This window comes from Echinicola shivajiensis, from assembly GCF_018642165.1.
In the GTDB taxonomy this organism is placed as follows: Bacteria; Bacteroidota; Bacteroidia; order Cytophagales; family Cyclobacteriaceae; genus Echinicola; species Echinicola shivajiensis.
In genome coordinates this window covers 57,672-115,342 of sequence record NZ_JAHHZM010000013.1, presented here as the reverse complement: position 1 = coordinate 115,342, position 57,671 = coordinate 57,672, and the positions used below count along the sequence as shown (strand labels likewise).

General features: G+C 38.5%; 35 protein-coding genes and 1 tRNA gene (1 of these 36 only partly in view). 14 read left to right on the top strand and 22 right to left on the bottom strand.

What is annotated here, in order from left to right:
* From KMW37_RS17515 to KMW37_RS17485, 7 genes are all read right to left on the bottom strand, one after another.
* Positions 1 to 217 carry the 5' portion of a four helix bundle protein gene (locus KMW37_RS17515; protein WP_246581550.1) on the bottom strand. 47 nt of this gene lie to the left of the window's left edge, so the window shows 217 of its 264 coding nt (coding positions 1-217); its start codon is at positions 215 to 217; its stop codon lies off the left edge, out of view.
* A gap of 168 nt (positions 218 to 385) precedes the next feature.
* A complete protein-coding gene (gene odhB / locus KMW37_RS17510; protein ID WP_215225952.1) occupies positions 386 to 1,939 on the bottom strand; it encodes a 2-oxoglutarate dehydrogenase complex dihydrolipoyllysine-residue succinyltransferase in 1,554 nt (517 codons plus the stop codon).
* A 107-nt stretch (positions 1,940 to 2,046) separates the two neighbouring features.
* Positions 2,047 to 4,845 carry a 2-oxoglutarate dehydrogenase E1 component gene (locus KMW37_RS17505; RefSeq protein WP_215225951.1) on the bottom strand — a complete coding sequence of 933 codons (2,799 nt, stop codon included), beginning with the start codon at positions 4,843 to 4,845 and terminating at the stop codon, positions 2,047 to 2,049.
* 248 nt (positions 4,846 to 5,093) lie between these two features.
* Positions 5,094 to 5,912, bottom strand: a complete 819-nt coding sequence (locus tag KMW37_RS17500; protein ID WP_215225950.1) for an NAD(P)-binding domain-containing protein — start codon at positions 5,910 to 5,912, stop codon at positions 5,094 to 5,096.
* Positions 5,913 to 6,015: 103 nt separating this feature from the next.
* On the bottom strand, positions 6,016 to 6,642 hold the full coding sequence (locus KMW37_RS17495) for a sterol desaturase family protein (RefSeq protein WP_215225949.1): 627 nt from the start codon (positions 6,640 to 6,642) through the stop codon (positions 6,016 to 6,018).
* 157 nt (positions 6,643 to 6,799) lie between these two features.
* Positions 6,800 to 7,939 carry an N-acetyl-alpha-D-glucosaminyl L-malate synthase BshA gene (bshA, locus tag KMW37_RS17490; RefSeq protein WP_215225948.1) on the bottom strand — a complete coding sequence of 380 codons (1,140 nt, stop codon included), beginning with the start codon at positions 7,937 to 7,939 and terminating at the stop codon, positions 6,800 to 6,802.
* A gap of 57 nt (positions 7,940 to 7,996) precedes the next feature.
* Positions 7,997 to 10,981, bottom strand: coding sequence for a glycoside hydrolase family 3 N-terminal domain-containing protein (locus tag KMW37_RS17485; RefSeq protein ID WP_215225947.1), 2,985 nt, complete (start codon positions 10,979 to 10,981; stop codon positions 7,997 to 7,999).
* A gap of 181 nt (positions 10,982 to 11,162) precedes the next feature.
* Here KMW37_RS17485 and KMW37_RS17480 point away from each other — a divergent pair, with 181 nt between their 5' ends.
* From KMW37_RS17480 to recQ, 6 genes are all read left to right on the top strand, one after another.
* A complete protein-coding gene (locus tag KMW37_RS17480) occupies positions 11,163 to 11,570 on the top strand; it encodes a hypothetical protein (RefSeq protein ID WP_215225946.1) in 408 nt (135 codons plus the stop codon).
* On the top strand, positions 11,567 to 13,441 hold the full coding sequence (mutL, locus tag KMW37_RS17475; RefSeq protein ID WP_215225945.1) for a DNA mismatch repair endonuclease MutL: 1,875 nt from the start codon (positions 11,567 to 11,569) through the stop codon (positions 13,439 to 13,441). The genes KMW37_RS17480 and mutL overlap by 4 nt, the downstream gene beginning before the upstream one ends.
* Before the next feature lie 3 nt (positions 13,442 to 13,444).
* The gene (locus KMW37_RS17470; RefSeq protein ID WP_215225944.1) at positions 13,445 to 14,236 is read left to right on the top strand and encodes a rhomboid family intramembrane serine protease; all 792 of its coding nucleotides are present in this window, start codon (positions 13,445 to 13,447) and stop codon (positions 14,234 to 14,236) included.
* A gap of 2 nt (positions 14,237 to 14,238) precedes the next feature.
* Positions 14,239 to 15,153: a rhomboid family protein gene (locus tag KMW37_RS17465; RefSeq protein ID WP_215225943.1), complete on the top strand. Its 915-nt coding sequence runs from the start codon at positions 14,239 to 14,241 to the stop codon at positions 15,151 to 15,153.
* Positions 15,154 to 15,356: 203 nt separating this feature from the next.
* Positions 15,357 to 17,048 (top strand): hypothetical protein, encoded by a 1,692-nt coding sequence (locus tag KMW37_RS17460; RefSeq protein WP_215225942.1) that lies wholly within the window; start codon positions 15,357 to 15,359, stop codon positions 17,046 to 17,048.
* Between the two features lie 60 nt (positions 17,049 to 17,108).
* The gene (gene recQ, locus KMW37_RS17455) at positions 17,109 to 19,232 is read left to right on the top strand and encodes a DNA helicase RecQ (protein WP_215225941.1); all 2,124 of its coding nucleotides are present in this window, start codon (positions 17,109 to 17,111) and stop codon (positions 19,230 to 19,232) included.
* A 498-nt stretch (positions 19,233 to 19,730) separates the two neighbouring features.
* Here recQ and KMW37_RS17450 read toward each other — a convergent pair whose 3' ends face one another.
* The 6 genes from KMW37_RS17450 to KMW37_RS17425 all read right to left on the bottom strand — a co-directional run bounded on the left by KMW37_RS17450 (position 19,731) and on the right by KMW37_RS17425 (position 32,866).
* Entirely contained in the window at positions 19,731 to 20,732 is a 1,002-nt protein-coding gene (locus KMW37_RS17450) for an acyl-ACP desaturase (RefSeq protein ID WP_215225940.1), read from the bottom strand.
* A 431-nt stretch (positions 20,733 to 21,163) separates the two neighbouring features.
* Entirely contained in the window at positions 21,164 to 22,609 is a 1,446-nt protein-coding gene (locus KMW37_RS17445; protein WP_215225939.1) for a SusD/RagB family nutrient-binding outer membrane lipoprotein, read from the bottom strand.
* A gap of 11 nt (positions 22,610 to 22,620) precedes the next feature.
* Complete coding sequence (locus KMW37_RS17440; RefSeq protein WP_215225938.1) at positions 22,621 to 25,743, bottom strand: TonB-dependent receptor domain-containing protein; 3,123 nt, start codon at positions 25,741 to 25,743, stop codon at positions 22,621 to 22,623.
* A gap of 769 nt (positions 25,744 to 26,512) precedes the next feature.
* Positions 26,513 to 28,078 carry a SusD/RagB family nutrient-binding outer membrane lipoprotein gene (locus KMW37_RS17435; RefSeq protein ID WP_215225937.1) on the bottom strand — a complete coding sequence of 522 codons (1,566 nt, stop codon included), beginning with the start codon at positions 28,076 to 28,078 and terminating at the stop codon, positions 26,513 to 26,515.
* A gap of 13 nt (positions 28,079 to 28,091) precedes the next feature.
* Positions 28,092 to 31,361 carry a SusC/RagA family TonB-linked outer membrane protein gene (locus tag KMW37_RS17430; RefSeq protein ID WP_215225936.1) on the bottom strand — a complete coding sequence of 1,090 codons (3,270 nt, stop codon included), beginning with the start codon at positions 31,359 to 31,361 and terminating at the stop codon, positions 28,092 to 28,094.
* Between the two features lie 614 nt (positions 31,362 to 31,975).
* Positions 31,976 to 32,866: an SMP-30/gluconolactonase/LRE family protein gene (locus tag KMW37_RS17425; RefSeq protein WP_215225935.1), complete on the bottom strand. Its 891-nt coding sequence runs from the start codon at positions 32,864 to 32,866 to the stop codon at positions 31,976 to 31,978.
* A gap of 390 nt (positions 32,867 to 33,256) precedes the next feature.
* Between KMW37_RS17425 and KMW37_RS17420 the strand changes: the two genes are divergently transcribed.
* A complete protein-coding gene (locus KMW37_RS17420; protein ID WP_215225934.1) occupies positions 33,257 to 34,501 on the top strand; it encodes a dipeptidase in 1,245 nt (414 codons plus the stop codon).
* Between the two features lie 43 nt (positions 34,502 to 34,544).
* On the opposite strand, the gene KMW37_RS17415 is transcribed toward KMW37_RS17420, so the two are convergent.
* The gene (locus KMW37_RS17415) at positions 34,545 to 36,128 is read right to left on the bottom strand and encodes a M1 family metallopeptidase (RefSeq protein WP_215225933.1); all 1,584 of its coding nucleotides are present in this window, start codon (positions 36,126 to 36,128) and stop codon (positions 34,545 to 34,547) included.
* A 343-nt stretch (positions 36,129 to 36,471) separates the two neighbouring features.
* On the opposite strand from KMW37_RS17415, the gene KMW37_RS17410 reads away from it, so the two are divergent.
* From KMW37_RS17410 to KMW37_RS17400, 3 genes are read left to right on the top strand one after another with little or no spacing between them, the layout of a single operon-like run.
* A complete protein-coding gene (locus KMW37_RS17410; RefSeq protein ID WP_246581549.1) occupies positions 36,472 to 37,842 on the top strand; it encodes a porin family protein in 1,371 nt (456 codons plus the stop codon).
* A 12-nt stretch (positions 37,843 to 37,854) separates the two neighbouring features.
* On the top strand, positions 37,855 to 39,444 hold the full coding sequence (locus KMW37_RS17405) for a BCCT family transporter (RefSeq protein ID WP_215225932.1): 1,590 nt from the start codon (positions 37,855 to 37,857) through the stop codon (positions 39,442 to 39,444).
* Positions 39,441 to 40,307, top strand: coding sequence for a universal stress protein (locus tag KMW37_RS17400; protein ID WP_215225931.1), 867 nt, complete (start codon positions 39,441 to 39,443; stop codon positions 40,305 to 40,307). The genes KMW37_RS17405 and KMW37_RS17400 overlap by 4 nt, the downstream gene beginning before the upstream one ends.
* Before the next feature lie 18 nt (positions 40,308 to 40,325).
* On the opposite strand, the gene KMW37_RS17395 is transcribed toward KMW37_RS17400, so the two are convergent.
* The 3 genes from KMW37_RS17395 to KMW37_RS17385 form a co-directional block, all read right to left on the bottom strand.
* On the bottom strand, positions 40,326 to 40,763 hold the full coding sequence (locus tag KMW37_RS17395; RefSeq protein ID WP_215225930.1) for a UPF0158 family protein: 438 nt from the start codon (positions 40,761 to 40,763) through the stop codon (positions 40,326 to 40,328).
* A 186-nt stretch (positions 40,764 to 40,949) separates the two neighbouring features.
* Positions 40,950 to 42,629 (bottom strand): PAS domain-containing protein, encoded by a 1,680-nt coding sequence (locus KMW37_RS17390; RefSeq protein ID WP_215225929.1) that lies wholly within the window; start codon positions 42,627 to 42,629, stop codon positions 40,950 to 40,952.
* A gap of 598 nt (positions 42,630 to 43,227) precedes the next feature.
* A tRNA-Met gene (locus tag KMW37_RS17385) sits at positions 43,228 to 43,300 on the bottom strand.
* Between the two features lie 137 nt (positions 43,301 to 43,437).
* On the opposite strand from KMW37_RS17385, the gene era reads away from it, so the two are divergent.
* The 4 genes from era (at position 43,438) to KMW37_RS17365 (ending at position 46,679) form a co-directional block, all read left to right on the top strand.
* Positions 43,438 to 44,328, top strand: a complete 891-nt coding sequence (gene era / locus KMW37_RS17380; protein WP_215225928.1) for a GTPase Era — start codon at positions 43,438 to 43,440, stop codon at positions 44,326 to 44,328.
* 18 nt (positions 44,329 to 44,346) lie between these two features.
* Positions 44,347 to 45,660 carry a ribosome biogenesis GTPase Der gene (gene der, locus KMW37_RS17375; protein WP_215225927.1) on the top strand — a complete coding sequence of 438 codons (1,314 nt, stop codon included), beginning with the start codon at positions 44,347 to 44,349 and terminating at the stop codon, positions 45,658 to 45,660.
* A gap of 78 nt (positions 45,661 to 45,738) precedes the next feature.
* Complete coding sequence (locus KMW37_RS17370) at positions 45,739 to 45,960, top strand: hypothetical protein (RefSeq protein ID WP_215225926.1); 222 nt, start codon at positions 45,739 to 45,741, stop codon at positions 45,958 to 45,960.
* Positions 45,961 to 46,031: 71 nt separating this feature from the next.
* Positions 46,032 to 46,679 (top strand): SprT-like domain-containing protein, encoded by a 648-nt coding sequence (locus KMW37_RS17365; RefSeq protein WP_215225925.1) that lies wholly within the window; start codon positions 46,032 to 46,034, stop codon positions 46,677 to 46,679.
* A gap of 56 nt (positions 46,680 to 46,735) precedes the next feature.
* On the opposite strand, the gene KMW37_RS17360 is transcribed toward KMW37_RS17365, so the two are convergent.
* From KMW37_RS17360 to rho, 5 genes are all read right to left on the bottom strand, one after another.
* Positions 46,736 to 48,640: a glycine-rich domain-containing protein gene (locus KMW37_RS17360; RefSeq protein ID WP_215225924.1), complete on the bottom strand. Its 1,905-nt coding sequence runs from the start codon at positions 48,638 to 48,640 to the stop codon at positions 46,736 to 46,738.
* A gap of 215 nt (positions 48,641 to 48,855) precedes the next feature.
* Positions 48,856 to 50,427 (bottom strand): hypothetical protein, encoded by a 1,572-nt coding sequence (locus KMW37_RS17355; protein ID WP_215225923.1) that lies wholly within the window; start codon positions 50,425 to 50,427, stop codon positions 48,856 to 48,858.
* 343 nt (positions 50,428 to 50,770) lie between these two features.
* On the bottom strand, positions 50,771 to 52,225 hold the full coding sequence (locus KMW37_RS17350; protein ID WP_215225922.1) for a hypothetical protein: 1,455 nt from the start codon (positions 52,223 to 52,225) through the stop codon (positions 50,771 to 50,773).
* A gap of 574 nt (positions 52,226 to 52,799) precedes the next feature.
* Positions 52,800 to 55,310 carry a fibronectin type III domain-containing protein gene (locus tag KMW37_RS17345; RefSeq protein ID WP_215225921.1) on the bottom strand — a complete coding sequence of 837 codons (2,511 nt, stop codon included), beginning with the start codon at positions 55,308 to 55,310 and terminating at the stop codon, positions 52,800 to 52,802.
* A gap of 352 nt (positions 55,311 to 55,662) precedes the next feature.
* Positions 55,663 to 57,432 carry a transcription termination factor Rho gene (gene rho, locus KMW37_RS17340; RefSeq protein ID WP_215225920.1) on the bottom strand — a complete coding sequence of 590 codons (1,770 nt, stop codon included), beginning with the start codon at positions 57,430 to 57,432 and terminating at the stop codon, positions 55,663 to 55,665.
* Positions 57,433 to 57,671: the final 239 nt, after the last annotated feature.

Here is a 57,671-nt window from a genome sequence, read left to right as displayed (position 1 = left end):
CAGATCCCAAAGAATACCCTAAGAATTGATCAAACTCTCCCTTTGTATTTCTTCCAGCCCCTTCAGCTATATTAGAAGCTATGGAAACGGCAGCCCTATTAATCTGACTTATCAAACCATATTTTTCCTGAGTTGGGAGGTTTTCGGTAACACTATAAATGTCAACAGCTAAATCAATGGATTTTTTCCAAACTTGAAGTTTCTTATACCTGTGCATAATAAAAGTAAGTTAAATTAAAAATAGGTTAATGAGGTAAGCATAAAAACAATCTACCTACCTCATCAATTTAACGAATCTTTTACCTACAATCTAGAAATAAAACATTGATTGATAAAGCACTTCGTCTTTGTACTAAATACTTCGTACTTTATACTTTTTCATCCACTATACTCCAAGCAATAGTCTAGCTGGATCTTCAAGGAGTTGTTTTACTCTTACCAGAAAGCTAACTGATTCACGACCATCAATGATTCTATGGTCATAAGAAAGAGCTATATACATCATTGGAAGGATTTTTACCTCGCCGTTTACCGCCATTGGTCTTTCTACAATATTGTGCATTCCCAAAATAGCAGATTGAGGCTGGTTAATAATCGGTGTCGACATCATAGAACCAAAGATACCACCATTGGTAATGGTGAAGGTTCCTCCAGTCATTTCTTCAATAGTCAACTTACCATCTCTAGCTTTGGTGGCCAATCTTACGACCTCTTTTTCTATCTGGTCAAAAGAAAGCTGCTCAGCATTTCTGATCACTGGAACAACCAAACCTTTTGGTGCAGAAACTGCAATGGACACATCACAGAAATCATTGTAAAGAATTTCATTTCCATCGATTTGTGCATTCACTGCTGGCCATTCCTGCAATGCCACACAAACCGCCTTGGTAAAGAAAGACATAAACCCAAGGTTCACATTATGCTTCTCCTTGAACATTTCCTTATACTGCTTTCTCAAATCCATGATAGGCTTCATGTTCACCTCATTAAAAGTGGTCAACATTGCCGTTTCATTTTTGGCTGCAACCAATCTCTTAGAAATGGTCTTTCTTAGTGAAGTCATTTTCTCCCTTCTCACATTTCTTTCACCAGCTACTTTTGGTGTCTCAGGGGCAGCTTCTTTTGCTTCAGCTTTTGGCTTCTGAGGAGTGGCTGGTTTTGGTGCAGACTTTTGTGCTTTCTCTGCATCTTCCTTGGTCACCCTTCCATCTTTGCCTGTGCCTTTCACATCTTTAGGATCAATACCTTTTTCAGCCAAAATCTTCGCGGCAGCAGGGGATGCATGCCCAGTCGCATAAGTAGCATCACCAGATGAAGCTGTGGCTGCAGTCTCGCTTGAAGAAGTAGATTCTTCTGATGGAGCTTCTCCTTCTACTACTTCGATCTTACAGATCAATCCACCGATTTCCAAAGTATCGCCTTCTGCAGCAACATGCCTTAGGATTCCTTGCGCTTCCGCTGGCAATTCAAAAGTAGCCTTATCAGAATCTACCTCAGCAATAATTTCATCCAACTCCACAAAATCACCGTCTTCTTTCAACCAAGAAGCCAAGGTAACCTCAGTGATGGATTCACCAACAGTAGGAACAATCATTTCTTTTATTTCGCCCGTCTTTCCTGAAGCACTGCCGCTTGCATTAGCAGCTGCAGGAGTTTCTTTTGCCGGACTTTCCGCAGCAGCTGGGGCTGCGTCTCCTTCAGAGGCATTTGTATCGATTTCGCAAATCACTTCGCCAATCTCCAATGTATCGCCTTCTTCTGCCTTAGTGGTCAACACACCAGATTGTTCAGCAGTTAATTCAAAAGTGGCCTTATCAGATTCCAATTCGCAGATCACCTCATCCATCTCCACATACTCTCCGCTATTTTTGAACCACTGACCGATGGTTACTTCGGTAATTGACTCCCCAACTGCAGGGACTTTGATTTCTAAACTCATGGCTTTTTTATTTACCCCCCAAACCACTTTCGGTTCAAGGTTAATTTTTGATAATTAAATTAAGCCCTAAGCATTCCAAAAGCTTTCACTTTTGCAGCCAGGGGGATTTATTTTATTCTTAATGCTTTATTCACAATATTAGTCTGCTCCTCCACATGAACTTTATGATATCCTGTTGCTGGGGAAGCACTGGCTTTTCTAGCGATGACATCCATAGGGAACTCTCTGAACAGGGCACGCATCATATAAGTCCAATAACCCATGTTTTCTGGCTCTTCCTGTACCCATACCACTTCTTTCTGCTTACTAAATGATTTAACAGCATCAAGAATCTGGTTTTTAGGTAGTGGATGCAATTGTTCCACCCTTACGATGGCCACATCTTTTACTTTTTCTTTCTCTCTGGCATCAACAAGATCATAGTAGATCTTACCTGAGCACAATACAACTCGGGTAACATCTTTCGCATTAACAGTGGTATCACTTAATACCTCTCGGAAACCTCCACTAGTGAATTCTTCGATAGGTGAAACTACCTTAGGGTTTCTCAACAGCGACTTAGGAGACATCACCACACATGGTTTTCTGAATTCCCAAGCCAACTGTCTCCTTAACAAATGGAAGAAGTTTGATGGCTCAGTAATATTGGCCACTACCATATTGTACTCAGCAGAAAGCTGTAAGAATCTTTCAGGACGTGCATTGGAGTGCTCAGGCCCTTGGCCCTCATAACCATGAGGCAACAACATCACAATCCCGTTCATCTTTTGCCACTTGGATTCACCAGAACTGATGAACTGGTCAATCATGGTTTGGGCACCATTGGCAAAATCACCGAACTGAGCTTCCCAGATAGTTAGGGAATCAGGATTGGCCATGGCATAACCATATTCAAATCCAAGCACTGCATATTCAGACAATAGCGAATTATAGATATGGAACTGTCCTTTGTTCTCTTTCATTTCTCTCAAAGAATTGAAAGATTTATTGGTGGTAGCATCATGCAACACTGCATGCCTATGAGAGAATGTCCCTCTTCTACAATCCTGGCCTGTCAACCTTACAGTTTTACCCTCCAATAACAAGGAACCATAAGCCAACAACTCCGCAGCTGCCCAGTTAAGGCTTTTAGAGTTAAAGAACATATCCTTTCTCTGCTTCATCTGAGCTTCAATCTGCTTGATTGGCTTAAAGCCTTTCGGTAAAGTGGTCAAAGCCTCAGCAACAGTATTAATTTCCTCTGTTGTAACACCAGTCTCAGGAGACTTTTCGAAATCTTCAGGAGTAGATTTTCTTAGCTCTTTCCAAGCCTGCTCAAAAGGAGAGAAATTATATGGAAGTGGTTTTTCCTTCACCATATTCAGCCTATCCTGAAGCAATTGACGAAACTCCTTATCCATCTGCTTAGCCAGTTTGGCATCGACATCTCCCCTTTCCAATAATTCCTTATTGTATATTTCCCTAGGATTAGGGTGCTTGGAAATCAAGTTATACAATTCAGGCTGAGTAAACTTAGGCTCATCAGATTCATTGTGGCCATGTCTTCTATAACACACCATATCAATGAAGATATCCTGATTATATTTTTGTCTAAATTCAGCAGCCAATTTAGCAGCAAAAACAACAGCCTCTGGGTCATCCCCATTGACGTGGATCACTGGGGCATCAATAATTTTGGCAACGTCCGTACAATAAATAGAACTTCTGGCATCATCAAAATCTGTGGTAAAACCTACTTGGTTATTGATCACAAAGTGAATAGTACCTCCAGTATTATAGCCTTTAAGATTGGCCATCTGAGTTACTTCATAAACAATACCCTGTCCAGCTACCGCAGCATCACCGTGGATCAAAATAGGAATTACTTTATCCTTATTTCCTTCGTACTGATGATCAATTTTGGCCCTTACAAAACCTTCGACTACTGGGTTTACAGCTTCCAGGTGAGAAGGGTTTGGGGCCAATTTCAGGTTCATTTTCTTATTAGAGGAGGTCATTACCTCACTGGAAAATCCCATATGGTATTTCACATCTCCATCCCCCATCGTAAGGTCTGGCTTGGCAGTACCTTCGAATTCGGAAAAAATCTGCTCGTAGGTCTTGCCCATAATATTGGCCAACACATTTAGCCTACCTCTGTGAGCCATACCGATCATTACTTCCTCAGCCCCCAAATCAGCGGCCTTATTTATCACGGCATCCAAAAAAGGAATAGTACTTTCTCCCCCTTCAAGGGAAAATCTTTTTTGTCCTAAATATTTGGTATGTAAGAAATTTTCAAAAACGACAGCTTCATTTAGCTTCGATAGGATTCTCTTCTTCTCCTCAGAAGGAGGATTAAAAGAAAGGGCTTCCTTTTCAATCTTCTGCTTCAACCAATCCAGCATCTCTGGATTCCTGATATACAGATATTCGAAACCCATAGATCCCTCATAAATGGTCTTTAAGGATTCAATTATCTTTCCAAGTTTTGCATTGCCAATGCCGATTTCATTTCCCGCCTGAAATTCAGTATTGAGGTCAGCTTGACCTAAACCAAAATCCTCAAGGTCAATCAAGGCTTTCCTATCTCTTCTTTCTCTTACTGGATTGGTCTTTGACCTGAGGTGAGCCCTTGAGCGGTAAGCATGGATAAGTGCTCTAACTTTAATTTCTTTAGGCAATTGCTCCATATCCATAATAGTACCTCTGGTAGCCAAGCTGCCACTGACAGCTTTTCCTGAGGTTGAAGCAGTAGCTAATGCGCCTCCATTTTCGTCTTCTCCAAACTTGGTAATGGCAAAATCAAAGCCATCAAAAAATGTTTTCCAACTTGGGTCGATTGATTCTGGGTCTTTTTTATAATCTTCATATAGCTCATCTATATAAGCTACATGGGCATTGGAGATGTATGAAAATTTGTCCATTTTTAATTTATTTCGATGCACAAATATAGATACTTATGTTTTTTTAATAAAACCGTTTATACGGTTATACAAATATATCTGATAATCAGCATTATTAAATATTTGCAACAAAATATATTTTGGCAAATAAAGAAGATCACTTAATTATCGAATGGAATTGGATTGAAATTAAAAGGAGTTATTGCAAAAAATGAAGCACTCTTCGCCATAAGACTTTAGAATAATTTGAAAAAATGTTAAATTATTCTTTAAAAAGGTGAATAATCAAACAGCAATGGGTTATTATACACAAATTTAAAACCTCTCGATTGGATTTTTAAAGAGGTAACTTGCTTCCATGACTTGCTAGGCCCTTCTTTGTAACTTTTTGGTGGGGCAATCCTAAAGTCCTGAAAATTTTTCTCGTAAACGGCCTTTTTACTCGGATGCAGGGGACTGACGCCATTATATGTTTCATTCCACATGCCTTTCTCAATAATGAAATCGATCAACCTGACCGCATCCGTCTGATGAATATAATTTACCGGGGGATCACCTGCAACATTCTCTTTATTGGAAAAATAGCGGCCAGGAACCCTGTCCATTCCTAACAAACCTCCAAACCTAATAACTGTGAGATCATAACTCTTATCCTGCCATAATATTTGTTCAGCATAAAATAAGGCAGGATTAGAAGTGCTTTCCCTGGTCAAGACTTCTTCCTCACTCACTTCCCTATTTAAGTCAGGGTATACTGAGGTCGCACTAACGTAGATCACATGCTTGACATTCCCTTGCTTTATCAAAGCTTTCAAATATTTGATCTGCTCAGGGTGAAAAGTATCAGGATGGATTCTGCGCCTAGGTGGTATATTGATAATTAGTACATCCGTATCAAATAGTTTATTGAAATTCTTTCCTTCTGGATGTGGAACCATTTTTAACAAAGTGCAATCCAAACCATCGTGTTGCAATTTGGCACACTTTTCCTCGGAAGTAGCACTCCCCATAACATCAAAACCTTTGGCCTGCAGATACATTGCCAAAGGCTTGCCTAACCAACCAAGACCTATTATACTAATTCTCATCTTAAAAAAACCCTTATTACCTTATACTCATTTCAAATACAAAAAGTTGTATTTTAAGCATAAAAAAACCTTCTTTAAATAAAAAGAAGGTTTCTTGCGCCTGTTAATCTTTTTTTGGCATTGTCCCTAATAGGATATCCCACAAAGGTGAGCTTACCCCAAAGGCAACATCTGGGTCTTTATAATGATGAATAGCATGATTTACCCATAATATCTTTAGAAAATTCTTTGGCGGCTGATAAGCATGTACTATATAATGAACACCCAAATACAATGCATAACCCATTAAAAAACCTGGAAGAAAATAAAGGGCATAATCTCCCATAAAAAAGGTAAAGACAAAATAGAATATACAAGCATACAAGCCACTGATAAACGGAGGCATGGCCAACCTATCTTTATCCTTTGGATAATCATGATGGACACCATGAACAGAATATTGTAGCTTATCTTTTAGTTTAGTATTTGGAATCATATGAAAAAAGTACTTATGCATCAAATACTCTACCAAGGTAAATGCGAGTAGACCAATAAGCACCATACCTAATCCAACAATCAAAGGTATAGTTGTGGTTGTCACTCCGTAATAAAATGACACAGAACCAATCACCATAAACATGACAATTGGAATACTTATATGTGTCCTGGACAATTTCTCCAGAACAGGATTTTGGAACATTTGAGCTGACCCATTGTTGTCAGGTTTATCCAGTCTTCCAATCTTTTTCATCCTTTTATCAAATTATTTTTTTTTAAACACCCTGTAATCAATTAAAAAACAACCAATTACCCTTCAACCTCTGATTATACAAGGCCAATTATCCGCAAATTTAATGGATTGATTTCAAAAGGAGCGATTGTTAAGGAGAAATAATGACATAAATCAATTATTTCGAAACAGTGAGGGTTTTCTCAATTGTCTTTTTATAAAAATTCTCATACCGAGGAAGGATCTTAGAAACATCAAACTCTTTGGCCCTGGCCAGAGCCCTCTTTTTAAAAGCATTTAAATTATCGTCAGATAGAATATGTAGCGCTTTAGCAGTCATATCTTCTATATCTCCCACTTCACAAGCAAAGCCAGTTTCACCATCGATATTTAGTTCCGGGATACCTCCAGCATTTGAGGAAAGCACTGGCACTTCGCATGCCATTGCCTCCAAGGCAGCAAGACCAAAACTTTCTTTTTCAGATGGGATCAAGAAAAGATCTGCCACCGAAAGGACTTCTTCCACTGCATCAAGCTTACCTAAGAACCTGGTATCTTCACAGGTTCCAAGCTCCCTACATATCCTCTCCATCCTGTCCCGCTCTGGACCATCCCCCACCAATAACAGCTTGGAAGGTACTACTTTTCTTACTTCATAAAACACCTTGATTACATCTTCAACTCTTTTTACTTTCCTAAAGTTGGAAGTATGCACCAAGAGCTTCTCATCATTAGGACATATAGCCTTTTTAAAATGCTCTTTTTTCTGTCTTTTAAACCTATTTAAATCTATAAAGTTAGGGATTACCTCTATCTCATTTTTAATATCAAAATGTTCATAGGTAGACCTCCTAAGATCCTCAGAAACGGCTGTGACACCATCAGATTGATTAATACTAAAGGTGACCACTGGCGCATAACTAGGATCCTTGCCCACCAAGGTAATATCAGTACCATGAAGCGTGGTCACTACTGGAATCTCAATTCCTTGGCTTTTCAGAATCTGCTTAGCCATATATGCAGCAGAAGCATGGGGTATAGCATAATGTACATGAAGTAAATCCAAACCTTCAAACTCCACAACATTCACCATCTTACTGGCTAAGGCCAATTCATACGGAGCATGCTCGAATAAAGGGTAGCTCTTTATATCAACTTCATGATAAAATAGGTTTTCACTAAAAAAATCTAGCCTGGTAGGTTGTCTGTAGGTAATAAAATGCACCTGATGTCCCTCTTTGGCAAGGGCGATTCCTAGCTCTGTGGCCACTACGCCACTCCCACCAAAGGTAGGATAACAGACAATTCCGATTTTCATTATTTCTGGATTAAAAAAGCAATTTTTTTAATTTCAAATGCTATAACCTATAGCTCATTAATTTTGTTCATTTAGGGCATAACTTTTTACTGAAAACATCATTGACTGATAAATAATATCATGTATATCTGTCCTGACATTATACTTGAGCAAAGAATTATTGGAAGCATTTGGATTAACCCTATTGGAAAGAAAAACATAAATCAAGTCTTCTTCTGGGTCTGCCCAAACCGCTGTCCCCGTGAAACCAGTATGTCCAAAACTAGCCTTGGAGGCCAGCTTACCGGCTGAAACTCCTTTGCCAGGCTCTGGATCTGGCCTGTCCCAACCCAAAGCTCTTCTGCTCTGATCGGACTGACTCTGGGTAAAGACCTTAACGGTATTTGCATCCAATAGGTTCACCTTACCATACTCACCACCCTGCAACATCATCTGCATCATCACAGCCAAATCATGTGCCGTTCCGAACAGACCGGCATGCCCGGCTACCCCTCCAAACATCGCTGCTCCGGGGTCATGGACATAGCCTCTGACCAACTGCTTTCTAAACAATCTATCGTTTTCAGTAGGTGCTATTCGATCAATACTAAATTTTTCCAATGGCAAATAAGTAAGCGTATTGAGCCCCAAAGGCTGATAAAAATTCTGTGTTAAAAACTCGTTCATTGGTTGATGGATCATCCCTTCCACCATCCTTTGCAAAAAATACATTCCTAAATCAGAATACTTGTAATCATATTTTTTCTTACCATAAGGCATTCTCCTGAGATCTGATTCTACCGCCCATTTCACTACACTGTCAGGCATAGCATCTATGGCATACATACCTTCTGCTACTTTAACACTAAAGCCTGGCTCATTCTCAGTGCGATAAAAATTGGGATCCCATTTCCCTCCACTCACCGTTTTGGTATAAAAGGGAATCCATGGTTGCAGCCCTGCTTCATGCATCAGGACATCCTTAATTTTCATATCCGCCTTGTTGGTGCCCTTCAACTCGGGAAGGTAAAACCCAAGGGATTGTTCCAAATCCACCAATCCACGACTGTTCAAAAACATGATGGCCTGGGTGGTGGCCATTACCTTTGTAATTGATGCCAAGTCGTAAATCGTTTCAGCAGTCGCTACTGCAGAATGATTATAATCCAAGTGCCCATAAGCCTTTTCAAAGACTACCTTTCCATTTTTGGCAACCAATACACAGCCTCCAGGAGTAGATTTCCTGGCAATTGCCCGATCCATGACATTATCAATTCTATTCAGCACCTTACTGTCCATTCCGACAGATTCAGGACTGCTATAGCCCAATCTATCGATGGCCTCATAAGAAAATGAAGTACCTGCCTTTAATTGATCGCTCACCGTAGCTGGCAACACTCCATTCACTGGCCTGGCACCAAAGAGTACTTGAGGAGCTAATTTTTCTGTATAATCATTTTCCTCATAAGCTATCAGCACATTGGGCAATTCATCCATATACTTAGCTGCATAAGCGTTACCAAATAATACTGTAATCACATTATACTTTTCGCTTAGTTTTTTGATGAAGAACATATCACTCTCCTTTATCCCAAAATTCCTTCTGGGACTATTGCTCACATCCATCACCCCCACCACTACTGTATTGAAGTCCTTAAGATTTTCCTCGAGAGCATTGTAAGAGGCAGAACTACTATTTCTAGGTAATCTAAAATGCTTAAAGTCCCCGTACTTATCCAAATACTTCTGAAAAGTATGACCACCATTCCCTAAAGTAATGCTGGCCATCTTCAGTAAATCCTGATTTTTTATAGGGAGAAAATCTCCTTCATTAGCTGCAAGGGTCATCGAAGCGGCATACAAATCTTCAATCAATGCATTGCTTTTATAATTACTGATTCTTTCCACCAACTGAGTCGTCTCAATCTTTTGGGATTTGCTTAGGCCTGCCCAATATTTCGCCCTTAAGATTTTTCTGATCCTATCGTCTATCTCTTCTTGGCTAATCCGACCTTCTTCCACTGCCTGTAAAATCAAACGCTTGGATTTGGGCACATCTTCTGCGTAAAGCAAAATATCATTACCAGCCAATAACGCCAATAAATCAACCTCTCCAGGTTTGTGCATATTACTTACCCCCTTCATATTCAAAGCGTCTGTAAAAACTAGCCCCTTGAAGCCCATCTCCTGTTTCAATAACCCTGAAACTACATTCTTACTCAAAGTAGTAGGCAATCCGGATTTGGTACCTAAACTTGGAATATGTAAGTGGGCCACCATCACACTCATCAAGTCTTCATCTATCAGTCTCCTGTAAGGATAGAGATCAATATCATTGATGTATTCACTAGAATTATTGATCACAGGGGTAGTATAATGGGAATCAGAATTCGTGTCTCCATGCCCAGGGAAATGCTTGGCATTGGCGATTACACCATTTTCTTGAAGCCCTTTCATATAGGCCACAGATTTATTGGCAACATTTTCTTTTTGTTCTCCAAAAGCCCTGTAACCAATTACCGGATTATCTGGATTGGCATTGACATCCACAACCGGGGCAAAATTAATATGCATGCCCAGTTCTTTAAATTGATGGGCAATTTCTTCACCCATCTGGTAAACCATCCTATCATCCTGAATTGCTCCCAAAGTCATTTGTTTGGGAAACTGCAAAACACTGTCTAAACGCATGCTTACGCCCCATTCAGCATCCATGGCAACAAACAGGGGCGTCTTTGATATAGACTGATAGTAATTCGTCAGATTGGCCTGTCTTACCGGACCACCTTGAAAAAAAATAAGCCCACCGATCTGTTGCTCTTTGATTAATTTTGCAATGGCCTGCTTATGTGCCTCATCCTTGTTAGAGTAGGCCGCCACCATAAAAAGCTGCCCCAGTCTCTCTTCGAAAGTATGACTATTAAAAACACTGTCCACCCATTGATTTTGGGATTGAATATCAAAAGTTGCAAATGGATCGTCGGCCCCTTTTTCAGAAAATGCCCCGATTGAAGAAACTTGTGCAAAGACCAGTATAATGAGGACCCAAACTTTTCGATTCATGCGGATGTTTAATTTTTATTGCTTAAAATTTAAAATAACTTTGTAAGTGCTACTTTGATTCATTTCAGAGTAAACATCAAACATACATAAAATTCATGCTTCTGTCTATCAAAATAGTGATAAGCAGAACTTACCTTATATCTATTAACGTAATAAAGGTATAATCGAATCATTAGACGCCATGAAATTTCCATCCATATTCCGAACAGCCCAACCAATGCGCTTTGATATCAAGGCCAGACATTATGATCCTGTGAAAGAAGAAATAGAGCAGCGGACATCCCGAATCAAAAGGCAATTGGAAGCTGATGGTGTTTTGCCAACAGATAAGGAAATTGAAGATGCGTATAAAAGAGACAGAGAAAGCTCCATTAGAGGAGCCTTTACTCATGGAGGGCCTATAAGAAACAAACCTGCCAGCATTTTTTCCAGCACAGGAATGCTACGTATGATCATATTATTGGTGTTAGTTGGAACAATTACTGGATACCTATATTTTGGCGCTGAAATGCTTTATATTTTGTTATATAGTGGGTTGGGAATTGCAGCCTTGGTATTCTTTTTTAGATTAAAAAGTAAAAGCAAATGAGTGATATTATTCAACTACTCCCAGACGCTATTGCCAACCAAATAGCTGCCGGGGAAGTGGTACAAAGGCCCTCATCTGCCCTGAAAGAGATGCTGGAAAATTCCATAGATGCAGGTGCCACTGATATTAAGGTAATCATCAAAGAAGCTGGAAAAAACCTGATGCAGGTCATTGACAATGGCAAGGGCATGAGCCTTACAGATGCAAGGATGAGCTTTGAAAGGCATGCCACTTCTAAGATCAGGAATTCCGAAGACCTATTTGCCATACGAACATTTGGTTTCCGAGGAGAAGCCATGGCCTCTATCGCAGCGGTTGCTCAGGTGGAATTAAAAACAAAAACCGAAGAAGATGAATTAGGATCCCTTATCTGCATAGAGGGCTCTGAAGTAAAGAAACAGGAGCCTGTGGTTACGCCGAAGGGAACTTCCATAGCTGTGAAGAACCTCTTTTTCAACGTTCCTGCAAGACGAAACTTCCTGAAGTCCAACCCTGTAGAGTTAAAACATATTGTTGAAGAATTCCAGCGTGTAGCCTTGTCTTATCCCGAAATCAGTTTCAGTCTTATCAATAATGATATAGAGCTCTTCAAGTTGAGTCCTGGAAAACTCAGCCAGAGAATTGTCGGGATTTTCGGCAAAAACTATCAAGGCCAGCTGGTTGCCTGTGAGGAGGACACTCCCCATGTAAAAATCAAAGGCTATGTAGGCAAACCTGAAAATGCCAAAAAATCCAGAGGCGAGCAATATTTCTTTGTCAATAATCGCTATATCAAAAGCCATTATCTCAACCATGCCGTAGGCAATGCCTATGAGGGCTTGATGGCCTCTGACCAGCATCCATTTTATGTCCTGTTCTTGGAGATCGACCCATCACATATAGATATCAATGTTCATCCCACGAAGACTGAAATCAAGTTTGATGATGAGAGAACCATTTACTCTGTAGTTAAGGCTGGAGTTAAACAGGCTTTGGGCGCTCATAATGTGGTGCCTACTTTGGATTTCAGTATGGATGTAAACTTCACTGAGAACTGGAATCATGACGAAGTCAGGAAAGAAGAACTCAGCAGAGAAAATAGCTATAAAACATACAGCTCACCTTCCTTTAAGAAGCAAGACACTTCTGGCTGGGAGAAGTTATTTGAAGGGGAAAAAGACCATACAGATAATATCAGAAAGGAAGCTTTTGAACAAAGCAGCATTGCTCCATCAACAGAATTGATGACCTTTTCCAGTAAGGCCAATGATGAAGTTGTGGAAAAGAAAGAAGACAAGCTCCCTGTAACGCCCGCTGTAGAAACCAGTGCAGGAACTACCTTTCAGGTGGAATTGAGTTATATTGTTGCTCAATTGGGCGCTGGGCTTTTACTTTTGGACCAGCAAGCAAGCCATGAAAGGATTTTATACGAACGGTATTTGAAACAATTGCAAAGTAATGGAGGAGCTTCCCAACAATGCCTTTTTCCACAAAGCATTTCCCTTAGCCCGACAGATTTTGCTTTGGTAATGGACCTTCAAGAAGAAATGAATAGCCTAGGCTTTATAGTTGAGGAATTTGGAAAGCAAACCTTATTGATCAAAGGCGTACCAGCAGATATCCAAATCAATAATGAAAAGGCGCTCTTTGAGGGATTATTGGAGCAGTTCAAACATTTCAAATCTGAACTTTCCTTGGACAACAGAGAGAATTTGGCCCGATCATTGGCCAAAAGATCATCTATAAAGAAAGGAACCAAATTAAATCATCAGGAAATGGAAACCATCGTTGGACAATTATTTGCCTGTCAAAACCCAAATTATGGTCTTTCCGGGAACAAAACCTTTGTCAAACTTGATTTAAGTAAGATACGTAGTTTTTTCGAAAAATAATTTATGTTTAGATCTCTCACACCAATTGTCAAAAACCTGTTATTGATAAATGTAGGCATATTTGTAATTGCTGCTTATTTTTTACCACAACTGCAATCATTATTTGCACTCTATTATATCAATAGCGATCATTTTATGCCATTTCAGTTTTTGACCTATATGTTTATGCATGCTGATTTTTGGCACTTGTTCAGCAATATGTTTGGCCTATTTATATTCGGTCCACTACTGGAACAGTTTCTTGGGCCTAAGAAGATCATCATTCTGTGGATGGTCTGTGGAATTGGTTCCGGAGTACTTTACTCAGGCTATACGGCCTATCAGATCAACCAAGTAGACAATAAAATAGAGGCTTTCTATAATGATCCTAATCCGGAAACTTTCAATAAGTTCATTTCAGAAAACAGGCAAATGTTCAAACCCGCAGTCTATGACTTTATAGATGCCTTCAGTAGGAATCCCGAAAATAAAGAATATATAGGCACAGCTGAAAAGTATATGGATTATGTAAGGGAAAGTAAAGCCAATGTCCCCATGGTAGGTGCTTCAGGCGCCCTTTTTGGGATATTAATAGCCTTTGGCATGCTGTTCCCCAATACGCAACTTTTCCTATTATTTCCACCCATGCCGATAAAAGCAAAATATTTAGTACTCTTTTACGGACTATATACCGTATATAATATTATTGTCAACAACCCCATGGACAATGTGGCACATTTTGCCCATTTAAGTGGTTTAATAATAGGAGCGATTTTGGTAACTTTCTGGAAAAAAAACAGAACTAGCTTTTACTGATCATGTACGGAGGATTCTGGTATTATTTGAAAAACGCATTTAACCAAAAGGATAACAGCCTGTATAAAATACTGGCCATTAATATCCTTGTCTTTTTAGTTCTTCTGGTACTCAGGGTATTTTTGACCATTGGAGGTGGAGAGGAACTTTACAGAAGTATATTGTCCTATCTGATGATGCCGGCAGATGTGGGCAGATTCATCACCCAGCCTTGGTCCATCATTACCTATATGTTCTTGCATGAAGGGATATTCCATATCCTTTTCAATATGCTATTCCTTTATTGGTTTGGACTTTTAATCCATGAATATTTGGGTAGCAGAAAATTGGCCAATCTATACATTCTTGGGGGAATTGCAGGAGCTTTACTATATGTAATAATCTATAATTTCGCACCTTATTTTAGTAGTCAAACAGATCATGCCCTGATGCTGGGCGCAAGTGCTGGAGTATATGCTATTGTTGTTGGCGCAGCTACATTAAGTCCTGACACTACCTTTCACCTCATCCTTTTGGGACCTGTAAGGATAAAGTATATTGCCATATTCTATGTTGTGGTGGCTTTTGCAAATAGTACTGGCGCCAATGCCGGCGGAGAGTTGGCCCATTTGGGAGGAGCTGCCCTTGGATATTTTTATATCGTCCTTTTAAGGAAAGGTACAGATTTGGGCAAACCAGTACAGAGTGTAGGTCGGTTCTTTGGAAATTTATTTTCCAACCGCCCAAATGTCAAAGTAAGCTATAGGAAAAAACATCCACCATATAAAAGCGAACCTTTAAAGAAGGATAATTCGAAATCCAAAAATACCACCTCCCAGGAGGAAATAGATAAAATCCTTGACAAAATTGCAGACAAAGGTTACGACAGTTTATCCAAAGAAGAAAAGCGAAAACTATTTGAATACAGCAACAAGTAAAGCAAGCTAATCAGCTTGCTTTTTTTATTACATATAACTGGTTATTAACGGATTAATACCTTTCATTTTTCACCAAATACATTTTTTACAGGTTAAATTTCATTTAATTTAGTTTAAAAACAGAATTTTTGACTTCATTATTCATTATTTGCAAAATAATATTTTTACAACTATCTTTATTTTGTTATTCACCACATAAAATTATGTATAAAGCCACACTTCTTTATACCTCTATAATCACCACCGCCTTGACTTTTTTCAATGCCGTGAATATCTATGCCCAGACTTATACCTATACAAGTACAAATGTAGGCTGTGATGGAGACTGGGAGACCGCGGCATGTTGGGTGGTAACAGCCACAAACTGCACTCCCTCCAACACTTACCCTCCCAGTACTATTAGTCCTATGTCATGCCAAACTGAAATTATTATAGATGGAGACGTAACATGTAGTTATTCCACCACAAAGTGGAGTGGTACAATTTCATCGCTAACAGTATATGAGGGAAGTACAGTTACCTTTTCAGGTAACGTTGAAATTTCTGATGAAATGGACATTAATTTAGAGGGGAATAACACTACCATAAATATTGGAGGAAATTTAACCTACAAAACTAATTCTACTGTTAATGTCAATGTCGACGGCAATAATTCAAGTATTAATACCACCGGAGTCCAAACCGTTGGAAAAAATGCAAATATAAACCTACAGTTTGATGGCTTATATTCATCCTATAATGTTAATGGGAATTTTGACATGGATGATGACGCATATTTTAGCACTTCTTCTACTTACCGAAACGTTTACGATGAAATCACCAATTATGTAAATGTACAAGGCAATCTCCTTCTTGATGGTCGATCCACATTGCATATTAATGAAAATTCGGGATTTGATATAGAAGGTACAACCTCTGTTCAAACGCCCGCTAATTCTGAAGCAAATTCTGCCATTATTGATATAGACAGCGGTATATTCAACACAAAATCCATTTATATCAACGGAAACACTTGGTTAACCTTTTTTGTTGAAGAAGATTCTGAGGTCAGGGCATCTGAACCAGGCGGAACATTGGATATGAATGGCACCAATTCCCATTTGATATTCAATGGGGATTATGCTGACACTGGCGACCCAGCTGATGCAGATCGTGAATCCGTTATAGACGTAGGAGGGGCTATCACAACTAATGGAAATGGTGCATATATTGAAGCCGATGATGCCCTCATTTTAACTTGTGGATTTTTTGATCCAAAATTTAACAGAGTCCAAGAAAACGAAGGCCTATTTGATGAAGATAACTGCCGCCTTCTGCCAGTTATCTGGAATGATATTACGGGGCAGTGGAATGAATTGATCAACAAAAGCCTAATACAGTGGTCCACGGTAAAAGAATGGGAAAACAGCCATTTTGAGATAGAACGGTCGATCAATGATGTTGAAGGCTTCAAAGTGGTAGGAAAGGTAAATGCTGTAGGTTGGTCTGACAAAATCTGCAATTATGAATTCAGCGAAACCTTGGTATTATTCAATAATCCTATCCTTTATTACCGCGTCAAACAGGTCAACCTCAATGGCTCTTTTGCCTATAGCCCTGTCATTGCTATAAAAACCCAATCCAACATCAAGCACACTGGCTGGAGGGCATATCCTAATCCAAGTAACGGAACTCAACTTTCTCTGGCATCGCTCAACCAGGAAATCCCAGAAGACACACTTATAGAAGTTAAAATCTATTCTTCTAACCATATCAGTCAAGTCCTAACCAAAAAGTTTAATTATAGTCCAAACATCAACTTGGACGAAATGATAAATATGTTAGGTAAAGGAGTACATATTCTCGAAATCAATTGGAAGGACAACTCCCAAAAAATAAAACTGCTCAACAGATAAATTTTTTAGGGGCAAAATCTTAATTAATTTAGCCAATTGTTTCCCCAAAGCTAGATTAATATGAGTCCAAATGAAGTATTAAAGAATTTTTATGGCTATGACACTTTTAGAGGACAGCAAGAAGCCATTATAAAGAGTATTTTAGGTGGCCAGGACACTATTGTTCTCATGCCTACTGGAGGCGGAAAATCCATCTGCTACCAAGTACCCGCCATGGTCAATGAGGGATTAACATTGGTTATCTCACCATTGATTGCCTTAATGAAAGATCAAGTGGACGCATTGAATGCCAACGGTATCCCCTCTGCCTATCTAAATTCCACTCAAAGCACAAGTGAGCAAAGGTATATTACACAGGAAATTCAATCTGGCAAATTGAAGTTACTCTATGTTGCACCGGAAAGACTGTTTGGAGGCGCTGTGCCGCTTTCCGAATTACTGAAAGACATCCAGCTATCCCTGGTAGCAGTAGATGAGGCCCATTGTGTTTCCCAATGGGGGCATGATTTCCGACCAGACTATTTACAAATCGGTCAGTTCCGTCAGTCCTTTCCATCAGTGCCTTTTATTGCGCTCACCGCAACAGCAGATAAACAAACCCGAAAAGATATTGCTGACAAACTAGGATTGCAACATCCAAAATGGTTTATTTCCAGCTTTGACCGTCCAAATATCACCTACAGGGTAGCTCCCAAAAGAAACTCCTTTGACAAGCTACTGGAATTCCTAGAATACCATCAGAAAAATTCTGGAATTATCTATTGCCTTTCAAGGAAAAATGTAGAAGACACTGCTGAAAAACTACAAGCTGCTGGTCTCTCCGTCCTCCCCTATCACGCAGGATTAAACAGGGAAGTAAGGGCAGCGAATCAAGAAAAGTTCATTCGTGATGAAGTAAAGATTGTCGTAGCTACCATTGCATTTGGCATGGGTATAGACAAGTCCAATGTTCGTTTCGTAGTCCATATGAATATGCCCCAAAACATTGAGGGCTATTACCAAGAAACAGGTAGAGCGGGACGAGATGGCCTGCCCAGTGAAGCGCTGATGTTCTACAGCTATGGAGATTACCTTACCCTCCAAAGAATGATTGAGACGCCCGAAAACCCTGATTATTCAGAAATCGTACTAGGCAAACTTACAAGGATGAAAACCTTCTGCCAGTTAAATTCTTGCAGAAGGAAGTACCTGATGGCCTATTTTGGTGAAGAAGAGCAGGAGGACTGTGGGAATTGTGACATCTGTTTCAATAAGGGTAACCAACAAGATATGACTATCCCTTCTCAAATGTTACTCTCCACACTAGTAAGGTTAAAGGAATCTTTTGGAATGGGTTATGCCATATTAATCCTAAAAGGCTCCAAATCTGCAAAAATTCAGGAGGTCCATAAAAACCTTAGTGTGTACGGTATTGGGAAGGAACAGTCGGAGGAATTCTGGAAAAAACTAGGAGCCAAATTAATCCAAGAAGGATATATCGCAGAGGCGGGGCAGCAGTTCCCCACCTTAAAACTCACTACCAAAGCATGGGAAAAGCTTAAATCAAAAGAAAAGATATTACTCACCATGGATGATGGTCTAAAAAGAACCACTACCAAAGTATCTCATGAAACTGATCTTTACGAGGAACTAAAATCTCTACGGTTTAAGCTAGCCCAAAAAGAAAATGTTCCTCCCTATGTTATCTTTTCTGATGCAACATTGGTGGAAATGGCCACTTATTTCCCTATTGAGGAGGAGAGTTTCCTAAACATTTCCGGGGTTGGTCAGAAAAAGGCAGACAATTATGCCGATGATTTCTTAGAACTAATTTCAAATTACGTCCAAAAAAATCAGTTAAAACCTCGTAAAAAATTAAATGCCTCCAAAAAGACCAAATCTAGCTCAAATCTAGGAATCTCTGCTACCGAGAAAGTAACTTTAAAACACCATCAGGAGGGCCTGAATCTTTTCCAAATAGCTCAGAAGAGAGAAATGACATACAATACAATTGAAAGTCATTTGGCGAACCTTGTTAAACATGGAAAAATCGATGCTGAAAAATTTATCTCTAAAGACGATATTTTAAACATTAAACTGGCATTTAGACGGCAGGAAAACTCCTACCTAAAACCCCTAAAAGAACACTTTGGAGAAAGATATTCCTATTTTCAACTAAAAATTGCGCTCATAGGAGAAAAATAATCAATCATTTTTTAATTAATTACCCAAAAAACCAACCTACAACAAAGTAAAAATCACCTATTTATAAATTATTTATCAAAAAATACCCCAAATGGGGTATTTTTTGGAAACTGGATATGTACTACATTTGGATAGGGTGATTAAGCAACTTTTTCCACTATATTTTATGTGTTTAACGAAATCTAAAGAGGCCATTTTAATCTTAACTTTTTAAGGCCTCTTGTTTTTCCCTTAATTATCAATTCCTTAAGCTGAATAAGTGAATTGATTATATAAGCTATCAAAAGGGTAAATATGATTGCTTCTGTATTATTTCTTACTCATACCAACTATGGTTTTAAACAATATTTTATAAATCAATAGAACAGATCCTTGACTATCTATTTCTTAACTTTTGAACTTAGACAGACAATTGGCTTCAAAAAATTAGAAAAACATATATCGATGCAAATAAAAAAGGGGACAAAATGTCCCCTTTAACTATTTTTATATCGGGCTCTACTTCAACCAAGCTAAACTAATTTCATCTGGAGCTTTCATCCTATCCGCTAATCTCATATACCTATCTCCAAGTCCAGCAAGGTATTCTTGGGCCTTTGCAGCCGCACCCTCCAGACCAGTAACAGACTCAATTTTCCATTGTTTCACCAAATGATCTACGATACGGGCATAATCCCAACCGGTATACACTCCTATTTTTTGGGTTATAGCAGAAAACTGATCGAATAATGTTGGATTATTACCTCCCTTACCCATCAAAACAGCCGGCATAACTATTTGCTTTCTCATCATTTTCTCAAAAGCAAGCATGGCCCCATTCGGATCGATCTCAAAAATCCTAGCCATAAAGGTCTTGTAAGCCTTTTCATGCCTTGCCTCATCACCAGCAATAGTTTTGCAAATTCTGGACAATACAGTATCTCCGGCCTTTTCAGCAAGTTTACCGGTGTTCACATGGCTCACTTTTGTAGCTCTTTCCTGAAAAGAAGTATAAATCATAGCCTGATAAGGATCCTTTTCAGACTTTGGATCAAAACCATTATAAATTAATCGATGAATGGTCTGCTCTACCTTTTTCATATCAGCCCTGCCAGACAAATAAAGGTATTTGTTCAACAAATCGCCATGCCTATTTTCTTCGGCAGTCCAAGCTTTTGACCACCTGACCCAGCCTCTTTCACTTAATAGGCTTCCCTCAGGATTGATCCCTTCCAACAAATTGAAATAGGTTTGATAACTAGGAAGGGCCTCTTCCGTAATCATATTACCAATCAGAGAAGTGATGATAGTATCTGGAATACCTGCAGCTCTTTCTTGGAGTAACTTTACTTGATCCAAAGCATCTGGCAAAGTCATATCAGGGAGAAAATCTGTCGGCTGCCAGCATTCATCTGGATTCACCAATACAGTATCGACCGTTTCACCAACCATAGCATCGAGCTGGCTGATAACTTCCATATTCTTCTCCAATTCGTAGTCTATCGCTTCTCTATCCTTCATAAAATAATGCTTAAGGGTAATAATTATTAAATATGACCAATCATTGCAACGAGTCTCACATTCCTACCTACCAAAACAGATCATACATTTAGGTGTATATTAATGAAAACGTACTTAAATCTAAGATGTTCTCAATGACCTCACAAGTTAGCCATTAATTCAAACTGCTCATAAATTAATAAGCATATAATATCCATAACACAAATTTATCATGAATAATCTAATTTCAATGATAATTTCTATTATGAATGTAAAAAGAAAGTTGAATAAATAGCCTCAAGAGGAGAAAAAGGGGAATTGGGACTATAAATCCAAATTAATTTGTTTGCTACGGAAATCAATACCCTCCATAAGCTAATTGAATAAAAAAAATGCTGTATGAAACCATACAGCATTTTTATCATATAGGTATTGCTATCAAAAGCAAATTATTAATTCATATCCCAGAAGATAGCTGATGAAGTCTTATCTCCTCCTAGAGCTTGACTAGCCGCATTATAGTTGGTAGTATTGATCAAAGGCTCGTTTGTAGGGAAGATCAACCTCTTAGGGTTTTCAACACCATTGGAGATGGCAGTCAACAACTGAGGAGCATCCAATCTTCTAGCTTCAGTCCAAGCCTCATGTCCTTGATCGAACAAGGCAATGTATTTTTGCTTTCCGATTTTCTCTTTGTAATCACCAGCAGCAGTCAAATAGTTAACTGAAGGCTGTGCGATATACAATGTAGCCTGTACATCAGTTAAACCCCAAGCTTCAAAAGAAGCACGGATTCCGTTTTCATAGTGTTCAGCAGCGCTTCCAGAAATAAAATTTCTTTCTACCGCTTCAGCCATCAAGAATGACACTAAAGAATAATCCAAAATAGTACCAGGAAGATCTGCTTTCCAGAACAACTCATTAAGATGAGTGAGTTCAGCATATGCATTACCAGAAGCACCATACTCGCCTCCTACATAACCGCCTGCGATATTATCGTCAAAGTAAACATCCATTCTTGGATCATTTACACCTTCAAGCATATCAATGAAAAACTGAGTAACAACAAAGTCAGATGCTCTACTGTCTACTTCAAAATAATCATAAATAGGGTTCGTGTAAGGCTGAGAAGTGCTAAAAGCATAAACAGCATTATCTTCATTAGATTCAAATACTCCTGCTTGAACAGCTTCAGACACTAAAGTAGAAGCCAAAGAAGGATTAGAATCTGCTAGACGCATACCAATTTTCAATTTGATAGAATTGGCAAACTTCTGCCACGCTGCAATGTCCCCACTGTAAAGGATATCTGTTGAAGAACTGAATCCTGGAGCATTCGCATCAAGGTTTGCAATAGCCATATCCAAGCTATCTATAATGGCATTGTACACATATTCTCCCTCATCATAAACTGGAGTCACATTGTTGATATCCAATGCTTCAGTATAAGGAATAGCACCGAAGTTATCCACAAGATACTGGTATGCATACACCTCCATAATAGAAATCATGGCCAATTTGTTGTCTCTCTCAGGGGTTAAAGCTGCAGAAACTTCTCTTGACTTAAGAATTTCCTTTGCCTCTTTTAGCTCATAAAGAGATTCTGTATATATATTATCCCAAAGACTACCACCAATATCTCTGTTGGCTGCATCATATGCTGACTCCTGGATATAAGTAGTTTGGGTAAGGTAGTTAGCCCACAAACGACCCACATTGGCATTATAGTCAATGTCCACCATTTGTTTTACTATTCCATACTGTCCATAAGTAAACAATACTTCTGGCTCTACCTCTGTAGGATTCTTAGGATCCGTATTCAGATCTGCGAGATTTTCATCACAAGAAGAAAATAGTCCCGCTGCTGCTATACCTAATATTAATAATGACTTTTTCATTGTGATTCAGTTTAGAATTTAACATTTACGTTGAAACCGAATTCTCTAGTAGCTGGCAAAGCACCATTCTGGATACCTTGATAGTTACCGGAACTTGCACTAAACTCAGGATCTGAGTGAGGCAGGTTTTTATGGATGATCCATAGGTTACGACCAAATCCACCAACTGATACTTTCTCGATGAACAGATTACTAAATAAGCTAGCAGGAAGATCATACATCAAGCTAAGCTCTCTTAGTTTTACGAAAGATGCATCATAAACCAAAGCGGCATCAGGAGCATAAGTTCCTGTTTCGCTTGAACCACCATAGTATCCAAGTGGATTCAAGTAATCTCCAGCATTTGCACGGATATCATTTGGAGTACCATCAGCTTTAACACCTGGAAGGATAATTCCACCAGAAGTTTCGTCATTGGTAATAGGATCTCTCATTGGATTACCCAAATCATTCAACCCTGCAGTTTCTGCGTAAAGTCCAGTAGCTCTACCGAAGCCTAAGTCGTAGCTTATGATATCACCACCTTTTTGCATATCAATTAGGAAGCTCAAAGACAAACCTTTGTAAGTGAAGGTATTATTGATACCACCGATCCAGTCAGGCTGAATATTGCCTATGATTTGGTTAGTGTCATCAGTTCTTAGGTATTTACCATCTGCACCTACGATTCTTTCACCAGTCTCATCATGATAAACATAGTTTGTACCAGTAATAGTACCATAAGGCTGTCCTTTTCTAGCGTTAATTGCAGTAGACCAAGCAGAGAAGATCAATAGATTTTCTCCATCTTCATATAGAGAAACTACCTTGTTTCTATTTCTTGCCCAGTTTACATTAACTCTCCAAGAGAAGTCTGGAGTTTTGATTGGATCACCAAATAAACTTACCTCAACTCCTCTGTTCTCCATCTCACCAGCATTAACATACTTATAGTTAAATCCAGTTGAAGAAGAAACTTCTACAGGAAGGATCTGATCAATGGTATTCTTTTTATAAAGAGAGATATCAGCACCTACTCGACCATTCAAGAAATTTGCCTCTAAACCAACTTCCATTTCATTGGTCTTTTCCGGCTTAAGATCTGGGTTGTTTGAAGTATCCGGAGTGTAGAACATTGGAACACCATCAAATGGAGTAGCTGAGCTGAATGTGTTAGTAACACTATAATAAGGAGCATCTCCGTATACACTAGCGTAACCCATTCTCAATTTACCAAAGCTCAATACTGAACTTTCGATCAATTCACTGAACACAAAACTACCAGCTACAGATGGGTAGAAGTAGCTATTGTTTGCCTCTGGCAAAGTTGAAGACTGGTCAATTCTTGCAGTTGCATCCAAGTACAAGTAATCCATGTACCCAAGGGTCAACTGACCATAGTAACCATACTTTCTGTGGTGAATATCTTTTTCTACTGGTGGCTCAAGCGCATTTTTAGAATTACTCAAGGCATAGATTCCCGGAACTACCAATCCACCGTTTGTACTTCCTCTTGAGCTGATGATTTTAGTGTTTCTAACATTAAAACCTACCAAACCTGTCAATGATAGAGACTCATTAAGGTTTTTATCAAAAGTCAAGATGAAGTCACTGTTATATTGTTCAAAAGTTCTTTGGAACTTACCAAAGAACCTGTTACGCTTATCATTCTGATAGTTTTCAAACAATGTCCAATAAGGGTTGTCAAAATAGTGAGGAGAATTGTCACCAGAACCAATTGGATTCCATGTGATATTCTTGCCAGTGCTTTTGTAAGCCATTTCTTGATCTCTAAGATCAACGTTGGTCCCGAACCACTGACGTAAACCTTGGATTACGTTTTTGCCATCATAACCAGTACCATAACGACCTTTACCTTCTACTCTAGTATAAGTCGCTTTACCGTCGATAGATAGACGATCACTTAAGTTATAGGAAGCGTGCATATCCACCACGTTTCTTTTAACATTACTGTTAGGAAGTATACCAGAACGGTCATCATTAGTGTATCCGAAACGAACAGATCCGTTTTCGTTGCTACCTGACAATCCAACGTTCGTGATGTTACCTACACCAGTCTGGAAAATATAATCAGGACCATTTTGTGCAGCAACCCAAGGCTTTGGAGTCAAATATGTATCTAGTTCAGGATAGAAAGAATCCCATCCATAAACCATCAAGTTAGGATCATAGGCTGCACCAAAAGAGGCATCTTCACCAGCCGGAACTTCAAGATCCAAAGTACCATCTCCGTTTACATCATTATCGTAAAACCCGCCAGTCTCACCATAATAAGGACCATATCCCTGACCATATTGCTTTTGGTATTTAGGGAAAGTGCTTTTATCAACCATGCTGAAGTTAGTAGAGTGGCTCAAAGACACTCCCAAACCGCTCTTCTTGCCAGCACCTTTTTTGGTAGTAATCATAATTACACCATTTACAGCATCAGAACCGTAAAGGGCAGCAGCAGTAGCACCTTTCAATACAGAGATAGATTCAATTGTCTCTGGATCGATATCAGATGCAGCATTACCATAATCATAACCACCTCTGTTGGTAGCTTGATCAGTAGTGTTGATGTTAGAGTTACTGATAGGCACACCATCAACAACAAACAAAGCTTGGTTATTTCCAGTGAATGAGTTAGATCCTCTAATAACCGCATTAACAGAACCACCTAGAGAGTTACTTTTCTTAACACTAAGACCAGCAACTTTACCTGATAGAGAACTGATAAAACTTGATTCTTTAGACTTACTGATTTCATCACCTTTAACTTCCTGAACTGAATAACCAAGAGATCTTTCCTCTCTTTGGATACCCAAGGCAGTTACCACTACCTCAGAAAGCTCTTCAGCGTCAGATGCCAAAGCCACATCAATGATAGATCTACCATCGATGGATACATTCTGAGTAGTCATCCCAATAAATGAGAAGATTAAAACATCTCCATTTTCTGGCAAATCCAATAGGTATTTACCATCCAAATCCGTGATTGTCCCTTTTGAGGTACCTTTCACGAGAATACTTACACCTGGGATCGGCTCTCCATTATCTGCTGAAGTAACCGTCCCTTTTACTGATGATGTCTGTGCAAAAGAATATTGCAAAAACATACATAGCAAGAGGGCTAATTGTACACTTTTCTTCATATGCGGTTGATTTGATTTTGATGCAAAGTATACAGCCTCATCAAAAAAAAAAACTTTAAGAAATTTTAACATTAAGATAACATTAGGAAACCAGTATATAACTTTCTGGTTTTCAATGTTTTACAAAGGAAAAAATATTTTTAAAAAAAATTGACCTATTTTAATAGACCATATAATTATTAGAACAAATAATATTTGTACAGAAAACCATTTCCTACAATATATTAAGAATGTTTTTTTCACTGGAACCCAATTTAATTACATACCGGTGATGAAAACTTAATTTAAATTCTAAAGTTTCCATTCGATAATATTGGATTGACTAATCAATTAATAATTTTATTTTACACCTTGATCAACTAACAACTTATTCAGAATATTATTTTGTTTTTAAAGATTTTATAAAATCTACGTATTTAATTATCTCCCTTACTAATTCGAAAAAAATAATGCCATTTGATTGTAAATTTTCACTCTAAAAGCTTCAGTTTTCACCGTTTTCACACGATTATCAATTGATTTATTCTAATTCATAAATTTTCATTATTTCAGAATAATTCAAATTGACGGTATTAAAATCCAATATTTTGAACAAGACCGTAATTGACCTTTGAACTTAAGACTTTAGGTGATTTTGAACGGTTCCTTTTACCCAAGATTTAATAAACCTCTTATTCATAAGCCTATACCATTCACTGAAAGAGCATAAATGAAAAAAGCCATCCGCCGAGGCGGATGGCTTCAAATAAATTAGCTGCTTCAAAATTAATCAATCTACATCCCACCACAATTTTGAATTCAAAGCATCACCATTGGTCAACCTACTTACAGCTTGTCCTCTGTTATTACCGTTCAAGGTTCTTTCAAAATCAGGATACTGTAATCTAAATGGCAAATCAGTAAGGCCTTCAACCAATGAAGAAAATGTATAATCGAATTTAGTTCCAGGCTCAGGAATTACGCTGAATTCAGTACCTGGCATGATGAGGGTCCTGGGATAACCTGTACGCCTATATTCCTCCCATGCCGTATGAGCATCCATATATAGACCAATATATTTTTGGGTCAATACAGTCTCCTCATTCGCTGGAGGCAATGCTGCAATATAAGCTTCTATTTGAGCAGGTGCCACTCCCCATTTCTCCATTGAGGCCCGTACACCGTTTTCATAGTGAGTCTGATCCCAACCATTTAATTCACTGAGAATAAACGAAACCTCAGCAAACTCCATCAGAGATTGAGTAAAGTCGGGAGTATTGATGATCTTATCGCCTGGAAAACTTTCCCAAACAAACAATTGAGACTCTGTAGAACTTTCATTTACGGGCATTCCTATATAGTTACCGTCTTTGTTCACCCCTGCATACTGCTCAATTCGTGGATCACGAATTCCAAGAAATGGATTTGTTGTAATATCATTTAGGTCGTGATCAAACAAATTATTACCTAATAACAACTGACAGAAAGGATGTGAAATAGCGAAATCTGTTCTATTACTTACATTAAAAGCCCTATAAAAAGGTCCGGCATTTACATCAGCAGCCTCGTAAATAAAATTGGCATTATCATCAACAGATGTAAAAACCCCTCTAGCAATCGCATCAGCAATATGTGTGTTCGCTAATGATGGATTGGCATCTCTTATCTTTAAAGCCACTCTTAATCTAAGAGAATTGGCAAATCTCTGCCATTTTGCCATATCACCTCCATAGATAACGTCTGCCACTACTCCAGCTTCATTTACTTCAATCATAGCCTCAGCCTCATCCAATTCATTTAAAATATCAGCGTATATCTTTTCCTGTGTGGCATACACTGGAGCTAATATTTCTTCTTCTGCATCAGCTACTTCCAACGCCTGAAAGTCAGGATCTTCAGACCCAAATGAATAATAAGGAATATCACCCCAGGTATCGGCCATGACATTAAAAGTCCATGACATTAAAATCCTGGCCACTGCTATCTGATTGGCATTTGATCCATACTGGCTATTTTCTACCCTAGTAGCCTCATCTGTATTCAATTGTATCACCTTTCTGAGATCCTCCAAATTGGCATAGAAGTCCTCCCATGTTTCTCTTTGAGATTCCCTGTAAACATACCTGTCCTCATCTGCATAGGCTGTCTGAGTCCAATATTGTACTGTCACCAAAGTAAACCTACCCTGAAACCATTCATCGTAAAAATCATCCATCATCTTTTTGGTCGCATCGTTCAGCAAACCTGAAGTAGGTGGATCGTTTACTTCATTAGGATTGTTTTCATAATCCAAGCTACATGCTGCGAATAACAATGTTATTCCAAGTATATATATTATCGATTTTATGCTTTTCATAATACTTAAGTGTTTATAGTCCAATATCCAACTTAAATCCATAAGTCCTTGAAGTTGGCATAAACGCCCCCTCAATACCTTGAATGTTACCAGAACCATTTACAGCGATTTCTGGATCCAATCCTTTATAATCCAATCCAAATGTCCACAGATTTCTACCATAAGCAGAAACTCTTAATGTCCTTATTAATGGAATAGAACTAATATTGAAATTATAACCCAAGGCCAATTCTCTCACTTTTATATAATCAGCATCAAATACACTTTGTGCACTTGGCATTCCAAAACCGTGATAATGCCTTGCTGCCCACGCTTGACCTTCCACATAGGTTTCATTAGGTGCAGTATTACTAACAGTGTAGGTTCCATCTTCATTGAACTCAACATCACCAGTTACACCATCCAACTTAATACCACCACCTTCAGCGACAGGAGAACGGATCTCATTTCCCATGTCATTCACCCCTGCAGTAGGCCCCCATGTTCCTGCATAGTGCCCCCACATATGGGATACGGAATAGAATTTACCTCCCTGCTGAATGTCCAATAACACACTTAAATCAAAACCGCCATAAGTAAAGTAATTCCTAATACCCATATTATAATCCGGTAATACTGATCCAAGAGGAACTAGATTGGGGGTCCTAGCCCAGTAGCCATTGTCTTGGACCACTCTATTTCCAGCATCATCATACAAGAAATCATAGCCCCAAAGCTGTCCATACCTCTCACCAACGGAAGCTCTCAAAGTCACCCCACTAAATGGTGCCACACCAATATCCATAGCCTCGATACCATCAATAATGCTCTTGACTTCATTATCAATCTTAGTATAGTTCACGGTGATGTCCCAGCTGAAATTACTGGTCCGTACTGGCGTACCTCTCAACATCACCTCTATACCTTTATTAACAATCTCACCGGCATTAATAAATTTAGCTTTATAGCCTGTGGACCTCGATACTTCTAGCGGAATAATTTGGTCTGTGGTCACATTTTTAAAATAGGTCACATCAAATCCAACCCTATCATTCAGCATACTGGCTTCCAAACCGATCTCCCAGGTATCAGTATTTTCCGGTTTCAAATTGCTATTCAACAATTCTTCAGGAGTAAAAACCCTAGGCAAACCTTGGAAAGTACCATCATCATTAAATTGATAGGTATTTATTACTCTATATGGATCCGTATCTTTTGACACCCTAGCTGCCCCTACACGCAACTTACCATAGCTCAACCAGGACAAGCCTAATTTTTCAGAGAATAAAAAGCTAAGTGAGCCAGAAGGATAAAAATAAGAATTGTTGCCTTCTGGAAGTGTTGTGGACCAGTCATTCCTAGCTGTCAAATCCAAATACAACATATCCATAAAACCTAGACTCGCGGTGGCAAATATGCTGTTGATCCCTTTTTTGGTGGTCTGATCATTAACTAATACTGCACCAGCAGAATTCAACAGGTTATACAATTTTGCTACGACAAGTCCACCTGAGGATTCTCCCCTATTGAGATGGAGCCTTTGTCTCATTTGGTTACCTCCAATCAATGCGTTAATATGAAAACTTTCATTGATGCGCTTATCATAGCCCAAAGTCAGCTCATAATTATATTCGTAATTATTTCTTACTGCCTCATAATAGTAGGATTGTGCCTGAGAACCAACAGCGACTCTTTCCCTATTATAAAAGGAATACAAATCGCCACTTACTCGACCACTCAAGTTCAACCCCTCCATTATTTCATAGTTCAGACCTATATTACCATAGAACCTGTCTCTTTCATCATCAGAAAAGTTTTCATAAGCTGCCCAGTAATGGTTATCAGAATAATGTGGAGTAGGATCATCCCAAGAGTTTCTGTTCCATGATCGCTGAGTACCGTCATTGTTCAGGTATTTTTTTGATCTTCCGTAGTCTATTTGACGCTGTGTCCATTGAAACAAAATCTGACCTAGTGGACTACCATAAGGCTGATTGGATGCCGGATACCCCAAAAGCGGCCTACCTTTTGTTTTGGTTCGTACAAAATTCAAAGTAGAATTAGCGCTGAGCTTATCCATTATTTTGGTCTTACCACTCAATGAAAAATTATTCTTCACCATATCAGAACCAGGCAAGGTACCAGAAGTCTTGGTATTGGAATAGCCAAAGCGAACAGCAGAATTGATATTGGAACTGGAAATAGCCACAGAGTTTACATAAGAAACACCGGTTTCAAAAAAGTCCCGCACATCATTTTCAGGGGTAACCCATGGTCTTGGGTTCAAATAATCTTCAGGGTAATCTTCACTGAAAGCATCCCAGTGTAAAACTGAAACATCCGGATTGTACCTTGGCCCCCAGCTTTCATCAATACCATATTGTACTACCTTATAATCAGTGCCATTGATATTGGCTACTTCAAAACCATCTACCCCACCATCTTCATCGCTAATAATCGCTCCTCCTCCATATTTGGTCTGAAGATCCGGCATTAAATAAACACTCTCGAAATTAACCGATGAACTTACATCTACACTAAATGATTCTTTACCGGGCACTCCTCTTTTAGTTGTAATCACTAAAACCCCATTTGCCGCACGGGATCCATATAGTGCCGCAGCCGTTCCCTTTAAAACCGAGATACTCTCGATATCATTTGGATTAAGGTCGTTTAGCATATTACCATAATCATAGCCACCGCTACCTTCCTGCATGTTCTCATCGTTAAAATTGGAATTATTTACAGGTAACCCATCAATCACAATCAATGGCTGGTTTTCACCAAAAAATGAGCTGGCACCTCTAATAGTAATCCTCTTAGACCCTCCCATATTGGTCGAGGAGCTTAACTGAACACCAGAAACACGACCTGAAAGAGAACTCAACACATCTGTCTGCTGAGACTTATTAAGCTCTTCGGAGTCGACTTGCTGAACTGAGTAACCCAGAGATGCTTTTTCCCTTGTGATACCCATTGCAGTAACGACAACCTCAGACAACTCCCTCGCATCGGATTCCATCACTACATCAATTACACTTTGGTCACCGATAACAATTTCTTGAGAAGTCATACCTATAAATGAGAAGATTAACACTTCTCCACCAGATGGTATTTCCAGAGAATACATACCATCCAAATCTGTGATAGCACCCTTAGAGGTACCTTTCACCAGAATACTTACGCCGGGAATCGGCTCTCCGCTTTCAGCTGAAGTAACCGTTCCTTTTACTGAGCTTGATTGTGCAAAAGCGAATTGCCCAATCAAGCCCAGCAAGAGGGCTAATAGTACACTTTTTTTCATATGCGGTTGTTTTATTTTGGTTTAACACTACTTCTTATTTAGAGTGAAAAGTAAATTTCAACCCTAAACACACAGCACACGTACCATAACGTACTGGATATCATCAATTTAAAAAAATAAAATCATTATAAAAAGCAATTTGTTCTATTCAAATATTTTCTATAACTATTATCATATATTGATTAGTCAAAAAAAACACCATTCAATAGAATAAACAATCGGTTTTTTCCGTATCTACATAATTATATTTCAAAGCGACCAAACTATCTTCTCCTACAAAAAAACCTACCATTGTCAACTAAAAAAAAGAATCAGCCACTTTATATACAAATCAGCAAACCAAAAATGGTTATCAAAATATTATTCAAATACAAACTGACACAACCGCAAAGTACACTAGTATTTTTATAACGATTTAAATATTCTTTCGAACTATATTTATTTTCGAAAAAATTAATTCATTTCTAAATACTCAAATACAAATTAAAGCTGATGTACTATATATCTACTAGTCATCCTCACATTAATAAAACAACACCTAATAATCCCTAAACACAAAAAGGGAGTGAAATTAAATCCCACTCCCTTTTCGCTATTCTACTATTTAGGCTTTTCTAATAATCCAGTTTATAAGCTGCAACCTTATTTTTCATAAATGTAGGAACTAATACAATCTGATCTTCTACAAGATATCCAATATCTGCCGTATTAGAACCAGCATCCTTAGTATCCAATAGCTTCGTAGCCTCTCCATTTTGAATAATCCAGATTTCACCAACCCATCTACTAGCAAGGAAGTCATTATCTCCCAAAATAATCAATCCATCCCCCCCTGTAACTTCACCATTGAGCACTTCAGCCATCCCCTCATTGTCATATTTTTTTAATCCCGCTCCATCCAAACCATACAAAACTCCTGCATCATCAAGTCTTAATCCATTAATACCTGTTTGACCTGAAGCTATCTCAGTCACTTCTCCACCTTCAAGTACATGGATTTTCCCAGTTTCCATATCAGAAAAATACACCTTGCTTCCATAAACATCTACATCATTTAGAAAACTTGCTCCCTCTACAGCATATCGCTGGGCAATCTTGGCATTTTCGATATCAATCTCCACCAGCTCATCAATATTGGTCACATAAAGCTTACCATTCAGTATTCCCATACCCTTTGGTGCATCTATTCCAGTCACCCAATCCTTTTCTACAATCTCCCCGTCTTTATTGATAATAGAAATAAATCCAATTCCATCTTTTTTTCTTGGATCTCCGGCAATATTGGAAACATATATAGTACCTGTTCCCTTATCCACCAAAACAGATTCACAAGTAGTTAGCTCATCAGAAGTTTCCCATAATAGTGTCAAACTGGGCGCTACCATTTCCTCTTCGACCTCTATTACACTTTCCTCCTCAGCTTCTTTTTTACTTTCTCCTCCACAGTTCCAAAATAGAAGTGGAGATATCATCATCATAATCAGAAAATTGTTAGTTTTTTTCATGGTCACATTAAACTTTAATGGTTACAATATTAAAAGTACTAAAATAAACTTAGTGAAAATAATAGCCATCTAACAAGCTTATTGCTTAAAATACTTATCCATGGACTAGTTCACCCCCCGTTTCGATACGAAATATGCCGATTGACCTCTTTTTCCCTCAAAATCCAAAGCAATCATATACAATCCCTTGCTATATCCGAAAGGACTTAGCATATTGGATTGAAATACATTTTGCGAAATCAATTTCCTGTACCTTAGGCCTACCCAAAATTCCCATTAATCAAAAACAAAAGACTGAAACAAACCTATTATAGTTTCAGGGAACTGCCTAAAGACTTTCAAATATTGTAAATTACCCCGTTCAACATCGTTAATACTTAAATACCGAATATGAAAAACGCCCTTACCCTTAATGCATTTTTTCTAAGCCTTGCTTTGATTTCCTGTAATTCAAAGGAGGAAAAAATAGATTATACTCAAGTTTCCGACGAGGAAAGACTCGAATATGCCAAGACTATCGCTCATGAAACCATTATGGTAGACGGACATGTGGACTTACCTTATAGGATGAAAGTAGGAGGCTTTACCCTACAAAGAGAAATATTGGATGTATCTGAAAGAACTGACGGGGGTAATTTTGACTTCCCTAGAGCTAAAGAAGGCGGCCTAGATGCACCTTTCATGTCCATATATCTACCTGCAAGATATCAACAAACTGGTGGTGCTAAAATACTCGCAGACTCACTTATTTTAATGACCAAAAGATTGGCAGAAACTTGGCCCGAAAAATTTGCCATGGCCTATAGTCCTGACGATATTGAAGCCAATTTCAAGGCAGGAAAAGTTTCCCTACCTATGGGAATGGAAAATGGTGCCGGCATAGAAGACGACCTTTCCAATGTGTCCTATTTTCATGAAAAAGGTATTCGATATATCACCCTCACTCATGGCAAGGACAACCTTATTGGGGATTCATCCTATGATACCACCAGAACACATGGTGGGCTTTCTGAATTTGGAAAGGAAGTGGTCAAGGAAATGAACAAGGTAGGTATCATGGTAGATATTTCGCATGTTTCCGATGATACTTTTTATGATGTCATGGAACTGACAGATGTCCCTGTAATAGCATCACATAGTTCCTCCAGAAAATTTACACCGGGCTTCGAAAGAAATATGAACGACAAAATGGTCAAAGCATTGGGTAAAAACAAAGGCGTCATTATGATCAATTTTGGCGGAAGTTTCATTGATGGAGACTACAATGAAAGAACTGCGACTGTCAGAGAACATATTGTAAACTGGCTTGCCCAAAATGAACTGAGCAGGAGCGATTCCGCAGCACAAGTATATATAGAAAAGTACGTCGCAGATCACAATGTATTCCCGGATGTAAGCCTTGTTGCTGACCATATTGATCATGTTGTTAGCTTAGTAGGGGTTGACCATGTAGGTTTTGGCTCTGACTTTGACGGTGTGGGAGACTCTCTACCTAATGGACTTAAGGATGTTTCTATGTACCCCAACTTGATCGCTGAATTGCTGAAAAGAGGATATAGCAGAGAAGATATCGAAAAAATCTGCTATAAAAATGTATTTAGGGTATGGCGAGCGGTTGAAGAAGCCGCGAGCTAATCCACTAAAATGCCCCAGTTCAAAATTGCCACTGGGGCATTTTCTATTTATCTAACAAATACCATCCATTAGGATCCACTTCAATTGGGTCATCACTCTTTAACCTTATTGGGCTATTTGAAAGTTCTACTTTTTCAATCCCATCAGAAGTTTTAATTTCCATTGGAAGTGATAACTGGATATCTGATAGTGACACATCGTACTTATTCTTACCCTTTTTATTGATTTTCACTTTTGGCAACTTCGTGCTGTATAGATACATATCAAAAAAACTATCAAGATTTTTTCCCGAATAGTTAGTGACAAAATCTATAAAATCTTTTGAATCAACTTGATTTTCATACGTAAATTCATCGCTCTCTATAAATGCTTTAATCAATGGAAAAAACAATTCATCCCCAAGTACAAATCTCAGACTGTGAAGAACTAAAGCTCCTTTTGAATATATATCTCCCTGATAAGCATCATAAGAATTAATGTTTTTCCCCATTACAATAGGCCGCTCATTTTTTATCCCGCTCGCCATAGCTTTTGCTCTTTCTAAATAAGCTTTCTCCCCTCCACGATCCAAGTAATAAAGCAAATCTCCATAGGAACAAAACCCTTCCTGAATCCAAAAATCTCCCCAGTCACTTACCGACATTTTGTTGCCCCACCACTCATGGCCCAGCTCATGATGAAGGAGCGCGTCGAAATCATTTCCAGCAACCTCAGTAAAATTGAAATCATTGCCATAGGCATTGATTGTTTGGTGCTCCATGCCCAAATAAGGCGTTTCAACCACCGCAATTTTATCATCAGGAAAAGGATACTCTCCAAAATATTTCTCTTGGGTCTGGGTGCTTCTTTCGAGAACTCCCATCAGTTTCTCTGCCATATTCCTATTTTCCTCCAATAAATACACTTTCATGGGAATACTTCTGCCATAAACAGATGCATAGTCTTGTGACCTTTCCACAAACCTCCCCATAGTAAAATTGATTCCATAATTATTGATGGGATAGGCCGTTGCCCAATGAAAATAATTATAACCTAAACTGGTTTCCTGATTCAATAATATTCCATTAGAAGCAACAAAATATGGGAATGGCACTTTAAAATATAGATCCACACCATTACTAGCTTTACTGGACGGATGATCCAAACAAGGCATAAAAACCTTGGCACCTTCCATTTGGCAGGAAAGCCCTACCCAGTTGTTTCCATGACCATCTTTGCTCCAGGTAAAACCGCCAGACCAAGGGGGATTTTTCGCCACCGGAGGTCTACCCCGATAAAACACCTTCACTTGATTGCTGGGTGCATTCAAAAAAATTTCAAGCAAGTCATCATGGTGGCTAAAGTCAAGCTCCTCCCCCAAAGACTCCACTTTGATCACCTCAAAATTATCTACCAAGTCCAATCTCAAAGTATCCATATTCCCCTCTGTTTCAAACAGCATTTCCATACTCGCATTGATACCCCGGATCCTAGGCAATAACTCAATTTCCAAAGAATAATGTTTAACCCTAAATTTGCTTTGCAAGGGATCCATTTTTCCTCCCCATGACCATCCTTCATCCTCTTGCGCCAAAAGAGAACTGCATGAAATTAGAAGTATATGAAATACTATTAAAAACTTTCTCATCAATACTGATTCTTTACTATTTGTACACTAAAAGCGTCGACTTAGCGGCCTTACGCAAATTTAGTATTCTACCACTCAAAAATAAGCTGCTTGATAGATTTTGCTTTGCAAATATTATAACATCAAGCACTCTGGCCCATACCTGAACATCAAGCATGGAAATTAGAGATTATTTTTAACATTTAATTTCCCAAAATTGTCCTAATCATATTATTGTTATCCTATAAAATTTTATTTCACCTTCATAATGGCTAATTTATAGTTGTTTAAATGATTTATATGATTAATTACCAGTTAACAGGCCCATTGCTTGTTCCAGTATGAAATTTCAAATGATTAAAAAATGAACATCAAATCTGTCATCAAATGGGAGAGCACCTTAAAGTTCTTGACGATAGTTTTAATGTTCATTTGTACATCATCCTTTGGTTTTATTCTTGACAAGCCTGACAGCATTAAGAAAAGCAAAACCATTAATTTGATTTTCGAAAAAGACTATGGAACAAGCAAAACCAGTCTTGAAAAGGGCAACTGGGTACTGAACGAAACAAAGAGAGATACATCATGGCTAAAAATTGGAGGTGCGTTAAGGCTCAATGCCATCTACAGTTTTTACGAAGGCCAGACATTTCCCCTGGGAACAGCGTCTAGAAATGAATGGACCTGGGACACTTGGAGAATTAATGTGGATTCCTATTCAGATGGGCTACAATTTTCATTCGAATACCGTTTCTACCCAACCTTTAATACCCACTTCATCAAATATGGCTGGATAGGCTATCGATTTAACCCTAAGTGGAATTTACAAATGGGAATTTCCCAGGTTCCATTTGGATTACTAACCTATGCTTCTCATAGTTGGTGGTTTCAAGCTCCGTACTATTTAGGATTGGAAGATGATCACCAAATGGGTTTTAATCTAAGCTTCACACCTAAAAAGTGGACCTTTAATTTTGCCTATTTTCCACTGTCAGAACCTAGAGGCACCAATGACCCGGATTTTGGGGTCTATTCTAGCGCAAGATACTCTTATGATGTAGTCCCCATTCCTGGCGAAAGTAATATTGAAAGAAATCAACTAAACTTTAGGGCCGCCTATCAGTTAGGTAATACACAGCTAGGGGCGTCCACCCAATGGATGGAAATCTACAATCAAAGCACCAGAAATAAAGGAAATCAATTTGCAGCAGCCATCCATGCTGAGTGGCAGCAAAACCGCTGGAATTTAAAAACTGAAGTGATATATTATAAGTACGACAAGGTTAAAAATGATGCTGGAGACCTACTTTCAAGCCTCCAAATGGGAGCTTATGGATTTGGCACATATGATGTTGCCTCCGAAGCTTCTTTGTATGTAATTGGCTTAGCCTATGATATTCCCACCAACTGGGGCCCCATTTCCAACATTCAAATCTATAACGACTTCAGTTATATATACAAGCCTGAAAAACTACGTTTAGATAACGAACTATTTCCCTTCAAAAAGACCCAGCAAAATGTATTGGGAGCTTTAATTACAGCGGGTAAAATCTATACCTATGTGGACATTGCCTCAGGATACAATCATCCCTGGATCAGCGATTCATTTGGTGGCAATGCACTAGGTCCTGGGAGAGGAACTCAATATGACTTACCCGTTTCCGAATCAAATCCTATCGACCCTAAGCCCGGCTGGAATACCAGGGTAAACATCAATTTGGGTTACTATTTCTAAATAAAAAGTACCATGAATAAAAAATATTTTGACGTACATGCACCTGTATTTTGGCCTGCCTCCATATTGATCATCATCTTTATCATGATCACATTAATAGTGGGCAAACCAATGGAACAGGTGTTTAATAATATCCAAAACTTTATAACTGACAAAACTGGTTGGCTTTTCATTGTGGCCATTAATGCCTTCATCGTATTTTGCTTTTACCTCGGATTTAGCAAATATGGCAATGTAAAACTTGGTGGCAAGAATGCAGAAACTGAGTTCTCTACTCCTTCTTGGTTTGCCATGCTTTTCAGTGCGGGCATGGGAATAGGCTTGTTATTTTGGGGAGTAGCCGAACCGGTCTCCCACTATGCAAACCCTCCCTATGGACAAGGGTACACTATAGAATCTGCAACTAGGGCCATGAACCTGACTTTTCTCCACTGGGGCTTTCATGCATGGGCTATTTATGCCATTGTAGCCCTTTCACTTGCTTTCTTCACCTATAACAGGAAACTACCCTTGACGATTAGGTCGGTTTTCCATCCTATTCTTGGCGACAAAATCCACGGATGGATTGGTGATGTCATTGATGTAATGGCTGTCCTGGCCACATTGTTTGGCCTTGCAACCTCATTGGGACTGGGGGTAAAGCAAGTCAATGGAGGACTTTCATTCCTTTTTGATGTACCTAACACCACAACAATTCAGGTACTTCTAATTGCTGGGATTACAGGAATTGCAACCATAAGCGTATACTCCGGAATAGATAAAGGAGTGAAATTTCTTAGTGAATGGAATGTGAGAATTGCCGCCATCTTATTGATATTTATCCTAATAGTTGGGCCAACCTTATTTATTTTCAAATCATTGGTACAAAATCTGGGAAACTACATCAATGAAATAATAACAGTCTCCACTTGGACAGAAGCATACAGAAACAATGGCTGGCAAGCAGATTGGACCATCTTCTATTGGGCGTGGTGGGTTTCATGGTCCCCCTTTGTAGGCATGTTCATTGCTAGGATTTCAAGGGGAAGGACCATTAGAGAATTTATCTTCGGGGTATTACTAGTACCTGTATTGCTCACTTTCCTATGGTTAACCGCTATGGGTGGTGGAGCAATTTTTATGGACATCCAAAACGAAGGGCACCAATTGGCCAACAATATCATTGCAGATGAAGCTATAGCGCTCTTTGTCTATTTAAACCAATTCCCCTTCAAATCCATCGGCTCACTTGTTGGAGTATTATTGGTCATCAGCTTTTTTGTTACCTCTTCTGATTCTGGCTCATTGGTAATTGATAGTATCACAGCTGGAGGAAAACTAGATGCGCCTGTGGGCCAAAGGATATTTTGGGCACTTTCTGAAGGAGGTGTTGCCGCCGTATTGCTAATTGGCGGAGGACTGACTGCACTGCAAACGGCCTCCATCACAACAGGCTTGCCTTTTCTAATAATTTTACTCGTTATGGCCTACAGTCTACACAAGGGATTGCAAAAAGAATACGCCAGAAACCAGGCCTTGAAAGATGAGCTGAACAAAAAATCCTATGAGAAAAACCTAAATCAGGTCATCCAGAAAACCCTTCAAAAAAGACAAGAGAAATGAAGAATATAAAAAACATAGCCGTTTGCTTGGACCTTACCGAAATGGACGGGGTGCTACTTACCTACCTCAAAAGGCTTCATGACCTTATTCCTTTTCAAAATCTAAACCTATTGCACCTGATGGAATTAGAGGAGCTACCAGATGAAATCAGCGCTATTATTCCCAAGCTAGGTAATTCTCTCGATCAAATAATAGAGAATGAATTAATGGAAAGTGCCCAAGAGCATTTCAATGAAAAGCATGGACCAAAAATAAGCTGCCATATCCACACCAATCCAGATGTTGAAGACTTTTCCGACTATATCGACCAACAAGACTATAATGTTATTATATATGGCAAAAAGACCAGTTATATGGGCTCAGGAATTTTAAGTGGAAAACTGGCTAGATTATGTCGCTGCAACACACTATTTGTGCCTGAAATTGGCCAACCAGTATTTGAAAATGTCACTATTGCCATAGATTTCAGTTCCTATACAGATAAAATCATCCCTATTGCCAAAAAATTCCAAGAAACAGCCCGCAGCACCATTCATCCTGTCAGCATTCTTAAGATTGGGAGACAATACTTTCCCTATATCAAAAATTATCAACAAATCAGCAAAGACTTGGAAGAGGAAACTCTTGGCAAATACAAAAAGCTCCAGAAAAAACATCACTTTGACCCTCAGCTATCCATCATTAAGGACAATGAACAAAACATAGGTAAATTGATTTATAACTTTGCTGTCCACACCTCTTCCAGTCTGATCATTGTTGGAAATAAAGGGAAAAATGATGAAGGGGATTTATTAATTGGCAGTGTTACAGAACAGCTAATCTCTCATGAAAAAAACCTTCCAATTCTAATAGTAAAAAAATAAAGGGCCGAGGCCCTTTTATCATTCTTGTACATTATAACTATCTATTTGTTCCATCACCCAATCCTTGTACTTTGTACGACGGTATTCCAGCCATTTATCCTTATAGGCTTTGGACTCCTCAATTAAAAAAGTGAACCTCTCCATCGCTTTACTCTTTGTCAAGGCATCGTACAAATCCTCCTGAAAGGACCTGTCTTCAACAAACAGCTCGGTAAATTGATCCATAATCAGTGATTCTTGTGCTGTCTCCATTTTTACAAACTCTGCATAGTTCATAGGGTCAGCATCAATTTCATCCAATAAGTCCTCTTCTTCTTCTGTAAGGTTTTCATTAAAATTTTCCTCCTCATCAGGAAGGTGATGGATCAGTTTTTTGTCTTCTTGATAATAACAAACCTTTCCTTTTAGCAAATATTTTGCGATAGTTTCTATTTCTTTTTCAGATAAGCTGAGCATTGCTTTATTTATGTATATACTGCTTGAAAATTAAATAACGCTAAACAAAAATCAAATAAACAGAATATAATATTAAAAAAAAATTAATTCATCCATGCAAGCCTGCTAGCCTCCAAAGAGGGATACGCGGGGAATCCTCACTCCAATCTTTTAGTAAGCAGCCTGTTTCAATTACTTACAAAAAAATCACAAATCAATATGAGCCCGCTCAACCTTTTCAACTACTTGGTGAATCACTTTATCCAATTCCTGACAACTACTAGCTATTATTCTCAGGGCTTCCTTCTCTTCAAGATCTGAATATCCATTTTCCAAAATAAAACTCGCTACTGCCATAATCCTAGTGAGAGGTTCTCTTACATCATGGGATTGCATTTGGATAATCTCCCTGAAATGGGCATTTTGGGTTTCTATCTTCTTAAAATATGTATACTTATTGGTAACGTCTTTTAATGCTCCTAAAAGCTTGATCGGCCGCCCTTTTGCATCCCTAAGGACATAACCTCTGCTTTTCACTTGGGCATACTCCCCACTCTCTTTCAGGAACCTATATTCGTTCTCCCAGTTGTTCTTATCCAAATCTAGGACCAATTGATCAAGCTTATCAAAAACCATTTCACGATCTTCAGGATGAACCTTGGATTTAACATATTCCATATTTACTTTCCCGCTCTCCAAGTCCATCCCAAATAAGTTTCTAAAACCTTCTCCCAAATACAACTTATCCTTTTTGATGTCATATTGCCATAATGCTTCGCTTGAAACTTTTGACAAGGGTTCATAAACTTCATCAAAACCATCAACTGTTGACTCTTTAGACATCAAAGGCAACACATCTTCCAAGAACAACAACAAATAAACCTCCTTCGCAATCCCTTGCAGCAACTGTCCCTGAGCCCTTATCCTTCCCACTTCACCACTTAGTTTCTTCCCTACAAATGAAAATTGATTATTTGGACTTCCTAACAATATCTGCCTACACTTCCGGTCAAACCTATTTTGCTCCTCAGAACTTGAAACTATATCTACTACATGAGGGAGCGCTTTACCATTTATTATTCCAAAAAATGTTTTTGCCTTAGAATTCAAATTTACAACATCCCCCTTACTAGAAATCAATAGCACTGGACCACGGAAATTTTCCAAGAGATGCCCCATTCCTAAATTACGCTTCACATCAACCCTCCCTTTTTCATGCATTGACCATAAACCAGTAAACCCTAGTATTCCGAAGGAAAAAGCCTTTATTGAAAAAGAGGACACTTCCGTAGGCAAGGAATCTCCGAAAAGATAAACCCAAAGAAACAAACCCAATCCCAAATTCAAAATGATAGAAATTTTCCGAATGGAATTAAATTCATTTCCTTTCAAAATATAAATCAAAGAATAAATCAGGGCAATTGTTATCTGGAGGCAAAAGCCCAGGTACAAAATATCAAAAGTAAACTGCTCACCTTCAATTTGGAAATTTATGGCAATAGATTCGCTCCCCCCAATTGATAAAGAAGAAAGAATCAGAAAGACCATAAATCCATAGTTAAGGAAAAAGGAAATTGGGTACTTAGCTTGTTGATCATAAATACCCATAATAAACTGTAAGAGCACTGCTCCCAACAAAAGTTCAAGATATCTATTAAAGAATATCATTTGGGAAAAACCCAAGCTTAAGAACAGCATATCTATCTGAGCAATTAAGGCCAGAAAAACCATGCTGAAAATGGTGTAATTACCACTTATTCTTTTTGTTTTGCTTACAGCTAGAATGATAAAAAAAATATTAACCCCCACCAAGAATACTCCCAAAAAGCTTAATAGCATAGGAAGCTGATGAAGTAATACTAAACCTAAAAAAAAATTTGCCTCCATATTTTACTATTATAAAATATCAACTTTGACTACCGTCTCACATACCATCTCAAGCACATCTAAGCAAAGTTGAATATTTATTTCTCAGCTTTATGCTATTCGCAAAAAAATGTCATAAAAAACAGGGTATCTGTAATCAAAAAACAAATCAATTATTTCCTTCAAACATAGGTGAAATTTACATTTACACAGAAACCAATTTTACACAAACTTTTAATCACTTTATTTTCAAAACCTCATTTAATTCTCTTTAAAAATTTCAGTTTTTATGGTTTCAACTCCAAAAACCAGATAATCGGATAAAAAACAAATCAACAACACCAAAGAGATAATTGATAATCAAGCAAAAAGTTAAACACGTAAATCTAATTATAACAAACTTCGATATTGTAATGTTTTTTTCAGGCAGCAATGAAGAATAGCTTCCCTTACCTTTGAGCTTTTTTTAATCACTGAAATTAATACAAGACTAGACTGACTATATTTATTTGAAGAAGAAGAGTAATTTAACCTGAAACTTTAAAAAAAATCACACTAAAGACATCCATTCAAAAAGTATAAAACAAAAAAAAAGGATACCATAAGGTATCCTTCGTAGTAGCGGGAACTGGACTCGAACCAGTGACCTTCGGGTTATGAGCCCGACGAGCTACCAACTGCTCCATCCCGCGATATATCTTAAATATTTTATATCTTTTTCAGAGTTTAAAGGTGAAGTTAGCGTTTCTTACTTCCTGTTTCCTTTATTGTGATACAAAGGTAAGTAGATATTATGAAAAATCAAGTACCTTTGTAAAAAATTATTCATATGACCGAAAAAACACACAAAGCTGGTTTCGTAAATATCATTGGAAAACCTAATGTGGGCAAGTCTACATTAATGAATGTCCTTGTGGGTGAGCGGCTTTCCATTATTTCATCCAAAGCACAGACCACCAGGCACCGTATACTGGGATTAATGAATGACGAAAACTACCAGATTGTTTTTTCGGACACCCCAGGGATGCTGAAGCCAAAATATGAATTACATAAGAGCATGATGAGCTTTGTCAACCTTTCTCTGGAGGATGCTGATGTAATCGTTTTTGTAACGGACCTCTATGAAACTGAAGATGAAATCCAGGAAGTAATTGAAAAAATCAACGCTTCAGGAGTACCAGTATTATTAGTGATCAACAAAATAGACCTCTCCAAGGAAAATAAATTGGAGGAAGTGACCGAATATTGGACTTCAAGGATCAAAGCCGATACCGTGATCCCAATTTCAGCCACGGAAAATTTCAATATTGAAAGAATTCTTCAGGAAATCCTGGATCGTTTACCTGTTCACCCACCTTATTATGACAAGGGGGAACTAACAGATAAACCGGAACGTTTTTTTGCCTCTGAAATCATCAGGGAAAAAATATTCACCAATTATAAAAAGGAAATACCTTATAGCTCTGAAGTAGTCATTGACGAATTTAAAGAGGATGCCAAAATCATTAAAATCAGGGCATTAATCTTTGTGGAAAGATCCAGTCAAAAGGGTATTATCATTGGTGAAAAAGGAAAAGCACTTAAAAGAGTTGGCACCTTGGCCAGGGAAGCCTTAGAAGAGTTTTTTGGCAAAAAAGTGTTCCTTGAAACGCATGTGAAGGTAGAGGACGATTGGAGAAAAAATAAAAATAAATTACGAAAATTTGGTTACGACCAATAATATAAAGAAAGCAGAAAAATGTCTAATATCGTAGCAATAGTAGGAAGGCCAAATGTAGGGAAATCTACTTTTTTCAATCGACTAGTAGAAGAGAGAAAAGCCATTGAAGATAACGTGAGTGGGGTCACCCGTGATCGTCACTATGGACACGCTCAGTGGGGAGGGAAGTTTTTCTCTGTAATTGACACTGGCGGGTACGTAACTGGATCAGACGATGTTTATGAGGCGGAAATCCGCAAGCAGGTAAACCTTGCTTTGGACGAAGCTAGTGTGATTTTATTCGTTGTAGATTGTATTGATGGTCTGACAGATTTGGACAAGGAATTTGCCAATGAACTCAGGTCATCCAAAAAGCCTATCTATTTGGTAGCCAACAAGGCAGATACACAAGAAAGAATGTTCATGGCCAACGAGTTTTATGAACTGGGCATTGGAAACGAAAAAATATTCCCAATTGCAGCCGTAAGCGGCAGTGGAACAGGAGATTTATTGGACGAACTGATCACTCATTTCGAAGATGAGGGCCAGGAAAACCCTGACTTTGGAATTCCTAAAATTGCCATCTTGGGTAGACCTAATGTGGGTAAATCCTCATTCCTTAATGCATTATTGGGTTCTGAAAGATCCATTGTCACCAATGAAGCAGGAACTACCAGAGATGCGATCCACACCCATTACACCCTTTACGGAAAGAACTTCATCATCACAGATACTGCTGGGATCCGTAAAAAATCACGTGTAAAGGAAGATATCGAATTTTATTCGGTCATGCGCTCATTACGTACTTTGGAGGACTCTGATGTGATCATCGTGATGGTGGATGCAACTAGAGGTCTGGAAGCCCAGGATGTCAACTTGATTTCGTTGGGAATCAAAAACAATAAGGGAATTATGATCATGGTCAACAAGTGGGACTTAATTGAAAAAGACCACAAGACCATGGACAAGTTTAAGGAAAATATGATGGAGAAACTGGGAGAGAACAAGTGGATCCCAATCATCTTTACCTCAATGATTACCAAGCAACGAATTTTTCAAGCTATTGAGTTGGCGGTGGAAGTATATGACAATAAGACCAGAAAAATTTCCACCTCTAAATTGAATGATAAAATCCTTCCTGAGATCGAGCGTTATCCACCACCAGCATACAAAGGGAAGTATATCAAGATAAAATATATCACTCAGTTGCCAACCAAAAACCCGGTATTTGCCTTCTTCTGTAACCTACCTCAATACTTGAAGGCTCCTTATACCAGATACCTGGAAAACAGATTGAGAGAACACTTTGATTTCCAGGGAGTTCCAATAAAAATCACTTATAAGAAAAAGTAAAAATATTTTTCATGGAATTGATCAAAATATGGTTTCACAGACGTACATTTGCGGACTTATTTTAAGATAATTCAACACATGAAAAAACTATTCGTGATGTTTGCCATTTCCGGTCTGGCATTGACCGTATCATGTGGCAAAAAAGATGCTCAACAAACTGAAGAGATCATCGAAGTTCAACCTGCTGAGGTTGAAGAAACCATTGAAACTTCAATTGAAGAATCAGAAGAATCCATGGAGGAAGTTATTGATTCATTAGAGGAAATCACTGAAGAACCTCTTCAAGATATCAATGGCTAATTAGATTTATTGAAATTTTATGAGGAGCACTGAGCAATCGGTGCTCTTTTTTTTATTTAATTCGCTTTTAGATGGACAATAAAGTAAAGTTAGAAATCTTAAGCATTTTCAAAGAAAAGGTACCAGAAAATGCCGTTCAGTACTGCTGGGACCTCTGGGCAGAGGATCCATTTCACTTTACCATCAGTAAATCCAGACAAACCAAACTTGGGGACTTCAGGTATAGGGCAGACCGAAAGATTCAAAAAATCACCATCAATCACGATCTTAACCCCTATCAGTTTTTAATAACCTATATTCATGAAGTAGCCCATTACAGAACTTTTAAACTTTTTGGGATAAAAATTAAACCGCATGGATCTGAATGGAAAAGGCAATTTCAAACACTATTGGCCCCTTTACTTTCTGATCTGATTTTCCCCAAAGACATACTGCTCCCACTCAAAAGACATATGATCAATCCCAAAGCTAGCTCAGGAGCGGACTTTTGGCTGATTAAAGAATTAAGAAAATACGATAAACAAGAAGTAGACTCCAATTACATCTACTTAAATGAAGTGGGAATTGGGACTGTATTTGAAATTAAAGGCCGCCAATTCAAAAAGATCCAACCAAGGCGTACAAGAATCCTTTGTGAAGAAATTCCATCTGGAAAAAGGTATTTAATCTCAGGAAATGCAGAAATCAAAATAAACGAGAAACACCCAGCAAGAGACTAAAACAGTCTTCTAAACTTATGAAAAGCCCCTGTTTTTCTTAGTCATTTTTCCTCAGCTCAAAGCACCAACTTTAAATATGCTGTATTACCCCCCCAATGAATCTCCAAAATCACAAGTCCAGACATCTGCCCTCCCAACAATACCTTTAGCTTATTATTTAATTCCTCAACAGAAACTGCTGTTATTTCTTGAGATCGAAAAAGGGAATTATATGCAGTTAATTTAATTTGATGAGTCTTCTTTAACTCTCCATTAAATGCTATACTCACTTCCTGTCCATTGGAAGGATTGGGAAAGACTTTCCATAAACTCTTTTCTCTTTGGTAAGCAATCCGTACAGAAACCGTTTCACTGTAGTTATATTTTCCAGAAATACCGACCTCCTTGACCCTATAATAAGCCCTACCTCCTGCATCAGGTAATTTATTGTCCAAAAATTCATATTGTAAATCTCCGTCTAGTTGAACACCTACATTTCCAATGACCTTAAAATCCTGAATACCGTTCAAGGAACGCTCTATAATGTAATGACTAACATCCACCTCTTGCAACAAAGACCAGCTGAGCTGAACGCCTCTTTGATCAAATGATAATTTTGCATTCACTTCACCCCAAACAACAGGTAAAATCTTTGCCCCTAGCTTGATAACCACCACCCCATCAGCTCCTTTGCCACCTTTGCTTACTCCAGCACCTCCTCCAGAACCTGTATTTTCTTTTCCTGGTCCACCATTACCGTATGCATTGCCATCACCCCCTATACCAGAACCGCCAACAGACGCTTGCATATCGCCATTATTCTTTCTTCCAGTAGCTCCACCACCTGCCGCAAAAAAATTCCCAATTGTAACTGAAGAGAACTCCGAAAACATATCAATCTGCCTTCCAAGGCCACCCTCTCCTGGATTATGGCCATTCCCTGCACTATTTCCTAATCCTCCAGCACCTCCTCCGCCTCCGCCTGCACGATTATTACTTGCACCACTCTGATGCCCATTTCCTCCCGCATTACTATGACTTGGGGCATTGCCATTGCCACTCCCTCCGTGATAACTATTTCCAGGAGATGCAGCCCCACCCCCCCCGTTACCGCCTACTTTACCATTAGCTATACCTGGATTACTGGAAACAGTACCACCGCCGCCACCGCCTATAGCCTCCACACTATTAAAGCTTGAATTACCTCCATTATTTCCTGTTTCACTTAAGCTCGCAGCACCTTCACCACCATCTCCTACCGCTACTTGATAACTTGCGCCTGGACTAAGAATCATCGAAGCCCTATAAATCACCTCACCGCCACCGCCACCACCGGCACTTTCTCCCAAGCCTCCGCCTCCACCACCAGCAACAATCATCACTTCAACATCATCATAGTTTTGCGGCATTGTAAAGACTTCATCACAGTAATAAACATACAAAATACCATCTCCATCTGCTGTGTAAAAAGTATCGAAACACGCATTATCATCGAATAAACTTTCGCAATCTAAGGTGATTGACTGATGGGATATACCGCGACCTTCAATAACCAAATCAATACTATTACATCCCAAGCTTTCTAAAGTGGGCACCACACCACAACTGCTCCAAGCGTTTCCACTTGAGACAACAGAACTATTTCCTCCCGCATTTGGCAAATCGAAATAGAGATCATTACATCCAGCGTACCCCTGCAAAGTGTATAAAACTGGATCGACGCCAGAAAAAGACACATTATAATCGACTACAATATCATAATTATACCCTCCACCTATGGCGCACTGATCATTATTGATAACTACCTCAATCATCTCCAACTCAATATTTACCTCATAGTTATCCCCTTCTACCACAAGTGTATTACATTTTGCATGGACGTCTTGGAGAGAAATAATTAAAAAAACAATGAGTACAAAGGCCACTCTTTTAATAGATCCATTGCAGAACAGCGCAGTAAAAGCACAAGTTATTCCGGTCATTTGTTTCCAATTTGTCAAACGTCAAGGAGTAGGGCGGCTCACTTAACAGTCAGGTGATATGATACTCACATTACATATGACACAGATTTCTATTACAACTAAACCTATCTTAGTAACAAATATGCATCACATAGAAACAAATATATAAAAACTTAAAAAAGAAAAAACAGTTTCCTTTACTTTTTACCGTTCATTTCGTTTTTCCATATGTTCATTTACCTATTGATAACTTTTATATATTCCGCACTTTCTCCCCATCGCAGTTCAAGCACTACCAATCCACTAGAAAAATTTCTGACTGTCTCGGCCAGCTCATAATTCAGCTCAGCCAATGAGGTGACCTTCTGGTAAGCTGTTGCATTTATAGTATTAAAAATCCTAAAGTTGATTAGCTCTCCTTTATATTGTTCTTTTTTGGTTAAGACCAGTTTTAGCCATTCTCCTTTTGTAGGATTAGGATATACCTTCCAAACCCCATGAGTATAATTGATCGTTGGCATCTCCACCATCAAAGTTTTGCTATAGGAATAGCCTCCATCAAGATCCACCTGCTTGATTCGATAATAAAGCCTTTCAGCATTTATGGGCGGTTCAGTGTCCTTAAAGGAATAATAGGAAATCAAATCCGACCAACCCACAGCAGCTACCCTTCCTATCTCCTGGTATTTATCCACCCCATCGACCGAGCGCTCTATTTCAAAATGGTTGTTTTCCCATTCCTTGGAGGTGGACCAATCCAACTTAATGGACTTATCATACGTGATATATTCTGCAGAAAAACCGTCCCAAAGTACAGGCAATACTGCTGCCAATCGACTAAAACATTCTCCAGTAATATTCACATCATCCGCTTGACCGACTGCATAAACACCAGGCTCTTCATTACCGCTTCTGTCGTAATTCTCTTCTCCCGAATCAAGAATAATTGATCCATTCTCTCCATCCAAAAGTGATGCATCTCCATTATTTTCAATAAATGTGGCCACCTTAATCATAACACAAGGACTTCCTACTCCTATCACCGTACCGCTATCGTCATCTCTTGCATTTCTGAACCCATCAGTTACCGATTCTATGACACCCCTAAGTGTTATTTCGCCAGTATTAGTAATTTCCCCATAAGCTCGTAATGTTAAAATATCTGAAGTCCCGGATTCATTATGGAACTCATTTCCAACATTAATTATTGCATCAATATCAGATAAAAACTCACCATTATTAACAAAATCACCCGAAATATTTATTGAACCATAATTATTAAATTCCCCTCCTTCATCAATATTAAACTGATCATTCTCCTCACGACCTTCTCCTCCCGGACGGATATAAAATCCCGCTTCTATAAACAAATCCGCATCTACATCGCCATAACTCTCATAATCTCCATAACTATAATTATTAAATGTCTGACCATCTTGCAATGTTAAAACAGTACTCCCAATAAACTTTCCATAATTGTTTACTGTCCAAGTACCCGGCCATATTTGTCCCCAATTTTCATCATCATTATCAGTTATGGCACTACCAAATTCATAAGTAACCTCTTCATCGATACAAATTACTGCATCAGCAGATAAATTGATGATTGTCCCAGAAAAAATCCCAGTCCCTTCAATACAAACATTTGTCAATCCCGAAGCATCATGGACTCCGTTATCGCTACCTGAAATGGTAATTGTCAAATCATTAACTGGATGACAATTACAATTACCTCCTTGTCCATACACTTCCTCACTTACAAAAAGTGCCAAAAAAATCACTAAAAATATGAAATGCAGATTTTTCATGATCAACGAATCAAAAACCGAAATATGTTTTTACATATATTTTTTTGTATTATAAATATATAATTTAGCTTTTTGAAACGTAAATAAAAAGGTTTTACCCCTAAAAAAATGTCGTTCATAAAAAAAATCCTCTCCAGGGAACCACACCTAGAGAGGATTAAAACAATAAAAGCAACCTGAATTTTAACCTAAATAATTTCTCAATTTTCTTTTACTCGAATAGCAGGTAATATTTAATACATGTTTTGATACAAAATAAGTTGGTTTCCCATAGATTACCCTGTTTTCCATAGAGTTAACAGTATTTTTCCGTGCTAATCTGTGGAATCCGTGAGATACCTTTTTATAAAATCACCTTAATATACTCTACATGATTATCCCACATCATCTCCACCACTACCAAGCCAGCGGAAAACTGACCTAGCACCTCTGCTATTTTAGGGTTAAGGGCCTGCGCATTACTTACCTTAACTAGCCCAGAGGAATTCAGGCTATCGAAAACCCTAAAGCTCACCTCTTCACCTTGATATAATTCTTGGTTGAGTAAGGCCACTTTTACCTGCTCACCCCTACTTGGATTGGGATAGGCGCGCCAAACATTTTTGGTAGTTTTGATATTGGGAAGATCAATAGCAATGACATCACTAAATGTTTCTTCACCATCCAAACTCACTTGTTTAATTCTATAATAGGCCTTCTTGGCGGTTACCAAAAGATTTTCATCTTCAAAATCATAATAAGTCATCTTATCAGACCAGCCTATTCCTTGGACAGCACCGATTTTTTCAAACGCATCGATTCCATCAAATGATCTCTCCACCTCAAAATGACTATTGTCACTCTCCTTTAATGTGGACCAGTTCAATACAACCTTATTGACGCTTTTATTATATTCCCCAGAAATCTCTAAAGCTTGAACAGGAAGCAAACGGCAGGAGTTATTAAATTTTCCGTTATCAATCTCCTCAGCATCCGGTTCATCCCAAATAATTCCACAATAATATACTTGGGCATTTTCTGTAGCTTTTATAATAGCCGCACCATTATTGATAATATCACCGCCCACATCTACTTCACTATCTCCATTAAATGTAATATCTGTGGTCCCCCCTAGAACTATATCTCCCTCAATTACTATTTCTGCAGTCCCATATGAATTCAACTGATGATTACTCCCCCCTTGTATATCAACTTTCGCAGTTCTAAAGAATCCATAAACATCAATACGAGAACTATTCCCATTATAATTTGTTGGACCACTAGAAACAAGTGAGCCACCATCCAAAATTTCAATAATAGCTCGCCCTCTTAAATCGATTAATTCAGTATTCACAAATGAATTATAATCGCCGTCTATTTTTAAAATTGTATTATTTGAATTAGTCCCTAAAGACATTTTAAGCTCCCCTTGAATATCAATTTCACCTCCATTCTCCACATTAAAGAAAATTATATCTTCGGAATTAATCTCTACATTTCCGACAATTGTTAAAACCGCACCATTATCTACAGTCAATTGATTAAAAGTACCTCCAAAGACCAGGTAATCACCTCCTGTATCATAACTGATATCATCATTGATCACAATATTCACTTCACAACCTGAAGTGTTCGTTAAAGGTGGGGCAGAATTGGCTGTACAGCCAGACGTAGCACTGACATTCCAACAGTCAGCATCTCCCCAAGTGCCATTACATCCACTATTACTTGGACTGTAGGTAAAAGTCTGCCCATACACATTAGCCCCTAGCATTAGCAAAAAGGTTAATTGCATCAGTATGGACAAATTTCTTTTCATCTCTAAAAATATTTATTTACATTTTTATGTTTTTCCTATACAAATATTAGTATTTAAAATTATTATTAAAAACATTTATTGATTTTTATTTACACTTTTTTGTTTTTTATATATTGTTTTTTACCGTTTGGAATATCAATAAAACAAAAAAGCCCCTATATATCATATATAGAGGCTTTTTACAAAAACCAGCCGACAAAATTGATGTGGAGTAATAATTATTAGAGTTATAAGCTCAACTGAGCTCAAACAAAAAAAATGAACATTTTCAACAAAACTCACTGATAATTAATCACATAAAAAATACCAGATGCAAGATCAAGGCTTGTATTAAAATGTTTGATTTATTGAGTCACTGCTTAAAAAGGCAGCAACATATTAAAAAATGTGCATATCATTAAGGACACCAGTAGCTTTTGAACAGAAAATATTCTTTCAAAAAGCACTTAAGAGTCAGAAAAATGAGGTTTTATTCTGTGTAAACCTGTCTTCCTCCAAGTAGATCTGTGGAATCCGTGAGAAGTAAGAACTGGTCAGATAATCAGATTTACCAATATCGTCGTTCTTTCATTCACTATCGCTTAATCAGCTTTAACATTTCTTTCTTATCATCCCATTGAATTTCAAGCAAATAAAAGCCACTCCCAGCGTTTTCCAACAACCTTCGCAATTCCAAGCTTAACATTTCCTCCCCCAAAACATCCATATAAGGTGAAACACTGGAAACTCCCACCAACCTAAACCTTAATGGATCATTTGCAGCAGTTACACTACGAGTGTCCTCCACTGATAATTCATTACCAACTACAGGATTAGGGTAAATCTTCCAAACCCTAGCAATAGACGAAATTTCTGGAATCCCTAAGGATCTTACATCACTAAAAGAAAATTTTCCATCCAAATCAACTTGTTTAATCCTGTAATAAAGAACGGCTCCTTTAGAAGGCAAAGACACATCATTGAACTCATATTCAACTAACTCATCTGTCCAACCCACCGCCTGCACTTCTCCAATCTTTTCAAATGCTTCGACTCCATCTACAGATCTTTCAATTTCATAATGACTACTCTCCCATTCTCTGCTGACAGTCCATTTGACGAATGCGTCTCTATTCGAACTTATAAAATCGACTTGCCAATCTTCCCAAGCAACGGGCAGAACTGCCAAAACTCTCAATCCAAAATTGGCATTGACTACTGAAGTATTGTTCAAGTTAAAAGCCTCCAAGACCCCATCCTCACCCATTAGATTTACCCCTACATCTGTTCCCAATTGTTCCCCTGAATTTTCAAAGCTCTCCGGCAAGGAAGGAGCAGGGCTTGGCTCCCCTTCCAAAGCATCTACAATAGAGAGAATCACCTTATATACACCATCTGGCACCCGATCAATCGTATATGTTCCATCTACCAAAACCGGTGCAGAGGCCACTACCAGATCTGATTCATCCACGATCAATGCATAAAGCCCCGTAGCCAGAGTAGGAAGTCCACTCACCAAATTATCATCTAAGCCATCCTCATCATCAAACACATTCCCCTGAAAAGTCAGGTACCGATAACCGTCTTCCTCATTGACTTCTGCATAATAGGAAGCCGCCCAAGTATTGATGGTGTTTTCGTTCCCGAACCCCTCATTCCCATCTGCATACCAAATATGTGAAGTCCCAGCTTCTCCAGTTACATTTACTTCCAAGGACTGCTCATTATCAACGGAAATTCCAGAATCATCCCAGTAAATGTCATTATTCTCTGGATCCCCAGGCCGGACATTGGTAATGGTAATCCCTAAACTCTGCTCCATATCATATACTGGGAAATGTACGGGGGCAAAGACTACGGCGGCAAAAACTTCAATCTGGGAACCACTTACAATCACATTACCATTGGCATCCTCTCCATCCCAATAAATCTGGTAATCACCTGGAGCAGCATAACTTTCACTCATGATAATATCTACACCACCATCATAGACTCCATTTCCATTTAGATCAATCAATACATCTACTATTCCCGGAAGGCTAATATTGAATTCTACCCAAGCCTCGCCCCCAGTTCCGCTGGGAACCTTCTCCTGATAGACGATATCTAAAGTAGCTGTAGGTACATCGGTAGTCGGCCAAAATTCATGATCTGGATCATTTAAGAAAAGTGGATATTGGTAATTGGAAGAAGTTCCAGAAATGGACTTCCTGTTTTCGGTATGACTTCCTTGATCATTTCTAGGACCATCAGCATTGGCGAAAAAATTAACATAGCCACCATTGGCACCACCAAAATGCGCGTATTTGACAAAATAGGACTCCCCATCGCCTCCAAAAGTATCATCTACAGGCACAAAAAAACCAAAATTATCATGAAAGGATTGACTGTTTGCCACCCCTTCTTCACTAGGAAGCCCATTGTACACACTCCAATACTTACAGTACACCCTTCCTGATTGGATCTCATCAGAAGCATTGACGACTGTAATATCCCAGTAATCAATCTGGAACCCATTTCCAATGATATCACCATCTTCATCAGAAATCTCAATCCAAAAAGCCCTGTCAGCCCCGGTATTATTAGTAAACCAAAAAGCATCATATCCGCTTCCCCCAACTATGGCATCTGGTCCACTGGCTGCCTCAAGCGCATCCCCAGGTCTGCCCTGATCAGCTCCATCTGAACCAGCATCGTAATATTCATCATCGATTTCCACCATATCACCACCTGTGCCGGTAGGAAAAAAGGAGGTATCAGTATCATCATACAACCACCGTACCCGCATATTATCACCTCCACTCCGCTTTCTAAATCCCCAATAAACAGTCTCCCCATCCTTTACATAAACATAAAATCGGTGGTCGGGATTGTAATTATCTGTGTTTGAAGGCAACATCATAAAACCCCGCGTACCATACCCCGTGTTGGATGAACTGCTATTGGCAGGCACCCAAAGCCAACTCCATCTATCAGAAGCCGTCCCCCAATCTCCAGAACCTTCCGCAAAGCAGGATTGTCCAAAAAGTGGGCTTAGCCAAATACATAACCCAATAATCAATATCAGGGTATATTGAGATGAAATTAATTTTATCGATCGTTTCATGCATCTTTCAGTGTGGATAAAACATGCACTTAAACTCTTAGCCAAAGTAAGACCTAATGGTGAGTCAAGTCTTATCAAAAAGGATAGAATTAAGTTTAAATAATTCCCTAGATTATTTCATCGTAGAAATAACGTATTTCAAACAACAAATAAATCCATACATTATTCTATTAATCAACGTATACACACAAATATATAAAACAAAAAATTAAAATATTGTAGATTAGCGAAATTATGTTTTGAATAACAAAATATTTACAAAAAAATACAAAAACACTTATTTGAAATGACACAAAAAAATCCCCATTCTTTTTCAAGAATGGGGATTTAGGTATTTTATTGATATTCAGCCCTATCCGTTCATACTGATCAAAAACTCTGCATTGTCTCGAGTACCCTTCATTCTCTGGAGCAAGAATTCCATAGCTTCCTGTGAAGTCATATCGGACATCAGTTTTCTCAGGATCCAAACTCTTTGCATCTCTTCTTTCTCCATCAATAGATCCTCTCTCCTAGTACCAGAACCAGGAACATCGATAGCTGGATAGATCCTTCTGTTGGAAAGTTTTCTATCTAAACTCAATTCCATATTACCAGTACCTTTGAATTCCTCAAAGATTACCTCATCCATTTTGGAACCAGTCTCTACCAAAGCAGTAGCTATGATGGTCAGAGAACCACCATTCTCCACATTTCTGGCCGCACCAAAGAAACGCTTAGGCTTGTGCAGTGCATTGGCATCCACACCACCCGAAAGGATCTTTCCTGACGATGGTACTACCGTATTATAGGCTCTGGCCAACCTGGTAATGGAATCCAAAAGAATAACCACATCATGACCACATTCCACCATTCTTTTGGCCTTTTCCAAAACCATAGCAGAAACCTTTACATGACGTTCAGCCTGTTCATCAAATGTAGAAGAAATCACTTCTGCCTTTACAGACCTCGCCATATCAGTCACCTCTTCTGGGCGTTCATCAATCAAAAGAATCATCAAATGACATTCAGGATGGTTTTCCGCAATGGCATTGGCTATCTTTTGAAGCAATACAGTTTTACCGGTCTTCGGCTGAGCCACAATCATACCACGTTGCCCCTTACCAATTGGAGCAAAAAGATCGACAATCCTAGTAGAGAAGTTATCTGCCCTAGTGGTCAGTTGCAATCTCTCCTCAGGGAATAATGGGGTAAGGTATTCAAATGGAATCCTATCTCTGATTTCCTCAGTAGTCTTACCGTTTACTGAGCTCACCTTCAATAGGGCAAAATACTTTTCACCTTCTTTTGGTGGCCTGATCTGACCTTTGATATTATCTCCGGTCTTCAATCCAAATAACTTGATTTGAGAAGGGGAGACATAAATATCATCAGGAGAAGCTAAATAATTATAATCCAAGGACCTCAAGAAACCATATCCATCAGACATAATCTCAAGCACCCCTTCATTTTCAATAATCCCATCAAATTCCTTAACGGCAACTGAATACTTTTTCTTATTGCCATTGGTCGGTACAGATGAAGCCTCTTCTTGGCTTTTTATGTTTTTTCTTTTTGGAATATCTGCATCAGCATCTGCCGGACGCTCTACCGCTACTCGGTGGGCTTCCTCATCCACCACAGCCTTTCTTCTAGGTCTAAAGCTTCTAGGCTTGTTTTCTTCATCAGCTTTTGCAGAAATTTCTTCTTTTTTTGCTTGGGCTTTAACTTCCGGAGCACTTGTCTCCTGCTTTTCCCTAGGCTTTGGTTTAGGCTTATGACTTGCCTCAGCAGGTTTTTCCTCTACTTTTTCTCTTTTTGGAGCAGGTTTAACTGGCTTCTCTTCACTTACAGCCTCACTCTTAACATCGGAAACATTCTGCCTTTTGAACTTAGGCTTGCTTTCCTTTTTCTCTTCTACTACTTCCGGAGCTTTGTTTTCTTCAGTTTGGACTTTCTCAGTTTCAGCTTTTGAAGGTTTTTTCTTTGGAAGGGCTTTCTCTGGGGTGATAGCTTGCTGATCTAAGATGGCATAAATGAGATCATCCTTTTTTAGGGACTTGAAGTTCTTAACCCCAAGTTCTTCTGCTATCTCCTTTAATTCAGATAGCAATCTGATTTTTAGTTCTTCAATATTATACATAAAAAACGTATAAGATGTACTTGATGTGATTAATTGAAATTAGTACTGTGACTATTTAATTGATTGGTATAAAAAGATATCTGTGAATTTAGATGGATCCACAGGGCGTGGATCATGAACTTTTTGATATCACAATATTACAGTAAGCAACTTTAATACGCAAACTTTTTCTTCTAGGATATTTTTTTTTGTGAAATTATTTTGCTTACCCTGTTAGATTTCCCTAATAAATAGGGCCT

Coding starts and splice junctions, on each gene's coding strand:
- odhB (WP_215225952.1), bottom strand. CDS start 1,939: ATGAGTTTAGAAATCAAAGTCCCTGCAGTTGGGGAGTCAATTACCGAA.
- KMW37_RS17505 (WP_215225951.1), bottom strand. CDS start 4,845: ATGGACAAATTTTCATACATCTCCAATGCCCATGTAGCTTATATAGAT.
- KMW37_RS17500 (WP_215225950.1), bottom strand. CDS start 5,912: ATGAGAATTAGTATAATAGGTCTTGGTTGGTTAGGCAAGCCTTTGGCA.
- KMW37_RS17495 (WP_215225949.1), bottom strand. CDS start 6,642: ATGAAAAAGATTGGAAGACTGGATAAACCTGACAACAATGGGTCAGCT.
- bshA (WP_215225948.1), bottom strand. CDS start 7,939: ATGAAAATCGGAATTGTCTGTTATCCTACCTTTGGTGGGAGTGGCGTA.
- KMW37_RS17485 (WP_215225947.1), bottom strand. CDS start 10,981: ATGAATCGAAAAGTTTGGGTCCTCATTATACTGGTCTTTGCACAAGTT.
- KMW37_RS17480 (WP_215225946.1), top strand. CDS start 11,163: ATGAAATTTCCATCCATATTCCGAACAGCCCAACCAATGCGCTTTGAT.
- mutL (WP_215225945.1), top strand. CDS start 11,567: ATGAGTGATATTATTCAACTACTCCCAGACGCTATTGCCAACCAAATA.
- KMW37_RS17470 (WP_215225944.1), top strand. CDS start 13,445: ATGTTTAGATCTCTCACACCAATTGTCAAAAACCTGTTATTGATAAAT.
- KMW37_RS17465 (WP_215225943.1), top strand. CDS start 14,239: ATGTACGGAGGATTCTGGTATTATTTGAAAAACGCATTTAACCAAAAG.
- KMW37_RS17460 (WP_215225942.1), top strand. CDS start 15,357: ATGTATAAAGCCACACTTCTTTATACCTCTATAATCACCACCGCCTTG.
- recQ (WP_215225941.1), top strand. CDS start 17,109: ATGAGTCCAAATGAAGTATTAAAGAATTTTTATGGCTATGACACTTTT.
- KMW37_RS17450 (WP_215225940.1), bottom strand. CDS start 20,732: ATGAAGGATAGAGAAGCGATAGACTACGAATTGGAGAAGAATATGGAA.
- KMW37_RS17445 (WP_215225939.1), bottom strand. CDS start 22,609: ATGAAAAAGTCATTATTAATATTAGGTATAGCAGCAGCGGGACTATTT.
- KMW37_RS17440 (WP_215225938.1), bottom strand. CDS start 25,743: ATGAAGAAAAGTGTACAATTAGCCCTCTTGCTATGTATGTTTTTGCAA.
- KMW37_RS17435 (WP_215225937.1), bottom strand. CDS start 28,078: ATGAAAAGCATAAAATCGATAATATATATACTTGGAATAACATTGTTA.
- KMW37_RS17430 (WP_215225936.1), bottom strand. CDS start 31,361: ATGAAAAAAAGTGTACTATTAGCCCTCTTGCTGGGCTTGATTGGGCAA.
- KMW37_RS17425 (WP_215225935.1), bottom strand. CDS start 32,866: ATGAAAAAAACTAACAATTTTCTGATTATGATGATGATATCTCCACTT.
- KMW37_RS17420 (WP_215225934.1), top strand. CDS start 33,257: ATGAAAAACGCCCTTACCCTTAATGCATTTTTTCTAAGCCTTGCTTTG.
- KMW37_RS17415 (WP_215225933.1), bottom strand. CDS start 36,128: ATGAGAAAGTTTTTAATAGTATTTCATATACTTCTAATTTCATGCAGT.
- KMW37_RS17410 (WP_246581549.1), top strand. CDS start 36,472: ATGAACATCAAATCTGTCATCAAATGGGAGAGCACCTTAAAGTTCTTG.
- KMW37_RS17405 (WP_215225932.1), top strand. CDS start 37,855: ATGAATAAAAAATATTTTGACGTACATGCACCTGTATTTTGGCCTGCC.
- KMW37_RS17400 (WP_215225931.1), top strand. CDS start 39,441: ATGAAGAATATAAAAAACATAGCCGTTTGCTTGGACCTTACCGAAATG.
- KMW37_RS17395 (WP_215225930.1), bottom strand. CDS start 40,763: ATGCTCAGCTTATCTGAAAAAGAAATAGAAACTATCGCAAAATATTTG.
- KMW37_RS17390 (WP_215225929.1), bottom strand. CDS start 42,629: ATGGAGGCAAATTTTTTTTTAGGTTTAGTATTACTTCATCAGCTTCCT.
- era (WP_215225928.1), top strand. CDS start 43,438: ATGACCGAAAAAACACACAAAGCTGGTTTCGTAAATATCATTGGAAAA.
- der (WP_215225927.1), top strand. CDS start 44,347: ATGTCTAATATCGTAGCAATAGTAGGAAGGCCAAATGTAGGGAAATCT.
- KMW37_RS17370 (WP_215225926.1), top strand. CDS start 45,739: ATGAAAAAACTATTCGTGATGTTTGCCATTTCCGGTCTGGCATTGACC.
- KMW37_RS17365 (WP_215225925.1), top strand. CDS start 46,032: ATGGACAATAAAGTAAAGTTAGAAATCTTAAGCATTTTCAAAGAAAAG.
- KMW37_RS17360 (WP_215225924.1), bottom strand. CDS start 48,640: ATGACCGGAATAACTTGTGCTTTTACTGCGCTGTTCTGCAATGGATCT.
- KMW37_RS17355 (WP_215225923.1), bottom strand. CDS start 50,427: ATGAAAAATCTGCATTTCATATTTTTAGTGATTTTTTTGGCACTTTTT.
- KMW37_RS17350 (WP_215225922.1), bottom strand. CDS start 52,225: ATGAAAAGAAATTTGTCCATACTGATGCAATTAACCTTTTTGCTAATG.
- KMW37_RS17345 (WP_215225921.1), bottom strand. CDS start 55,310: ATGAAACGATCGATAAAATTAATTTCATCTCAATATACCCTGATATTG.
- rho (WP_215225920.1), bottom strand. CDS start 57,432: ATGTATAATATTGAAGAACTAAAAATCAGATTGCTATCTGAATTAAAG.